At 38.7% G+C, this 57,671-nt stretch carries 47 protein-coding genes (1 of these 47 running past the window's edge); 44 read left to right on the forward strand and 3 right to left on the reverse strand.

The window, feature by feature from the left end:
* The 14 genes from BM137_RS04180 to BM137_RS04245 form a co-directional block, all read left to right on the forward strand.
* A partial coding sequence (locus BM137_RS04180; protein ID WP_143084235.1) for an IS3 family transposase occupies window positions 1–220 on the forward strand: 220 nt, incomplete at its 5' end.
* A gap of 393 nt (window positions 221–613) precedes the next feature.
* Window positions 614–1,195 carry a ribosome biogenesis GTP-binding protein YihA/YsxC gene (yihA, locus tag BM137_RS04185; RefSeq protein WP_092479911.1) on the forward strand — a complete coding sequence of 194 codons (582 nt, stop codon included), beginning with the start codon at window positions 614–616 and terminating at the stop codon, window positions 1,193–1,195.
* A gap of 86 nt (window positions 1,196–1,281) precedes the next feature.
* Window positions 1,282–2,709 (forward strand): glutamyl-tRNA reductase, encoded by a 1,428-nt coding sequence (gene hemA / locus BM137_RS04190; RefSeq protein WP_092479912.1) that lies wholly within the window; start codon window positions 1,282–1,284, stop codon window positions 2,707–2,709.
* A complete protein-coding gene (hemL, locus tag BM137_RS04195; protein WP_092479913.1) occupies window positions 2,693–3,982 on the forward strand; it encodes a glutamate-1-semialdehyde 2,1-aminomutase in 1,290 nt (429 codons plus the stop codon). Before hemA ends, hemL begins: the two co-directional genes overlap by 17 nt.
* Before the next feature lie 246 nt (window positions 3,983–4,228).
* On the forward strand, window positions 4,229–5,674 hold the full coding sequence (locus tag BM137_RS04200) for an ABC transporter substrate-binding protein/permease (RefSeq protein WP_425248176.1): 1,446 nt from the start codon (window positions 4,229–4,231) through the stop codon (window positions 5,672–5,674).
* Window positions 5,667–6,392: an amino acid ABC transporter ATP-binding protein gene (locus BM137_RS04205; protein ID WP_092479915.1), complete on the forward strand. Its 726-nt coding sequence runs from the start codon at window positions 5,667–5,669 to the stop codon at window positions 6,390–6,392. Before BM137_RS04200 ends, BM137_RS04205 begins: the two co-directional genes overlap by 8 nt.
* Window positions 6,393–6,651: 259 nt before the next feature.
* Window positions 6,652–7,974: a GTPase ObgE gene (gene obgE, locus BM137_RS04210; protein ID WP_317450558.1), complete on the forward strand. Its 1,323-nt coding sequence runs from the start codon at window positions 6,652–6,654 to the stop codon at window positions 7,972–7,974.
* 57 nt (window positions 7,975–8,031) lie between these two features.
* On the forward strand, window positions 8,032–8,976 hold the full coding sequence (gene rnz / locus BM137_RS04215; RefSeq protein WP_092479916.1) for a ribonuclease Z: 945 nt from the start codon (window positions 8,032–8,034) through the stop codon (window positions 8,974–8,976).
* A 13-nt stretch (window positions 8,977–8,989) separates the two neighbouring features.
* Window positions 8,990–9,790, forward strand: coding sequence for an SDR family NAD(P)-dependent oxidoreductase (locus BM137_RS04220; RefSeq protein WP_092479917.1), 801 nt, complete (start codon window positions 8,990–8,992; stop codon window positions 9,788–9,790).
* A 28-nt stretch (window positions 9,791–9,818) separates the two neighbouring features.
* Window positions 9,819–10,196: a lipopolysaccharide assembly protein LapA domain-containing protein gene (locus BM137_RS04225; RefSeq protein WP_092479918.1), complete on the forward strand. Its 378-nt coding sequence runs from the start codon at window positions 9,819–9,821 to the stop codon at window positions 10,194–10,196.
* Between the two features lie 178 nt (window positions 10,197–10,374).
* Entirely contained in the window at window positions 10,375–10,935 is a 561-nt protein-coding gene (locus tag BM137_RS04230) for a DUF1836 domain-containing protein (protein ID WP_092479919.1), read from the forward strand.
* Window positions 10,936–10,957: 22 nt separating this feature from the next.
* On the forward strand, window positions 10,958–11,824 hold the full coding sequence (locus BM137_RS04235; RefSeq protein ID WP_092479920.1) for a DegV family protein: 867 nt from the start codon (window positions 10,958–10,960) through the stop codon (window positions 11,822–11,824).
* Between the two features lie 140 nt (window positions 11,825–11,964).
* On the forward strand, window positions 11,965–14,298 hold the full coding sequence (gene recJ, locus BM137_RS04240) for a single-stranded-DNA-specific exonuclease RecJ (protein WP_092479921.1): 2,334 nt from the start codon (window positions 11,965–11,967) through the stop codon (window positions 14,296–14,298).
* Between the two features lie 37 nt (window positions 14,299–14,335).
* A complete protein-coding gene (locus tag BM137_RS04245; protein WP_092479922.1) occupies window positions 14,336–14,848 on the forward strand; it encodes an adenine phosphoribosyltransferase in 513 nt (170 codons plus the stop codon).
* Between the two features lie 69 nt (window positions 14,849–14,917).
* Here the strand turns inward: BM137_RS04245 and lexA are convergent, their stop codons facing one another.
* Window positions 14,918–15,541, reverse strand: a complete 624-nt coding sequence (gene lexA / locus BM137_RS04250) for a transcriptional repressor LexA (protein ID WP_092479923.1) — start codon at window positions 15,539–15,541, stop codon at window positions 14,918–14,920.
* A gap of 225 nt (window positions 15,542–15,766) precedes the next feature.
* On the opposite strand from lexA, the gene BM137_RS04255 reads away from it, so the two are divergent.
* From BM137_RS04255 to BM137_RS04275, 5 genes are all read left to right on the forward strand, one after another.
* Window positions 15,767–16,009, forward strand: a complete 243-nt coding sequence (locus BM137_RS04255; RefSeq protein ID WP_092479924.1) for a DUF896 family protein — start codon at window positions 15,767–15,769, stop codon at window positions 16,007–16,009.
* A gap of 101 nt (window positions 16,010–16,110) precedes the next feature.
* Complete coding sequence (gene tkt / locus BM137_RS04260; protein ID WP_092479925.1) at window positions 16,111–18,105, forward strand: transketolase; 1,995 nt, start codon at window positions 16,111–16,113, stop codon at window positions 18,103–18,105.
* Between the two features lie 181 nt (window positions 18,106–18,286).
* A complete protein-coding gene (locus BM137_RS04265; RefSeq protein WP_092479926.1) occupies window positions 18,287–18,523 on the forward strand; it encodes a YneF family protein in 237 nt (78 codons plus the stop codon).
* 126 nt (window positions 18,524–18,649) lie between these two features.
* On the forward strand, window positions 18,650–20,404 hold the full coding sequence (locus tag BM137_RS04270; RefSeq protein WP_092479927.1) for an ABC transporter ATP-binding protein: 1,755 nt from the start codon (window positions 18,650–18,652) through the stop codon (window positions 20,402–20,404).
* Entirely contained in the window at window positions 20,401–22,188 is a 1,788-nt protein-coding gene (locus tag BM137_RS04275) for an ABC transporter ATP-binding protein (protein WP_092479928.1), read from the forward strand. The genes BM137_RS04270 and BM137_RS04275 overlap by 4 nt, the downstream gene beginning before the upstream one ends.
* Window positions 22,189–22,247: 59 nt before the next feature.
* Here BM137_RS04275 and BM137_RS04280 read toward each other — a convergent pair whose 3' ends face one another.
* A complete protein-coding gene (locus BM137_RS04280; RefSeq protein WP_092479929.1) occupies window positions 22,248–22,865 on the reverse strand; it encodes a lysophospholipid acyltransferase family protein in 618 nt (205 codons plus the stop codon).
* Window positions 22,866–23,095: 230 nt separating this feature from the next.
* Between BM137_RS04280 and BM137_RS04285 the strand changes: the two genes are divergently transcribed.
* The 18 genes from BM137_RS04285 (at window position 23,096) to BM137_RS04370 (ending at window position 48,582) form a co-directional block, all read left to right on the forward strand.
* Window positions 23,096–24,238: an exonuclease SbcCD subunit D gene (locus BM137_RS04285; RefSeq protein WP_092479930.1), complete on the forward strand. Its 1,143-nt coding sequence runs from the start codon at window positions 23,096–23,098 to the stop codon at window positions 24,236–24,238.
* Window positions 24,239–27,388, forward strand: a complete 3,150-nt coding sequence (locus tag BM137_RS04290; RefSeq protein WP_092479931.1) for an AAA family ATPase — start codon at window positions 24,239–24,241, stop codon at window positions 27,386–27,388. It abuts the gene before it with no gap.
* 141 nt (window positions 27,389–27,529) lie between these two features.
* The gene (locus BM137_RS04295) at window positions 27,530–30,766 is read left to right on the forward strand and encodes a DEAD/DEAH box helicase (RefSeq protein ID WP_092479932.1); all 3,237 of its coding nucleotides are present in this window, start codon (window positions 27,530–27,532) and stop codon (window positions 30,764–30,766) included.
* Window positions 30,767–31,228: 462 nt separating this feature from the next.
* Window positions 31,229–32,017: a 30S ribosomal protein S2 gene (gene rpsB, locus BM137_RS04300; RefSeq protein ID WP_092479933.1), complete on the forward strand. Its 789-nt coding sequence runs from the start codon at window positions 31,229–31,231 to the stop codon at window positions 32,015–32,017.
* A gap of 162 nt (window positions 32,018–32,179) precedes the next feature.
* Complete coding sequence (gene tsf / locus BM137_RS04305; RefSeq protein ID WP_092479934.1) at window positions 32,180–33,061, forward strand: translation elongation factor Ts; 882 nt, start codon at window positions 32,180–32,182, stop codon at window positions 33,059–33,061.
* A gap of 189 nt (window positions 33,062–33,250) precedes the next feature.
* Window positions 33,251–33,982 carry a UMP kinase gene (gene pyrH / locus BM137_RS04310; protein ID WP_092480199.1) on the forward strand — a complete coding sequence of 244 codons (732 nt, stop codon included), beginning with the start codon at window positions 33,251–33,253 and terminating at the stop codon, window positions 33,980–33,982.
* Window positions 33,975–34,532 carry a ribosome recycling factor gene (gene frr, locus BM137_RS04315; protein WP_092479935.1) on the forward strand — a complete coding sequence of 186 codons (558 nt, stop codon included), beginning with the start codon at window positions 33,975–33,977 and terminating at the stop codon, window positions 34,530–34,532. The genes pyrH and frr overlap by 8 nt, the downstream gene beginning before the upstream one ends.
* Window positions 34,533–35,016: 484 nt before the next feature.
* A complete protein-coding gene (locus BM137_RS04320) occupies window positions 35,017–35,778 on the forward strand; it encodes an isoprenyl transferase (protein WP_092479936.1) in 762 nt (253 codons plus the stop codon).
* Between the two features lie 31 nt (window positions 35,779–35,809).
* A complete protein-coding gene (locus BM137_RS04325; RefSeq protein WP_092479937.1) occupies window positions 35,810–36,595 on the forward strand; it encodes a phosphatidate cytidylyltransferase in 786 nt (261 codons plus the stop codon).
* A 52-nt stretch (window positions 36,596–36,647) separates the two neighbouring features.
* A complete protein-coding gene (gene rseP, locus BM137_RS04330; protein ID WP_092479938.1) occupies window positions 36,648–37,919 on the forward strand; it encodes an RIP metalloprotease RseP in 1,272 nt (423 codons plus the stop codon).
* Window positions 37,920–38,075: 156 nt separating this feature from the next.
* Window positions 38,076–42,413: a PolC-type DNA polymerase III gene (locus BM137_RS04335; RefSeq protein ID WP_092479939.1), complete on the forward strand. Its 4,338-nt coding sequence runs from the start codon at window positions 38,076–38,078 to the stop codon at window positions 42,411–42,413.
* A 205-nt stretch (window positions 42,414–42,618) separates the two neighbouring features.
* Complete coding sequence (rimP, locus tag BM137_RS04340; protein ID WP_092479940.1) at window positions 42,619–43,092, forward strand: ribosome maturation factor RimP; 474 nt, start codon at window positions 42,619–42,621, stop codon at window positions 43,090–43,092.
* Window positions 43,093–43,122: 30 nt separating this feature from the next.
* Window positions 43,123–44,391: a transcription termination factor NusA gene (nusA, locus tag BM137_RS04345; RefSeq protein ID WP_092479941.1), complete on the forward strand. Its 1,269-nt coding sequence runs from the start codon at window positions 43,123–43,125 to the stop codon at window positions 44,389–44,391.
* A 13-nt stretch (window positions 44,392–44,404) separates the two neighbouring features.
* Window positions 44,405–44,689, forward strand: a complete 285-nt coding sequence (rnpM, locus tag BM137_RS04350; RefSeq protein ID WP_092480200.1) for an RNase P modulator RnpM — start codon at window positions 44,405–44,407, stop codon at window positions 44,687–44,689.
* Window positions 44,686–44,991, forward strand: coding sequence for a YlxQ-related RNA-binding protein (locus BM137_RS04355; protein ID WP_092479942.1), 306 nt, complete (start codon window positions 44,686–44,688; stop codon window positions 44,989–44,991). The genes rnpM and BM137_RS04355 overlap by 4 nt, the downstream gene beginning before the upstream one ends.
* Window positions 44,992–45,005: 14 nt before the next feature.
* Window positions 45,006–47,378, forward strand: a complete 2,373-nt coding sequence (gene infB, locus BM137_RS04360; RefSeq protein ID WP_092479943.1) for a translation initiation factor IF-2 — start codon at window positions 45,006–45,008, stop codon at window positions 47,376–47,378.
* 135 nt (window positions 47,379–47,513) lie between these two features.
* The gene (gene rbfA, locus BM137_RS04365; RefSeq protein ID WP_092479944.1) at window positions 47,514–47,861 is read left to right on the forward strand and encodes a 30S ribosome-binding factor RbfA; all 348 of its coding nucleotides are present in this window, start codon (window positions 47,514–47,516) and stop codon (window positions 47,859–47,861) included.
* Window positions 47,862–48,018: 157 nt separating this feature from the next.
* A complete protein-coding gene (locus tag BM137_RS04370) occupies window positions 48,019–48,582 on the forward strand; it encodes a DUF421 domain-containing protein (protein WP_177192496.1) in 564 nt (187 codons plus the stop codon).
* A gap of 63 nt (window positions 48,583–48,645) precedes the next feature.
* Here BM137_RS04370 and BM137_RS04375 read toward each other — a convergent pair whose 3' ends face one another.
* Entirely contained in the window at window positions 48,646–49,488 is an 843-nt protein-coding gene (locus BM137_RS04375) for a DegV family protein (RefSeq protein ID WP_092479946.1), read from the reverse strand.
* Window positions 49,489–49,669: 181 nt separating this feature from the next.
* On the opposite strand from BM137_RS04375, the gene truB reads away from it, so the two are divergent.
* The 7 genes from truB to lepA all read left to right on the forward strand — a co-directional run.
* Entirely contained in the window at window positions 49,670–50,587 is a 918-nt protein-coding gene (gene truB, locus BM137_RS04380; RefSeq protein ID WP_092479947.1) for a tRNA pseudouridine(55) synthase TruB, read from the forward strand.
* Between the two features lie 15 nt (window positions 50,588–50,602).
* Window positions 50,603–51,547 carry a riboflavin biosynthesis protein RibF gene (gene ribF / locus BM137_RS04385; RefSeq protein ID WP_092479948.1) on the forward strand — a complete coding sequence of 315 codons (945 nt, stop codon included), beginning with the start codon at window positions 50,603–50,605 and terminating at the stop codon, window positions 51,545–51,547.
* A gap of 204 nt (window positions 51,548–51,751) precedes the next feature.
* A complete protein-coding gene (gene hrcA, locus BM137_RS04390; RefSeq protein WP_092479949.1) occupies window positions 51,752–52,792 on the forward strand; it encodes a heat-inducible transcriptional repressor HrcA in 1,041 nt (346 codons plus the stop codon).
* Between the two features lie 15 nt (window positions 52,793–52,807).
* Window positions 52,808–53,374 (forward strand): nucleotide exchange factor GrpE, encoded by a 567-nt coding sequence (grpE, locus tag BM137_RS04395; RefSeq protein WP_092479950.1) that lies wholly within the window; start codon window positions 52,808–52,810, stop codon window positions 53,372–53,374.
* A 57-nt stretch (window positions 53,375–53,431) separates the two neighbouring features.
* Window positions 53,432–55,264, forward strand: coding sequence for a molecular chaperone DnaK (dnaK, locus tag BM137_RS04400; RefSeq protein WP_092479951.1), 1,833 nt, complete (start codon window positions 53,432–53,434; stop codon window positions 55,262–55,264).
* Between the two features lie 178 nt (window positions 55,265–55,442).
* The gene (gene dnaJ, locus BM137_RS04405) at window positions 55,443–56,585 is read left to right on the forward strand and encodes a molecular chaperone DnaJ (protein WP_092479952.1); all 1,143 of its coding nucleotides are present in this window, start codon (window positions 55,443–55,445) and stop codon (window positions 56,583–56,585) included.
* 642 nt (window positions 56,586–57,227) lie between these two features.
* On the forward strand, window positions 57,228–57,671 hold the start of the coding sequence (gene lepA / locus BM137_RS04410) for a translation elongation factor 4 (protein WP_092479953.1). Its footprint extends 1,380 nt past the window's final position; 444 of the gene's 1,824 nt are visible here — the first part of the coding sequence; it begins with the start codon at window positions 57,228–57,230; its stop codon lies beyond the right edge, outside the window.

Below are 57,671 nucleotides of genomic sequence, written 5' to 3' on the forward strand. Positions count from 1 at the left end.
CTTTGCCAATCATTATCAGCTGATTCACAGTATGTCTCGCGTAGGTAAATGCATTGATAATGGCCCAATAGAGAACTTTTGGGGCACCATCAAAGAAGAGATGTATCGTTTAAAGACCTATACGAGCTTTGAAGCACTAGAACAAGATATCTCACAATACATCAGATTTTATAACACCCGACGGGTGACATTGAAAATGGGATTACGTATTCCAGTATGAAAAAAAGCCATGCATGACAACTGTCATACATGGCACAAAGAATTTTGTTTATTTGCCTGTCTACTTGACAGGGGGCAGTTCAGAAAAGAGGCAGAGTCTCTTCTTTTTTTGAAGATTTGAAAGAAATATACATACTGGATATTTTACAATTGTGTTACAAATATCTCTTTTTTGTGTTCGCAAAAACGAAAACAGAGATTTAACCGTTATATTTTAATATCAGTTATGTTAGAATAGAAAATGGATTTAAGAAAGAATTCGTTTAGTCAGTTGCTAACTGGCTTTATAAACCCAATAGACAAGTGAAATTGCTAAACCCTTTTTGAGTGGAATAAATGGACTAGCCCCTAAAAAGTTATTACAGTGATTTAAAAAGAGGACGTGGAAAACACTATGAAAGTAAATCGTGCGGAATTTATCATCAGCGCAGTTTCACCAGCGCAATACCCGAATACCAATCTTCCAGAAATTGCTTTAGCAGGAAGATCAAACGTAGGAAAATCTTCATTCATCAATAAAATGACTAACAGAAAGAATCTTGCACGAACTTCAAGTAAACCAGGAAAAACTCAGACATTGAACTACTATAAAATTGAAGATAAATTTTATTTTGTAGATGTACCTGGATATGGTTATGCAAAAGTCTCTAAAACAGAAAGAGCTAAGTGGGGAGAAATGCTGGAAACCTACTTTACTAAAAGAGAAACATTAAAAGCGGCTGTTTGTGTAGTCGACTTCAGACACCCGCCAACACAAGACGATATCCAAATGTACAACTTCTTGAAATACTACAATGTGCCTGTTTTAGTTTTAGCAACAAAAGCAGATAAGATACCAAAAAGCAAATGGAATAAACATGAAAAAATTGCAAAAGAAGCATTAGATCTAGATCCTTCTGACAGGTTGATTGTTTTTTCTTCAGAATTAGGTACGGGAATAGACAAAGTATGGAACTATATAGAATCTATTATTTAACTAAGTCGATTTGAGTTTACCGGTTTAAACCTGCAACTAACAGTAACTCACGAACTAGGGATAAAAGAACAAAAGGATGATAAACATTGAAAATCTTACTTTATGGTGTTAGTCATCATTATGCACCAATTGAAATTAGAGAAAATTATGCAGTGGAAGATATTAGTGTGGCTAAACAGCTGGCTGATATCCACGCTTTCTCTGGCGTAGAAGAAGTGGCTATATTAACAACTTGTAATCGTACAGAATATTATATGTATGTAGATCCTGATTCATTTAAACATGGCGAGTTACTTCACTACTTAGCAGATTACACAGGATACGATGTTACTGAAGTGATCTCTACGACGTATGGTAAATCAAATCTAAGTGCAGCGACGCATTTATTTAACGTTACTTCAGGTTTGGATTCCTCTATTATTGGAGAAAGCCAAATCCTTGGACAAGTCAAATCGGCTTACCAAACTGCACAAGAGTCTGAGACCGTTGGACCTATTTTGAGTTCGTTATTCAATAAAGCTATTGCGTTCTCTAAAAAGATGCATACGGAAACTAAAATTGATCAAGTATCACGCGACGCAGCATCAGCTGCAGTGCAGTTGTTCAAACAAGAATGGAAAGATTTCTCTGACAGACGCTTTTTGATCATCGGTGCTGGCAAAATGGCGCAATCAGCTGCAAGAGCTTTGGTTTATCAAGGAGCTGAATCGATTACACTAGCGAGTCGTGATTACGACAAAACAAGTGAAGTGGTTGGGAAGTTGAATGAATGGGCAAATGCTTTAAAAACGAATGAAATGAGCATACGTACTTTCCACACGGGAGATTACGCTCATTTACCAATGTTTTTAGCGAAAGCAGACGGAGTCATCGCGGCCACTAAGTCCACTGAAGTCATCGTGACGGAAGATGTTATCAAAAAAATGAATGATATTCGTTTTTCAAAGAAAAAACAATTGATGATGGATCTTGCTGTTCCTCGAAACATAGAGATGGACTTGGAGAAAGATGAGCATATCCTTCTTTTTGATATGGATCGAATTGGTAACGAATTAAAATCGACTACCAAACTGCAAGAGAAAGAATTGAATCACATCAAAACGGAAATGGAAGAAGCTATCTACCAATTCAACTTTTGGTTTAAAGAGCGCAAATCGGTTCCGTATCTTGAAGAATTCAGCAAGAAAAACAGCCAGTTAAGAGAAACGGTCATGCAAAGTTTAGTGAACAAATTGCCTGAATTGACGGAGCGCGAAACAGCGGTCATTGAAAAACACATGCAAAGTATCGTCAATCAAATGGCTAAAAAACCGATTCAGGCTTTAAAAGACATCACTAAAACCGATTCATCAGAAAAAGCAGATAGAGAATTGAAACAATTTGCTGTTCAAATGGGAATCATTGAAAAAGAGGTCCCAGCTGAAGAAGCAACACCAGAAGAAAATGAACTACCTGCTAGTACAAAGTTTAGTTTTGAGAGAAAAGAGGTTTTTCAGTATGAGAAACACCACTAAATCAGAATCCATCTTTCAAAAGTCGATTGATTTAATGCCAGGAGGCGTCAGCAGCCCTGTTAGAGCATTCAAATCAGTCGATGTTCCGCCTATTGTAATGGAAAAAGGAAAAGGCAGCCATATTTTTGATGTTGACGGCAATGAATACATTGATTATGTATTGTCTTGGGGTCCATTGATCTTAGGTCATGCAAATCCAACTGTGGTTAAAAGTATCCAAGAGGCTGCTGCATTAGGAACTAGTTTTGGAACGTTGACGGAAATGGAAACGACCCTTGCTGAGCTGGTGATTGAAAGAGTTCCTTCTATCGAGATGGTCCGATTCGTAAACTCTGGTACAGAAGCTACCATGAGTGCATTGCGCTTGGCTCGAGGGTACACTAAGCGAGATAAAATCATTAAATTAGAAGGTAGCTACCACGGGCATGATGATTCTCTATTGGTAAAAGTTGGTTCAGGAGTTGCTACGCTGGGGCTGCCTGATTCACCAGGTGTTCCAAAAAATACAACTTCTAATACTTATGTAGCGCCTTATAACGATTTAAATGCCATTAAAGAGTTGTTTGCTGCATATCCGGGAGAATTTGCGGCTGTCATCATGGAGCCTGTCGCTGGAAATATGGGTGTCATTCCTCCTGTAGATGGATTTCTTGAAGGGTTGCGTGAAATCACTCTTCAAGGTGGGGCATTGTTGATCTTTGATGAAGTCATGTCTGGATTCCGTGTCGGTTACCATAGTGCACAAGGTCATTATGGAGTTACTCCAGACATTACTTGTCTTGGGAAAGTAATTGGCGGAGGCGTACCTGTAGGAGCTTATGGCGGGAGAAAAGAAATCATGGAACACATGGCTCCAGCCGGGCAAATCTATCAGGCAGGCACTTTATCAGGAAATCCAATTGCCATGGCATCGGGCATTGCTACATTATCTCAACTCAAAAAAGCAGATTATGCACATTTTGAAAGTTTAAGCAATCAACTAAAAGAAGGCATAGAAGCTTTAAGTGAAAAATACAGTATTGATATTACAGTCAATCAAGCAGGAAGTATGATTGGAATGTTCTTTACAAAAGGTCCTGTAACAAACTATCAACAAAGTAAAGCCAGCGATACAGTTTTCTTTTCCAACTATTATAGAGAAATGGCGGACAGAGGTGTTTTCTTGCCTCCTTCTCAATTTGAAGGATTGTTCTTGTCTACAGAACATACAAAAATGGATATTGAAAAGACATTGGCAGCAATGGATGAAAGTTTTGCAGTTTTAACTCAATAATGAACTTTGCTTAGAAAAGCATGGAGAAATCTCCATGCTTTTTTTATACACATTTTTTTATACATTAATAAGCAAAATAAAGTGTATAAAAACGTTTTTATATGTATAAATGGCAAATATTTTAAATAAATATTGCATAAATATCCTCCGTTTGTTAAGATATCTATAATATTTATGAATAAGTTATTCAGGAGGAAAATAATGAAGAATAAAAAAGGTTTATTGATGTTGTTTTACATACTCACTATGTTTTTATCTTTAGGCTTGAACGCAAGCTCAGCTCATGCGGAAGAAGTCGCGAGCGACTCTTCACTAGAAGAAATCAAAGAAAAAGGTGTACTGGTCATTGGGACAAGTGCAGACTTTCCGCCTTATGAATTCCATGCAACGATTGATGGAAAAGATACAATCGTTGGGATGGATATTGAAATCGCTAAGAAAATCGCAGAGGATATTGGAGTAGAACTGGAAATCAAAGATATGCAATTTGATAGTTTGATTCCGGCGTTGGAAACCAATAATATCGATATGATTTTAGCAGGAATGTCGGCTACAAAAGAAAGACAAGTCAGTGTCGACTTCAGCGATCCCTATTATTTTGCTACACAAAACATTGTGATAAGAGCAGAAGACGAAGAGTTGTATGCATCGAAAAAGGACTTCAGCGGAAAAGTGATCGGCGCTCAAATGGGAAGCTTGCAAGAAACACTGGCCAAAAGTGAAATGACGGATTCGGAATTGATCACATTAGGGCAAACAACTGAGCTATTGTTATCATTAAAAACGGGGAAATTGGATGCTGTAGTTATGGAAGGGCCTAATGCTTTGGCTTTTACAGGAAACGATGAGTCGCTAATTACTTTCGAAGGTGGTTTTGAAGGCGGCGAGACAGATGGAACAGCTATCGCAATGCGAAAAGACGCAGATACACTAGTTACAGCGGTGAATGAGTCATTGGCAGAAATCAAAGAACAAGACTTGATTCCGGGTTATTTAGCAGAAACAGGGAAACACCTTGAGACCGCTCCAGCAGAAGGGGAAACTGAAGCAGAAAAAGGTTCTATTTTAGACTATTGGTCTTATTTTTTAGAGGGTACAGGGAATACGATTTTTATTTCTGTCGTTAGTGTATTGTTTGGTTCGTTGATTGGCGGATTGTTGGCGCTGATCAGAATTGGAGATAACAAGTTCTTGCGTTTCTTCGCTACAGCTTATGTAGAATTTGTGCGTGGGACACCGATGTTGATTCAAGTGATGTTCATTTATTTTGCGGTTGGTTACCTGATCAATATCCCAGCATTATTGGCAGGGATCATTGCTGTTTCTTTAAACAGCGGAGCCTATGTGTGTGAAATCATCCGGTCAGGATTGGCCTCAGTTCCAAAAGGACAAATTGAAGCTGCTCGAAGCTTAGGGATGAGTAAAAAGACAGCTATGAGACACATTATTTTCCCTCAAGCATTGAAAAATATTTGGCCGGCTTTAGGAAGTGAATTTGTAACGATCATTAAAGAAAGTTCTATTGTATCAGTTATCGGAGTCAGTGAATTGATTTTCCAAACTCGTGTAGTGACATCGGTATCTTATAGAGGGATTGCTCCGTTAGCGGTCAGTATGGTCATTTATTTTATTTTGACGTTCAGCTTAACGAAACTATTGAATTACTATGAAGGGAAGATGGCGCATGATTAAGATCCAGCATTTAGCTAAATCGTTTAAAGACAACGAAGTATTAAAAGATATCAATGAAGAAATTAAACAAGGGGAGGTCGTTGTGATTATTGGACCTTCCGGTTCTGGCAAAAGCACGTTGCTACGTTGTTTGAATTTGCTGGAAATGCCTTCTAAAGGAGAAGTCGTCTTTGAAGGAACTTCCCTGACTGGATTGAAAGAAGAAAAACTGAATCATTTGAGAGAAAAAATGGGGATGGTTTTTCAAAACTTCAACTTATTTCCGCACAAGACGGTATTGGAGAACATGAAAATCGCTCCTATGAAAGTCAAAAATGAAGCAGAGCCTGTTGCAGAGTCGACAGCCATCAAGTTATTGAGAAAAGTTGGATTGGAAGAGAAAGCTCATATGTATCCAAACAGTCTATCAGGCGGTCAGCAGCAACGAGTCGCTATCGCTCGAGCATTAGCAATGGACCCTGATGTAATGCTTTTTGACGAACCGACCAGTGCACTTGACCCAGAAATGGTTGGGGAAGTGTTAGGTGTTATTCAAGATTTAGCTGAATCAGGCATGACCATGGTAGTTGTCACGCACGAAATGGGTTTTGCAAAAAAAGTAGCCGACCGTGTTTTATTTATGGATGCAGGTTACATTGTAGAACAAGGAACGCCGGAACAAATCTTTAATTCTCCGGTTAATGAACGGACACAAGACTTTCTAGCAAAAGTTTTATAAAAAAAGATTTATGGGTCTTATGATAAACGTCCTCTGATGTAACAGATCAGAGGACGTTTATTTGTCGAATGAAGCTTTATCTCACTTGTTTGATGGACAAAATGGTAAAATCAAAGTACAATTAAGCGTGAATGTAGAAGAATCTTTCAAAGTTGGTTAAGGTTCAAACAGAGAATCCAGAAGTTTTTCAGAAAAAAAGAAAAACTTCATCAATATATAGAATTATTCTAGTCTCAATCAATTGAGGAGGAAATTAAGTATGTCAATGTTTTTAGATCAAGTCAAAATTAATGTTAAAGCCGGTGACGGCGGGAATGGAATGGTTTCGTTCCGTCGTGAAAAATATGTGCCGGATGGTGGACCTTCAGGTGGTGACGGCGGGAATGGCGGAAACATCATTTTTATCGTCGATGAAGGATTACGTACCTTATTAGATTTTCGTTTTAATCGTCATTTTAAAGCTCCACATGGAGAAAACGGAATGACTAAAGGAATGCACGGTAGAGGAGCAAAAGATCTAACCGTTAAAGTTCCACCAGGTACTGTAGTGAAAAATGCTGAAACGGGAAGAGTATTAGGCGATTTGATTGAAGATGGCCAAACATTAGTAGTCGCTAAAGGTGGGCGTGGAGGACGTGGGAATATCCGTTTTGCTACTCCTAGAAACCCAGCTCCAGAAATTGCTGAAAATGGCGAACCTGGACAAGAATTCGAAATTGAAATGGAATTAAAAGTACTGGCTGACGTAGGGTTAGTTGGTTTCCCTTCAGTAGGTAAATCAACATTGCTTTCCGTTGTTTCTTCAGCTAGACCAAAAATTGGCGCTTACCACTTTACAACCCTGGTTCCTAATTTAGGGATGGTTCGTACAGAAGATGGTCGCAGTTTTGTTATGGCAGATATGCCTGGTCTGATTGAAGGTGCTTCTCAAGGTGTCGGTCTGGGAATCCAGTTCTTAAGACATATTGAAAGAACGCGTGTGTTGCTGCATATCATAGATATGAGCGGAAGTGAAGGACGCGACCCTTACGACGATTTCCAAGTGATTAATAAAGAATTGGAATCATATAACTTGCGCCTGTTAGAACGTCCACAAATCATTGTAGCAAACAAAATGGATATGCCTGAATCCGAAGAGAATTTAAAAGCATTCAGAAAAAAAATCCAAGAGTTGAAAGAAAATGAATATGACGAAGATATCGCTATTTTCCCAATTTCATCTGTAACCCACAAAGGGATCAACGCGTTGATGAGCAAAACAGCTGATCTGCTGGAAAATACACAACCATTCCCTGTTTACGATGAGATCGAGGAAGAGGAAGAATCTGTTCTTTACAAATATACACCAGAAGAGAAACCATATACCTTGACGAGAGAACCGGACGCATCTTGGACATTAGGCGGAGCTAAATTAATTAAACTCTTCCAAATGACCAACTTTGATCACGATGAATCAGCATTGCGTTTTGCCCGTCAGTTAAGATCTATGGGTGTGGATGCTGAGTTAAGAGAGCGTGGCGCTAAAAATGGCGATATCGTTCGCATGAAAGATCAAGAATTTGAATTTGAGTACTTGGAATAAGACTGGTTGATATTGAGGGTCAAATTTTCATAGCTCAAAAAGATTAGGATGGACGATATGGAATTATTATTTTTAGGAACAGGTTCAGGGGTTCCTTCAAAACAACGCAACGTGACCAGTATTGCTTTAAAGTTGTTGGATGAAAGAAATTCAGTATGGTTGTTTGATTGTGGAGAAGGTACTCAACAACAAATATTAAACACAACATTAAAACCTAGAAAAATAGAAAAGATTTTTATTACCCACTTACACGGAGACCATATTTATGGTCTCCCGGGTTTGTTGGCGAGCAGAGCGTTTCAAGGAGGAGACGGACCTTTAACGATTTATGGTCCTCCAGGAATTGAGCGGTTTGTGCGGACAACGTTAAAAATCAGCGGGACCTATTTAAAGTATGCCTTGAAATTTCATGAAATTCAGCAAGAAGGCATCGTTTTTCAAGATAAACAATTTACTGTCAGCTGCAAGGAATTGAATCACGGAATCCAATCTTTCGGATACAGAATTGAAGAAGCCAGTCACCAAGGTACGCTTCAAGCGGATAAACTGAAAGAAGCAGGTATTCCATTTGGTCCGCTTTTTGGAAAATTAAAAAATGGCGAAACGGTTACTTTAGAAGATGGTCGCGTTTTTAATGGAAAAGATTTTATTGGAGAACCTCACGAAGGAAGAATCGTAACGATTTTAGGGGATACCAAAAAAACAAAAAACAGCGTACTTTTGGCTGAGAACGCGGATGTATTGGTGCATGAAAGTACTTTTGACCATAAAAGCCGCCAATTAGCAAAAGAGTATAATCATTCTACCAATGTTGAGGCTGCAGAAACAGCTAAAGAAGCAAACGTTAAACGTCTGTTGCTGACTCACATCAGTGCTCGCTTTTTAGCGAATGATGTTCATTTATTGGAAAAAGAAGCTCAAAAGATTTTTCCTCACACTAAAGTCATGAAAGATTTTAGCGAAGTAGAAATACCGCTTAAGAAAGACCAAAATCAAGTGTAAAGGGGCTATTGATGTGAAAACTACTAACCATTTACAAGATAAGGTTGTTTTTATTACGGGGGCATCTTCCGGATTGGGAGAACAAATCGCCTATGAAGCAGCTTTAAAAGGCGCGACTGTTGTAGTTGCTGCTCGTAGTTTAGATAAACTAAAGGTAGTGAAAGAAAATTGTGAAAAAATTTCTGGGAAAAAAGCGTATTTATTTTCTTTAGATATTGCAGATCCAGAAGAAATCGAAGCTACGTTCAATGAGATCATTGAAACAGTTGGACCCATAGATGTGTTGATCAACAACGCTGGATTTGGACATTTTGAAAGTGTATTGACAACGGATATGAGCATTGCTGAAGATATGTTCCGCGTAAATGTGCTAGGATTAATGTATACTTCTCAATTAGCCGCTATACATATGGCTGATCGTAAAACAGGACACATCATAAACATCGCTTCAATGGCAGGCAAAATGGCTACACCTAAATCGACTATTTATTCAGCCAGCAAGTTTGCTGTTATCGGATACACGAACGCTTTACGTTTAGAGTTGAAACCTTTATCTATTCAAGTATCTACTGTCAATTTGGGTCCAGTTAAAACATCTTTCTTCGATAAAGCGGATAAAAATGGAGATTATTTGGAAAAAGTAGATAAGTTAGTGTTAGATCCTAAAGAAGTCGCTTATAAAGTGGTAAAAATGATTGGATCCTCTAAGCGTGAATTGAACCTTCCGAAATCAATGGAGATTGCTAGTCGTTTTTACACTTTATTCCCAACAGCTGGAGATTATTTGGCTACAACGTTGTTTGATAAAAAATAAAAAACTTTAATGTGAGGAGTTTTTGCAGATGAAAAGACAATGGACAACAATCATAGCGTTAGTATTGGTCATTTTGATTGCTGCTTTTGCAGTTATGAATACGGAATTGGTACCAGTAAATTTTGCGTTCACTGTAGCTTCTTGGCCGCTTATTATGGTCATTTTAGGTTCACTGCTGATTGGTGCTTTGATTGCCGTTTTGATTTCTACAGGCACGATTATGCATGATCGTAAGGAAATCAAGCAGTTGAAAAAAGAAATTGAGGCTTCAAAGTCTAAACAACAAGAAGAAATCTCACAAATCCATAAAGAGCATGAAAAAGAATTAAGTGAAAGAAACAATCAGATCCAACAATTGAAAGCCCAGTTAACGGCAACAGATGCTCAAACAGTCAAAATAGACTAGGCTATTGAGCTTTTTAGAAGCAGGGGTATCAGTGAATTGAAAACTACTTTGAAAGTTAGCAAGGAATCCAAAATTCAAAGTAGTTTTTTCACTTTCATCATCTAGTTCTAATAACTAATTTGTCTAGTTATATAGAATGTGTTAAAATAAATTATCTTTTAAAAAAGGATATGAAAAAATGACGTATAATGAAGAGTTAATGCAGTGGACTGCGGACGTTGAAAAGTATCATTTGCCTAGATGGGATGATTTACCGGATATTGATTTATACATGGACCAAGTGATTACGTTGATTGAAAATTATTTGATGATTTTTAATCCGACACACGATAAGAAGATCATTACGTCTTCAATGGTGAACAACTATGTAAAATTAAAAGTGATTCCTAAGCCCATTAAGAAAAAGTATACTAAGAAGCACTTGGCGTACTTGATTGCGATCTCCATTCTTAAACAAGTCATCACCATTCCTGAAGTGAGAGACGGAATTGTTTATCAAGCTTCCGTGAGCGGCATCAGGGAAGCTTATAATTTATTCTGCTGCGAACAAGAATATGCTTTAAAAGCGGTTGCATCTCGTATTGGAGAAACAGAGCTGTTACCGTTGATGAAAGATGATACCGACGAAAAAACGATGCTGGTACGAAATGCCACGCTAGCAGTTGCTACAAAAATTGCTACAGAAAAATTGGTAGCTTCGTTAAGCGTTGTCAACAGTCAAGAAAGTCAAAATAAGTAATTAATGGAGGACGATTAGAAAAATGAAGAATGAAAAAATTGCTTTTCTAGTTGATTCAGGATCAGATGTTCCGCAAAATATTTTGGAACAAGGAAATATGAAAGTGATCCCGTTGAAAATCATTTATAAAGACGGCGAATACACCGATAAAGTGGATATTCAACCGGAAGAGTTATACGACCGCTTAAAAGAAGAGATCCCTAAAACGTCTTTACCTGATGGGGAAACCATTAAAAATATGCTGAACGAGATTAAAGCAGAGGGATATACTAAAGTTATCGCTATTACGATTTCAAGCGGATTAAGCGGAACAAACAACATGGTGCGCTTAATGGCTGAAGAAGTAGAGGATTTAGATGTATTTGTCCTAGACACGAAAAACGTAGGGATCGGCAGCGGTCTGCACGCTGTACAAGCGTTGTCTTACGTGGAAGCAGGGATGGATTGGGAAACCATTAAACAAAAACTTCAAGATGGAATCGAAAAAATCAAGATTCATTTCTATGTCGATACGTTAGAGTATTTGCAAAAGGGTGGAAGAATTGGTTTGGTTTCATCACTTGTTGGAAACCTATTGAATCTAAAACCGGTTATTTCGTGTAATGATGATGGAATTTATTATACTGTAACTAAAGCTAGAGGAAGTAAAAAAGGGATTCAAAAAACGATTGACTGCTCTATCGAGTTCGCGAACAAAGCTAAAAAGTACGATGTAGCTGTTTGCTATGCTGGAACAGAAACGAAAAAAATTATCGATACAATCGCTGAAACAATGAAAGAAATGTTGCCGAATATCCGTGATTTTTACTATGACACCATCAGTCCTGCATTGGGTGTGCATACAGGACCTGGATTGATCGGTATTGCGATAAGTCAATTAGAAGATTAAGCAGCGTCAAGACTGTAAAGAGACAGGGAGTAGCCTTGTTCTTTTTACAGTTTTTTTATTTGATCGTAAAGCTTTCCTGCTCACTCTTCTATCAATCAAACCGCTAATTTGATATACTGATAGAGTTGGGAGTGAAGACTGTGATTAAAGCTCGTATGAAATGGAAATTAGTAAATGAAGAACAACATAAACCGCTCATTAAAGAACTAGCTGAACAACTGTCTTATTCGCCGTTGTTTATTTCGCTGTGTCTGCAAAGAGGGTTAGACACCGAAGAGAAAATAAAAAGTTTTATTCAACCTACAGAAGAAGGCATACACGATCCTTTTTTGATGCATGACATGGAACGGGCAGTTGCACGCATCATGATGGCAGTAGAAAACGGAGATAAAATCGTTATTTATGGAGATTATGATGCAGATGGTGTGACAAGTACGTCTGTATTGTTGGAAACTCTTGAAATGATTGGGGCAAACGTGGATTTCTATATTCCGAATCGCTTTACAGATGGATATGGGCCTAACACAAAAGCTTTTAAAAAGTTGATCCAAGAAGGCTGCCAGTTGATTGTTACTTGCGACAATGGGGTCTCAGGACATGAAGCGATTCAAAAAGCGAATGAATTGGGTGTAGATGTCATCGTGACGGATCACCATGAATTACCTGAGCAGCTGCCACAAGCATATGCTGTGGTTCATCCGCGTCACCCTGAAGGCCATTATCCATTTGGAGACTTAGCAGGTGTAGGAGTGGCTTTTAAAGTAGCTACTGCTTTGCTGGGTGAAATGCCTGTAGAGTTATTGGATTTGGTCGCTATAGGAACGATTGCCGATTTAGTTTCTTTACGAGACGAGAACAGAGTCCTAGCTATGCAAGGAATCGAAGCATTGAAACAAACACAACGCATAGGTTTAAATGCGTTGTATGAGATCGCTAATGTGAATAAAAACGATTTAAGTGAAGAATCCGTCGGGTTTATTATAGGACCTAGACTAAATGCACCTGGACGACTAGGCGATGCTTCGCCGGCTGTAAAATTATTGACCACATTTGATGACAGTGAAGCCCAATCGATTGCTCAGTTCATTCAATCAAAAAATGAAGAGCGACAAAAATACGTTAAGCAAATCACCGATGAAGCGTTTGACATGTTGGAAGAAATCGATACAGAAACCGATGTTTATGTACTAGCGAAAGAAGGATGGCATGAAGGCGTATTAGGAATCGTAGCCAGCAAAGTTGTTGGGAAGACCGGTAAGCCTACGATTGTTTTAAACATCGATCAAGCAAATGGAACGGCTAAAGGTTCGGGCAGAAGTGTACAAGCCTTTCATCTGTATGAAGCATTAGATACTGTGCGCCCATTAACAGCAGCTTTTGGCGGTCATCACATGGCTGCAGGACTAACTGTACCGCTGGAAAACATTGAGAAAATTCAAGCGAAATTAAATGAATATGCAGTTACACAGCAAGTGGCTGGAGAAATGGGAGAAGAAGTCCAAATCGATAAGGTGCTTGAGATAAGTGATTTAACGGTTGATGCAATTGAAGAAATCAATCAGTTAGCCCCATTTGGCACCGATAATCCAAAACCGACTTTTTTATTGGATGATGTTGAAGTTCAATCGATTCGAAAAATCGGAGCGGACGGGACGCATTTGAAGATGTCTGTACAACTTGATCAATACCTTTTAGACAGTATTGGTTTCGGATTTGGGGAGTTAGTAGATAAGATTCCTGAGAAAACCGTGTTGTCTACTATCGGAAAATTGGAGATCAATGAGTGGAACGGAGCAAGAAAATTGCAATTCCGAGTGGAAGATGTAGCTGTAAAAGGGATTCAATGCTTTGATTATCGTGGGACTCAGATACCGGAAACTCTATGGAAGAATGAGCAAGCGGATTTTGTGTTTTTTGATCCTGAAAATCATATGCGTTTCAAAGATAAAATCCATCATTCCAGCAAGAGCCACAATGTTCAAACTCGAAAAGAAGCTAAAGAATTCAAAATGGAAAATAAACATCTTATACTGGTCGACTGTCCACCATCTATGACGATGCTTTCGTTAGTGCTGGAAGACAATCAGCCGGAGAATATTTCCTATTCTTTTTATAGTTCATCTAATGACTATTTAGAAGGAATGCCGAGTAGAGAAAAGTTCGCTGAAACGTATAAGTTTATTCGTTCTCATCAAAACATTGATGTAAAAAATCAACTGTCAATTTTAGCGAAGACATTAAATATCAAAGAAAATCGATTAATTTTCATTATACAGGTGTTTTTTGAAGTCGGATTTGTTAAAATAGACAATGGACTTTTAAATCAAATCGAAAACCCTGAGAAAAAAGATTTGACTCAAGCCCTAACTTATCAAAAGAAATTGCAACGAATCAGTGCAGAAGAAAAATTAGTGTATAGTCACTCCTGGGAAGTAGATAAGTGGCTATTGCAACAATTATCCACTGGCGAATAATATACTTATTCGACTAGTGAACGGAGGACAAACGAAAATGAATTTAAAAAATTATATTGCTGATGTAGAAAACTTTCCTGAAGAAGGAATCATCTTCAGAGATATCTCACCACTAATGGCGGATGGCGAAGCTTATCGTTATGCAACTAATGAAATCGTGAAATACGCTAAAGATAAAGGCGTAGAAATGATTGTTGGACCTGAAGCACGTGGATTTATCGTAGGATGCCCAGTTGCTTATGAACTAGGAATCGGATTTGCTCCTGCTAGAAAAAAAGGGAAACTTCCTCGCGAAACAGTAGAAGTGAACTATGGTTTAGAATATGGACAAGATACATTACAATTACACAAAGACAGCATTCGACCTGGACAAAAAGTTTTAGTGTGTGATGATTTATTGGCTACAGGCGGAACGATTGCTGCTACTATTGAATTGATCGAGTCATTAGGCGGAGTAGTTGTAGGAACAGCGTTCATCGTTGAATTGAAAGACTTGAAAGGCCGCGATAAAATCAAAGGCTATGATATTTTAGCACTTGCTGAATATTAAGATAAAAACAAAAAAATAACCTCGAGAGCTGTTCAAACAGTTCTCGAGGTTATTTTTTTAGAAAATGGATTAAGATACATGGCTGCGGTATAAACCAACCACTTTTCCTAAAATGGTTACTTCATCCAATAGAATAGGGCTCATAGAATCGTTTTCTGGTTGAAGTCTGTAATGATCTTTCTCTACGAAAAATCGTTTGCAGGTTGCTTCATCTTCAGTAGTCATTGCGATAACGATGTCTCCGTTGTCTGCACTGGACTGCTTTCTGACGATCACTTCGTCTCCATCAAGAATACCTGCATTGATCATGCTTTCTCCTCGAATGGTCAACATAAACAATGCGCCATTTTCGTATTCCAAGCTTGGAGGGATAGGGAAGAAGTCTGTTGCCTCTTCTACAGCTAAAATAGGTTCACCGGCTGTAACCGTTCCTAATAGCGGAATTTTATTCAGTCCCACTCCTAATTGAGTCAATCCTTCAGCGGTTAATTCGATTGTTCTTGGTTTACTAGGGTCACGTTGGATGTAACCATTTTTTTCCAAACGAGATAAATGTCCATGGACTGTTGATGTTGAAGACAATGAAACGGCTTGTCCTATTTCTCGAACTGTTGGCGGGAAGCCTTTTTCTTTTACTTGTTCATAAATATATTGCAGTACTTCTAGTTGTCTAGATGCTGGCGTTTTTTTCATAATAGGATACACCTCAATTCTTATTTACTCTTGTTGATAGAATAGCACAAATAGAAACGTTTTTCAAACAAACGTTCGCCTTTTAAACAAAGAAATGAAATAAAAGACAAAAAAATCTGCGCATTGTTTTTATAAAGCTCTTTTTCATACACAAATAGGACAATAAAGGCTGAAATATAGCTGTGTTTTTGGTATATTGGGTAAGTAAAAGAAAGGATGAATAAAATGTTGCCAAAAGATCAAATCAAACGAATCAATGAATTAGCAAAAAAATCTAAAACTTCTGAAGGGTTGACCATGTCAGAACAAGTAGAGCAAAAACAATTACGTGAAGCTTATCTAGAAGCTTTTAGAGGCGGTATGAGAAACCATATAGAAGGTATGAAAGTCATGGATGAAGAAGGAAATGATGTAACGCCTGAAAAAGTGAAAAAAATTCAAAAAGACAAAGGTTTGCACGGCAGATAAATTTAATGCAAAAAGTTCACCATTTAAGTGTAAAAAATGGTATGATATAAAAGTAATGTAAGCATTTTATTTAGTTTGAAAATTGAAAGGAATGATATTTTTTGTTCGATAAAGTAGATCAATTAGCTGTAGATACCATTCGTACGTTAAGTATTGACGGAGTGCAAAAAGCCAACTCCGGACACCCTGGTTTACCAATGGGTGCTGCACCAATGACATATGTTTTATGGAGCAGACATTTAAAAGCAAATCCTAAAAATTCTCACTGGGTAGATCGTGACCGTTTTGTTCTTTCTGCTGGACACGGTTCTATGATGTTATACAGCATGCTTCACTTAGCTGGATACAAAGTGTCGATTGATGATTTGAAAAATTTCCGTCAGTGGGAAAGCAACACTCCAGGACATCCTGAAGTTCATTATACTGATGGTGTTGAAGCTACAACTGGTCCACTTGGACAAGGTATCGCAAATAGTGTAGGTATGGCGATGGCTGAAGCTCATTTAGCGGCTACTTACAATAAAGAAAATCATACGATTGTTGACCATTATACTTACGCTTTATGCGGTGATGGCGACTTGATGGAAGGTGTTTCTGCTGAAGCAGCAAGTTTAGCAGGACACCTTAAATTAGGTAAATTGATCGTTTTATATGATTCCAATGACATCTCATTAGATGGACCGACATCTAAATCATTTACAGAAAACGTTGGTCAACGATTTGAAGCTTACGGATGGGAACACATCTTGGTAAAAGATGGAAACGATTTGGAAGAAGTTAATGCAGCTATAGAGAAAGCAAAAGCTAATCCTGATCAACCATCATTGATTGAAGTGAAAACTGTTATCGGCTTCGGTTCTCCGGGCGCTGGTTCACATAAAGTCCATGGTGCTCCATTAGGTATCGAAGGCGTTGAAGCAACGAAAAAGGCTTACGGATGGGAAGGCGAGGACTTCTATGTACCAATGGAAGCACAAGCTCGTTTTGAAGAAATGATCGTAGATCCTGGTGCGGAAGCTGAAGAAAAATGGAATAAAGCACTCGAAGCTTATCGTCAAGAATTCCCTGAACTAGCTCAACAATTTGAAGCTGGATTCAATGGCGAGTTACCAGAAGGATGGGACAAAGATTTACCTGTATATGAAGAAGGAGACGCAGCAGCAGCTTCTCGTAAAACAAGCAGTCAAGTATTGAATGCAATCGCTAAAAATGTTCCTAACTTATGGGGCGGTTCAGCAGACTTGTCTTCTTCAAACAACACAATGATTGATGGAGTAGCCGATTACGAAGCTGGTCAATACGAAGGACGCAATATCTGGTATGGTGTTCGTGAATTCGCTATGACGGCAGCGGCAAATGGAATCCAACTTCACGGAGGAACGAAGACTTATGTAGGAACGTTCTTCGTCTTTACAGACTACTTGAGAGCAGCAGTTCGTTTAGCAGCGATTTCTAAATTGCCTGTAACTTACGTGTTTACACATGATTCTGTAGCTGTTGGAGAAGATGGCCCAACTCATGAACCAGTTGAGCACTTGTCAAGCTTACGCAGTATGCCTAACTTAACTGTTCTTCGTCCAGCTGATGGAAATGAAGTAGCAGCGGCTTGGGAAATTGCGATGAAATCAACAGATCACCCGACAATGCTTGTGTTGAGTCGTCAAGACTTGCCAGTATTGCCAAAAACGAAAGAATTAGCTCGCGAGAACATCCAAAAAGGTGCTTATGTCCTTTCTCCTCAAGATGGTGAAAAACCTGAAGGTATCTTGATTGCTACAGGTTCTGAAGTTGCCTTAGCTTTGGAAGCTCAAAAAGAGTTGAAAGCACAAGGAAAAGACGTTTCAGTTGTATCTATGCCAAGTATGGATCTATTTGAAAAACAAAGTGCTGAATACAAAGAAAGTGTTCTTCCAAGAGAAATCCGTAAACGTGTATCAATTGAAATGGGAGCTACATTTGGTTGGGAACGTTATGTAGGTCTTGACGGAGCTACAATCGGTATCGACAAATATGGAGCTAGTGCTCCAGGCGCAACTGTAATCAAAAACTACGGTTTTACTACGCAAAACGTTGTAGAAACATTTAATAATCTATAAAATTAAATGAATTTGGGACGGAAGCTATACAAAATAATTGTATAGCTTTTCCCTTTTTCATAAACCGATGAAAGAAAAATAAAAAAGCGTGGGTTTTTAAATCTGCGAAAGCCTATTTATTTTTCGGTCAATATTTAGTACAATTAACAACTGAGAGGTTTTTGAAAGGAGTGAAGAAAGAATGAACTTAGGATTAGCAATTTTATTAATTGTGCTTGCTTTAATTGCAGGATTAGTTGGAGGATTTTTCATCTCTAGAAAATACATGATGGATTATTTTGAAAAAAATCCACCAGTAAACGAAGACATGCTACGTATGATGATGATGCAAATGGGCCAAAAACCATCTGAAAAGAAAATCAAACAAATGATGGCGTCTATGAAAGTACAATCTGAGAAAAAAAACAAAAAAAAATAAACTAATCATGGTTAGTTGAATAGTATTTTCGAACAGGAAGACATTTCTGTTCGTTTTTTTTATCTTTTTTAGTAGGATAGAGAGTATACGAAAAGGGTATAAAATTAGGGGTAGGTGACGACGTAAATGGGGATATTCAAGAAATTAGGGTGGTTTTTTAAACAAGAGAAAAAGGCTTATATCTCTGGAGTAATAGCGCTTTTTATAGTTTCAATTATAGCGTTGCTGCCTCCAAGGATTATTGGGATCATCGTTGACCAAATCGCTTCACAGACGATAACGATGCAGTCTTTAATCATGTGGGTCTCTCTCTTGGGGGCTACTGCTGTAGCCCAGTATTTGTTAAGGTACATATGGCGAATCAACATATTCGGGACGGCATCAAAGTTGGAACGAATCATTAGAACGCAGTTGTACCAGCACTTTACTGAAATGGATAAGCACTTTTTCCAACGCTATCGAACTGGGGATTTGATGGCACATGCTACAAATGATCTACGGGCTATTCGAATGGTTGCCGCAGGAGGGATTTTGACCTTAGCAGACTCTGTTTCTACAGGAAGTGCGACAATCATTGCGATGTTTTTAGTAGTGGACTGGCGGCTGGCATTATTGGCTTTAATTCCACTGCCATTATTAGCGCTATGTTCGCGTATTTTAGGAACAAAAATTCATAAATCGTTCAGAGAAGCTCAAGCTGCTTTTTCGCACTTAAACGACAAAACACAAGAAAGTGTTTCAGGAATGAAAGTGATCAAAACTTTTGGACAAGAAACAGAAGATATCCAAGAGTTTAAGGAAAAAACAGCACAAGTGGTAAAAGAAAACAAAAAAGTTTATATTGTAGATTCTTTATTTGATCCTGTCATTACGATCATAACGGGTATGTCCTATGTGCTGACGATGATTTTAGGTGGATCTTTTGTCATTAATGAGGTGATTTCTATTGGAGAATTTGTTACGTTCTTTACTTACATCTCTATGTTGACGTGGCCGATGTTAGCAGTTGGACGCTTGTTCAACATTTTGGAAAGAGGAAGTGCAAGTTATGATCGAATCAGAGAACTATTGAACAATAAATCTTCTATTCAAGAAAACACAAGCGCCGTGACAACTCCTATATCAGGAAACGTAGATGTAACGATTCAAAAATTTACTTATCCTTCGTCTGATAAAGCCGTATTAAGTGATGTGCATTTCCACTTAGTAAAGGGACAGACTTTAGGAATCGTTGGTAAAACCGGATCAGGAAAGACCTCGCTTTTTGAATTGATGCTAAGGGAGTATGACCATTATGAAGGAACGATTCTCTATGGTGGCACGGATATCCGTGATTACTCACTGGATGCGTTATTGAAACGTATTGGGTATGTTCCTCAAGACAACTTTTTATTTTCGGATACTATAGCAGGCAATATACGATTCGCTGATCCGAACCTAAGTATGGCTGAGGTCGAGCGTGCAGCGAAGTTGACGGCTATTCACCAAGACATTCTCGAGATGCCTCAGCAATACGAAACAGAAGTTGGAGAACGAGGTGTTTCTCTATCGGGAGGGCAAAAGCAGCGGATCTCGATCGCACGAGCATTGATCACCAATCCTGAATTGCTGATATTGGATGATGCCTTGTCTGCTGTAGATGCCAAGACGGAAGAAAAAATTCTTTCCGCCTTAAAAGATGAACGTTCTGATCAAACGACGATCATAGCAGCCCATCGAATCAGCAGCGTAATGCATGCTCAAGAAATCCTGGTGTTAGAAGATGGTCGTGTGATCGAAAGAGGTACGCATGAACAACTGCTGGCAAATAATGGCTGGTATAAAGAGATGTACGAGCAACAGCAACTCGAACAACAAATCGAAGGAGGGGCTGTAAAATGAAAAACACTCAATCAGCTTGGTCACGAGAAATTCCTTTAAGAGAACAACTGACCACCATGAAACGGATTTTCTCGTTTGCAAAACCTTTTTTAGGACAATTTGCAGCTTCGATTGTTTTTGCTGGTTTACTCGCTGTGACCAATGCGTTATTGCCTCGAATCGTTCAAACGTTGATTGATGGCTATTTCACGCAAGGGACAGCTACAGTGCAAGTCGTTCTTTTATTTGGAAGTTTGTATGCCGGGGCGACCTTACTGAAAGCTGTCATTTGGTATTTTAATTTGTACCATTACAACATGGCTTCTGAAAAAACGGTCGCTGTCATCCGAAATGCAGTCTACACTAAATTGCATAAACTAGGGATGAATTATTTTGACCGGACTCCCGCAGGTTCAATCGTTTCAAAAGTTACCAATGATACCGAGACGATAAAAGAATTTTGGACAGTATTCTTAACTGTCATAGAAGGGCTCTTAGGTCTCAGCATTTCCTTTATTGCGATGTATACGCTAAATGCAGAAGTCACGTTATGGATCATGACGTTTTTGCCGATTTTGATTGTAGTCATTTGGCTGTACCAGAAAAAGAGCTCGTTCCTTTATAGAAGTATGAGGGAAAAGCTTGGGATTCTAAATGCCAAGCTGGCGGAATCGATCACTGGCATGAGTATCATTCAACAGTTTAGACAAGAAAAAAGATTCCAAGAAGACTTTGAAGAAACGAATATGTCTTATTTCCGTTCAAGATACCAAATGACTAAAATCAATACATTGTTGTTAAGCCCAATCATCGATTTGCTGTATACATCGGCTTTAGTGTTCATTCTTTCCTTTTTTGGATTCGATGCACTAAACGGATTTGTTGAAGTTGGTGTGATTTATGCCTTTACATCCTACGTCCGCAACTTTTTTCAACCGATGACGAGAATGATGGACAGTCTAAGTATTTTTCAAGATGGGATCGTTTCGAGCAGTCGGGTATTGGAGGTATTGGATAACGAAGAATATGCGCCTGAACAAAATGAGCAGTCAGATGCAAAAATCACTTCCGCAAAGATCGAGTTTAAAGATGTTTCTTTTTCTTACGATGGAAAACATAAGGTACTGAAGAATATCAGTTTTACAGCTTATCCCGGACAGACCGTAGCTCTTGTGGGGCATACGGGAAGCGGAAAGAGTTCGATCATTAATTTGATCATGCGTTTCTATGAGTTTTATGAAGGAGATATTTTAATTGATGGTGTTTCCATCAAAGATTACCCTCTTAGCGAATTGCGTTCTAACATGGGGCTGGTTCTGCAAGATTCTTTCTTGTTTTATGGGACTATCAAAGACAACATTCGATTAAAGAATAAAGCGATTACCGATGCTGAGATTAGAAAAGCAGCAGAATTTGTCCAAGCAGACAAATTTATTGAAGCACTGCCTCACAAATACAATGCGAAAGTAATTGAAAGAGGAGCTAGTTATTCCAGCGGTCAAAAGCAATTGATCTCTTTCGCCAGCACGATTGTGACGGATCCTAAAATACTGATCCTTGATGAAGCTACCGCTAATATCGATACGGAAACGGAAGTGCTGATCCAAGAAGGTTTGGAAAAAATGCGAAAAGGGCGTACAACGTTGGCGATTGCTCACAGGTTGTCGACCATTCGTGATGCTGATTTGATATTGGTGTTGGACCATGGTGAAATTGTTGAACAAGGCACTCATGATGAGTTGCTGGATCAAAAAGGCGTTTATTACGGCATGTATGAACTGCAAAAAAGTGGATTGACAGAATAACTATGACAAGCAACACAAAAAAGCTATGGCTCCATATAGGACCATAGCTTTTTTGTGTTTTATTTGTATTCGTAACGGTAAGTGGGATCGATTTCTCTATCCAATTGATCGAAAGCAGCTTGTACGTCTTTTTCGATAACAGCAAGACTTTCTTTCGTCAATCTTGTTTTTCGATCTACATAGATAGGATCTCCAAAACGAACGACGATTTTTTTGCGTTTCAACAGATCTTTAAACGTTAATGGACCTTGGTAGACTGCTGGAACCATTGGCACCCCGCTTAATTTTGCAATAGTTGGGGCTCCTCCTTTAAGTTCAGCTGAATGTCTTGTTCCAGTTGGGAACATTACTAAACTTAACTTGCCTTCTTTTAGAATTTTTACAGGCGTTTTGATAGCACTTGGACCAGGGTTCAGTCTGTCTACTGGAAAAGCATTGGCTTTACGAATGATCCAACCAAAAATAGGATTCTTAAACAATTCTTTCTTAGCCATAAAAGCAAAATCTTTCGGTTTAGCTCCTAAAGCCAAATATATCGGATCAATCCAAGAACGGTGCGGAGCAATTAAAATATAAGATTCATTTTGAGGTAATTTTTCTCTTTGTTGGTAGTGTGCATTTCCATTCAAAATGAAAACAAGAACTCCCACGAAATCACGTAAAATTCTAAAAAACACTATTGTTCAATCCTTTCGCTGAATACATCTTCATACTTACTTTTATTAGTATGAGCGATAAGACAGATTTTCGCAACAACTTTATTTCGAACTTCAAAGTTTTGGTTCGGTATTTTTCAATGACTTAAAAGATGTCAAAGTTTTGGTTGTTTTCTAAAAAAAAGCTTTTCGACTCTCTTTGTTTCTTTGTTATACTAGATAAATGGAAGACGAACGGGAGGGTTTTTAAAATGAAGTTTTTACATACTGGAGATTGGCATATTGGAAAAAAACTTCACGGGTTTCAACTGCTGCAAGAGCAGCGAGAAGTTTTTCAGCAGATGCTGGATACAGCTAAAAAAGAAGAGGTAGAGGCAATTGTTATTGCAGGAGACCTCTTCGATCGTTCTGTACCGCCGGCTGAAGCCGTCAGCGTATTGAATCAAATGTTTATAGACATGAATTTAACAGAAAAAATACCGGTGCTGGCTATTTCTGGGAATCATGACTCGGCTACTCGTTTAGAAACAGGTAGTGAATGGTTCAAACAAGCCAACCTTTACTTGCAAACAAAAATCAATGAGTTTACTTTTCAGCCGATCACTTTAGGGAACACGCAATTTTTTCTGTTGCCTTATTTTGATCCTATTGATGCTCGGCTTTACTTTAGTGATGATACATTAACTACACATGAAAAAGCTGTTGAAAGAGTCGTTGAAAAAATGAAAGAACAATTCGAAGAAACGAAACATCAAGTATTGATCTCTCACTTTTTCGTGACAGGAAGTTTGAGAAGTGAATCGGAAACCGGCTCTACAGTCGGCGGGTTGGACAACGTTTCGGCGAGAGTGTTCCAAGACTTCACGTACGTGGCTTTAGGTCACCTGCACCATCCAGAAGCTCTAAAAAGTGAGGCGGTTCGCTATTCAGGTAGTTTGTTGAAATATTCTGTCTCGGAAGCTGATCAACAAAAAGGATTCCGAATTATTGAAATCGATGACGAAGGATTGCTGACGCAACAATTTCATCCAGTTCAACCTTCACGGGACATTATTGTGTTAGAAGAACATTTCAGCACATTAACAGAGGAAGAATTTTACTTGACGATCAAGCGAGATCAATTTATTTACATCAAATTAAAAGATACGGTCATGCTGCCAAATGCAATGAATCGATTAAGAGAAATTTACCCTTATGTCATCGGGATGGAAAGAGTAAATCAAAGTGGTCTGCTGTCGGGTATTCATCAAACCAAAAAAGAAGTACCGACTACTTTGGCGCCGCATAAGTTGTTCAGCCATTATTTTGAAGAGCTCACTGAAAATCCATTGACGAAGCAGCAAGAACAATTGATAGCGTCATTATTTGAAGATTTGCAAAAGGAGGTCCGGTAAATGCGTCCACAGTCTTTAACACTTAAAGCGTTTGGTCCGTATATGGATGAGACGATCGATTTTTCCGCTTTTTATGAAAACAACATCTTCTTGATCGCCGGGAAAACAGGATCTGGTAAAACCACATTGTTCGATGGAATCTGTTTTGCATTATTTGGCAAAACGAATGGCTCGAATCGGGAGCCGAAAGAAATGCGTTCTACATTTGCGGATGCTAAGCAGCAAACGAGTGTCACATTTACTTTCCGCGCCCAAAACAAGCTGTATGAAATCGTCAGAAGCCCAGCTCAAGTACTGTTGAAACAAAAAGGCGAAGGTACTCGAGACGTACCGGCAAAAGCTTCACTTCGTGTATTTGGAGAAGATGGAGTAGAATTGCAGCATGTCACTAAAATCAGTGAAGTAGATGAAGTCATTGAAGAAGTGGTGCAATTGAACTGCGATCAGTTTAGACAAATCGTTATGATTCCTCAAGGAGAGTTCAGACGATTTTTAAACGCGGACAGCGGAGAAAAAGAAACGATTTTAAGAAAACTTTTTGGAACAGATATTTATCGTCAATTGAGTGAAAAGTTGAAAGAAAAGAAAAAAGAGATGCACTATAAATTGGTGGAGAAAGAAAAAGAGTTGGAATCAACCCTTAGTAAAGCGCATTGGACCAGTATGAAACCTGAAATCGAGTTTACGGGCTTCGCGGCCATGAAAGTGGAGTTAAATCTTCTGCAAGAAGAACAGCAAACCATGGAAAAAGTATTGGAGCAATTAGGCACTTCGATTACTGAATTGACACGAGAAGCTGATGAAGCGAATGTTTTTTTAAGTGAACAGCAAACCATCCAGCAATTATTGGATGAAAAGGCAGCTTTACTGCAGGCTTTAGAATCTTTAAAAGAAGAACAAAGCAACATAACCGCGTTAAAACAGCAAGTGAAAAAATACGAAGAAGCTCAGCAATTTGAGACATTATTGTTTAAATTGTCTGAGAATGAAAAGTCTTTAACGGAATTACAAGAAAAAGAACTGCAAACCCGTGAACAATTGCAAGAAGAGAAAGAACAATTAAAGAAAGCAAAAACTAAAAAACAGGCTGTTGACAAAGAACTCTTGGGACAAGAAAGTCGTAAAGAACAGCTGGTCTCTTTGAACCAACTGAAAGAAGCCATCGCTGCTTACAAAACTAGTCAGCATGAAAATGAGGAACAGGAGCGAGTCGTACAACGACTAGAAAAAGAATTAACGGATTGCCGGAAACAAAAACAGCAATTGCTGGAGCAAAAAGAAGAGATGGATCGACTATTGGCAGAGTTGGCTGCCAAACAAAAGAATGTATACTCTGCCAAAGATCAATTGCACAGTTGGAGCCACGCTGAAGACCTATTGAATCAAGCCATCACAGCTGAAGACCAAGAAAAAAGACTCATCGATCTGCTGACGGAGAAAAAAGAAAGCCTGCAAACAACTATCAGTGAACTGGAAACGGTCTCTAATGAACATCGCAAAGCAAAAAGCGACTGGGCAAAAGTGCAGATCCAAAAGTTGTCTGAGGAATTGATTGATGGAGAACCTTGCCCTGTGTGTGGTTCTATTGAGCATCCACTCCATGCAGTTGTTGAAATCACATCGACTAAAAGTGCTGCAGAATTAGAACTTTTGGTGGAACAAACAGAAACCGAGCTGCATACCCTTAAAGCTAAAAAAGAGGTCTTGGAACAACAAGGATTGGATCTAGAGCAGCAATTGACTGATCAAAAAGCCTTTCTTGAACAAAAACGTCTCGATTGGACAAATCATCAGCTTTATTCGGAAGTAGGATCGGGGACACTGAAAGGAAATCGTGAAGTCGTTTCTCAAGAAAAAAACAAGTTGGAAAATCAAATCAATGAGTTGAATTACTCCTTAACTGAGCAACAAATGCACAAAGAAAAACTTTTGGACATTGAAGCTGAGTATCGAAAAAGTCAAAAAGCTTTGGACACATTAACAACTGACCATCAAACTGAACAAAATCATTTGAGTCAGTTGAAAGGCCAGTTGTCTCATTTGAGTCAAACCATACCTGAACAGTACTTGGATATCCCATACTATGAAGCAGAAGTAGCAGCGTTAGAGCAACGTATCCAACAATGGCAACAGGCTTATGAAGAGATTCTTGAACAGACTCTTGCAGCTGAAAAAGTTGTGGAACAGACCCAGTACCGGTTGGATTCAGTTACTGAATCGCTAGCTGAAGAACATGCGAAGAAAGTAGAACTGAAAGAGGAAGCGGACAAAGTGTTATCCGGCTCTAGTTTCTTAAGTATCTTAGAAGTGGAAGAAACCTTAGAAAACAAAGAACAAGTAGCTTCATGGAAAGAGATGATTGATCAATATGAAAAATCTCAATACAATGCTCAGCAAAACTTGACCTTAAATACGCAAAAACTTGAAGGAAAACCAGCTCCTCAATTGGAACTGGCTAAAGAGACCTATAATTCAATAGTGGGCCAAAAAACGAAAAAGACAGAAGAAAAAGCGGTGTTGCAAGACCACTTCTTGCAAAATCAAGGAATCATAGCCAACTGTCAAACAATATTGGATCTGCATCAAAAAAATATGGATGTGTTCACTGAAATATCGACATTATCTGATGTGGCTAACGGAGACAGCGGCATTAGTAAATTAGGGTTTGAACGGTACGTGCTGTCTTACTTCTTAGAAGAAGTCTTGAGCCTAGCCAATCAGCGATTGCAAAAATTGTCTAATCACCGCTATTTGTTTGATTTGAACCGAGAAGACGGTTCTTATAAAAACAAGACTGGATTAGAGATCAACATCTATGACGACCATGCTGGGGGTGTCCGCAATGTAGGGACTCTTTCGGGAGGAGAAAGTTTTATAGCCGCTCTTTCATTGGCTTTATCGTTATCCGATGTTGTTCAACGACAAGCCGGAGGGATTCAGATAGAGGCGATCTTTATCGACGAAGGATTTGGTTCGTTAGACGAAGATGCTTTGGATCAAGCTATCGAAGCGTTGATGCAAATAGACGGAGACGGAAAATTGGTAGGGATCATCAGTCATGTTAAAGAATTGAAAGATCGCATCCCAGACAAAGTCCTTGTTCATGCCTTAGGAACTGGGAAAAGTCAATTATCTGCCAGTCATGGCTAGATAAAATGAGAATAAACAGTAAAGCATAACATTAAAGTTTCTTTTTCTTTGAAGATAACGTAAAATAGAAAGATGGAGAATTTTGTTTACCAAAAAAACCATTTGATTTTTTGGAAAAAGGCAAGAAAGTAGGTTGGTTTTGTGAAGTGGAGTATACCTGAACGATTGATTGAAGAGGGAAGAAGCTTAGTAGATGAAAAGCGTGTTCTTTCCATCAATGCTTCAATCGAGGGAAAAATTTGGACAGCTGATGTGTTGGATGATGATCGTTACCGTATAGAACTGGACGGTACAACACGAGAACAGGATTTTTGCGAGTGTGATTATTGGAAAAATCATGGTTTTTGCAAGCATACTGTTGCAGTTGAATTGGAATTGAAAGACCGGGAGATTAGTCGTGTCATGACCCCGGAAAATGCGGAGAAAGTGGCCAAAAATTCCATTAACCCTGGAAAAGAACTGACTTTATTGTTTTCAAGACAATTTCTTGAAGATACCAACAGTTTGTATACCGGCGGAAAAAAACAACTTCAAACACTTAAATTAGAATATAAAATTGAACACAAACCAGAAAGTACAGCCTTGATTCGTCATTCAGGCGAGGTACTGGTTGTCAGTATTAGAGCTGGATTGGATAAATTGTACGTCATTAAAGATTTGCATGGTTTTTTAACCGCTTTTAGCAACAAGGATAAATTCGAGTATAAAAGCAATCAGTGGATCGATTTTAGTGAAGTCGAGGTAGAAAAAACAGACGCTGCACTATTGCAAGAATTGTATGTGCAAATGGAATCGCAAAACTTTGTCAGAGGGAGCTTTGTAGAGGCTAAGTCTATTTTTAACAATAAACGGTATTTCGTTTTGACGCCTTCGTTTGCTAAAACCTTTATTGAGAAATATCAAGAAGAAGCTGATTTTAGTTTTGATGTTAGTGGGGCTCATTTCAAAACAGTTGCTTTTATTGAAGGACGTTTGCCATTTGGATTCGAATTGAACAGCCAAGAAGGCGCCGTAAAATTAAACATTGACAACAATACAGATGTGTATCTGAAAGATTACCATTGGTTTTTGGTAGAGGATAAAATTTACCAGCCGACTCGAGAACAATTAAAGGCTATTCAACCGTTGCAGTCTTTCTTGCAACGACATGAAGGGAATCGGATCGACATTCAGCCGGAAGACATGCCTGACTTTACAGCTTATGTGCTGCCTATGATTTCTAAGTTAGCCACTGTTCACATGTCTGAAGAAGTAGAAAATACGTTTATTCATGAACCGTTGAAAACGTGTATTTATTTTACTTATGCAAATGAACAGTTGCATGCCGTTGTCGAATTCAACTACCGTCATATGGTTTTGTCTACCAATCCAGAAGAAAATCAAATGCCGGAAGAAAACATCCAAGTTATCAGAGACAGTAAAAAAGAGATCCAAACGCTGAATTTATTGAATGAACTTGGGTACCAACGAGAAGAAACAGATTACACAAAACGATTGGTAAAAGATGAAAAGTTCTATGAATTTTTCACTAATGAGATTCCGTTACTCGAGCAAACAGCTGAAGTATACGTGAATGACAGTCTAGACAGCATCTTTTTAGATCAAATTGATCCTGATACGACTGTAGACATTCAACAAGAAGGCGGATTGCTGGACATTCGTTTTGATATCAAAGGCATCAGCAGAGATGAAATTAATCGAGTGCTGCAAAGTTTGATGGAACGAAAAAGCTTCCACAAATTGGATAACGGCAAGTTGTTGTCATTAGAATCAGAAGAACTGCAGCAAATCAGTCGTGTATTAAGCGAATTGCGCAGTTCGAAAGAATTTGAAAATGGCGGAATCAGTATACCGAGCTACCGAGGACTTGAACTGTCTCATTTACTAGAGAACGAGTCAGGTGTTCAGCCTGTATTATCCAGCAAATTCCAAAAAATGGTGTTGGATTTGAATCAACCGCATTCGATTGAAGCTGAATTGCCTAAAGGAATAAACGGCGAATTGAGAGGATACCAAGTTACTGGATTTAAATGGCTTAAAATGTTGTCTCAATATGGATTTGGCGGAATACTTGCGGATGACATGGGGCTGGGAAAAACGCTGCAAGTGATCACTTATATCCAATCTGAGATCGAAGAAGGCGAAGAAAAACCCTTCTTAATCATTGCACCGGCTTCATTGACCTATAACTGGCATCATGAATTGAAAAAGTTTGCTCCGAATATTCGTGCAACAGTTGTTTCAGGAAGCAGTGAAGAAAGAGAAGCTCAGATCAATGATGTGGTGAACAACAATGTGTTGATCACTTCTTATCAGAGCTTCCGTCAAGATGTAGACCTGTATAAACAGCAAGCCTTCAGTACACTAGTATTGGATGAATCTCAAATGGTAAAAAATTACCACACAAAAACGTCTCAAGCTTTAAGAAGCTTGTCAGTGCCTAAGAAGTTTGCATTAAGTGGTACACCGATTGAAAATAAAATTGAAGAACTGTGGGCTATTTTCCAATTGATCATGCCAGGATTTTTCCCGTCGATCAAAAAGTTTAAAACGTTGACGAATGAAAAAATTGCAAAAATGATTCAACCTTTTGTGCTGCGAAGAGTGAAAAAAGATGTTCTTCAAGAGCTTCCGGAAAAAATCGAGACCAACATGTTCAGTACGCTGACCAAAGACCAAAAAACGGTTTACTTGGCTTACTTGCAACAGATCCAAGAAACAGTTCAAGGAATGAGCGGAGACGATTTCAGGAAAAACCGCATCGCCATTTTAGCTTCTCTGACAAGATTACGTCAGATTTGTTGTGATCCTCGATTATTCTTGGATGACTACGAGGGAGAATCAGGCAAGTTGCTGCAATTGAAAGAAATTGTTTCGACAGCGTTAGAGAACAACAAGCGTATTTTGATTTTCTCTCAATTCACTTCGATGTTGGACATCATTCAAGCTGAATTGGAAAAAGAGGATATCTCTAGTTTCTATTTAAGCGGAAAAACCAAACCGATCGAACGGATCAATATGGTCAATAAATTTAATGATGGAGAGAAGTCTATTTTCTTGATCTCATTAAAAGCGGGAGGAACTGGATTGAATCTTACAGGGGCAGATACTGTTATTCTATATGATTTGTGGTGGAACCCAGCTGTAGAAGAACAAGCAGCCGGAAGAGCTCACCGTCTTGGCCAAAAGAACGTCGTAGAAGTATGGCGCTTGATCGCTGAAGGAACGATTGAAGAAAAAATCAATGCCTTGCAGCAAGAGAAAAAATCGCTATTTGATCAAGTCATTACGGAAGATCATGGGGAAACCAGAACGATCAATCAATTGACCGAAGAAGATATCCGAGAGATTTTAAGCATGGGTATGGAATCAGTCTAAGAATTGTTTTTTGTAAACTGATCTTGGCGTAGAAATTTCTTACAGAATTGAGTTTGCTTTGTAAGAGCCACGGGAACGCTTGGAGCCAAGGACTCCAAGCTTGCAAGCTAAAAACAAACCCTAAGTGCTGAAGCACCAAAGGCTTGTAATTTACATTGCATCCTTTGCGTGGCTAATAGCAACCTCAATTCTTCCAGAAATTAAAAGGTTTATATTTTAAACAATTCAAGTTTCATCGACTCTAGATAATGAAGAATCAAAATCGACAATACTTTTCATGAGTATTGTCGATTTTTTTGTTGCATTATTTAAAAAACGACTGTATAATATAAGACGGTGCAAAAAGCACTAACTATATCACACCTCGAAGGATGCAATAGAAGGTGCTTAAGGTTACTTAAGTCTCTTTGCAGTTGATTTTGAGGGAGGGATAAATACAAAACCAAATGGAGGAACACAATCATGGCAGTAATTTCTATGAAACAATTGCTAGAAGCAGGAGTTCATTTTGGACACCAAACACGTCGTTGGAACCCAAAAATGAAAAAATACATCTTTACAGAAAGAAACGGTATCTACATCATTGACTTGCAAAAAACAGTCAAATTAGCAGATACTGCTTACAAATATGTAAGAGATGTAGCTGAAAACGGCGGAATCGCTCTTTTCGTAGGTACTAAAAAACAAGCTCAAGAATCAGTTAAAGAAGAAGCACAACGTGCTGGTCAATTCTACGTTAACCACCGTTGGTTAGGTGGAACTTTAACTAACTGGGATACTATTCAAAAACGTATTCAACGTTTGAAAAACATCGACAAAATGGAAGCAGATGGAACTTTCGAAGTACTTCCTAAAAAAGAAGTAGGTATTTTGATCAAAGAACGCGACCGTTTAGAAAAATTCTTAGGCGGAATCAAAGATATGCCTAGAATTCCTGACGTGATGTTCGTAGTTGACCCTCGTAAAGAACGTATCGCAATTCAAGAAGCTCACAAATTAAACATTCCTATCGTTGCAATGGTTGATACTAACTGTGATCCAGATGAAATCGATGTAGTAATCCCATCTAACGATGATGCTATTCGTGCAGTTAAATTGATTACTTCAAAAATGGCTGACGCTATGATCGAAGGAAACCAAGGTGAAGACGAAGTAGTTGAAGAAACTTTCACTGCTGAAGCTCCAGAATCAACTGAAACTTCTTCTATCGAAGAAATCGTAGAAGTTGTTGAAGGCGACAACGCTGAATAATAACTAGAACATTATAAAAGCTGTCTCGATAAAAGTGAGAAGTGAATAGCGACTTTTTACAAAGCGGCGTCATTTCATTTTTAGAGGCAGCTTTTTATATAAAATTAAACAGACCTCAAAAACTTTTAAAAAGATTTGAACAAGTAAATAGGAGGAATAAAAATGGCAAAAGTAACAGCTGCTTTAGTAAAAGAATTACGTGATATGACTGGTGTTGGAATGATGGATGCTAAAAAAGCATTAGTAGCCGTTGATGGAGACATGGACGCTGCAGTAGACTACCTAAGAGAAAAAGGTATGGCAAAAGCTGCTAAAAAAGCTGACCGTATCGCTGCTGAAGGTTTAACAGGTATTTACGCAGAAGGCAACATTGCTGCTTTAACAGAAATCAACTCAGAAACAGACTTTGTTTCTAAAAACGAGCAATTCCAAACTTTAGTAGGTAACATTACTGAAGCAATTGCTAAAGAAAACCCAGCAACTTTAGAAGATGCTAACAAATTAAACTCTGGTGAAGGTACGATTGAATCAGAAATCATTTCTGCTACAACTACTATCGGAGAAAAAATTAGCTTACGTCGTTTCGTGCGCTTTGAAAAAACTGAAGGCGAAACTTTCGGTTCTTACTTGCACATGGGCGGACGTATCGGTGTATTGGTACATTTAGATGCTGCTGATAAAGAAGATGTAGCACGTGACGTTGCAATGCATATCGCTGCTATCAACCCTCTATACATCACTCGTGATGAAGTACCTGCTGATAAAATTGAACATGAAACAAAAGTTTTAACTGAACAAGCTTTGAACGAAGGAAAACCAGCTAACATCGTTGAAAAAATGATCAAAGGTCGTTTAAGCAAATGGTTGTCTGAAATTAGTTTAGTAGACCAACCATTCGTTAAAGATCCAGACCAAACTGTTGGTGACTACTTGAAAGCTCACGGTGCTTCTGTAAAAGAATTTGCTCGTTTTGAAGTTGGCGAAGGAATCGAAAAACGTCAAGAAAACTTTGCTGACGAAGTAATGAGTCAAGTTAAAAAATAAACCATTTTTATAGAGAGGAGTACTTTTATCCTCTCTATTTTTTGTATCATTTTGTCTGCTGAGGCGTTTCCATTATTGAAAAATCTTTTTAATCAATGAGAAACTCGTCTCTTAGTTGAATCTTAATGAAGTTTCCAACTGAGTATGATAAAATACTAATGTAAATAGCCAATGGAGGTAATGACTGTGATGAAGCAACCGAAGTATAAGAGAATTGTACTTAAATTAAGTGGTGAAGCATTGGCTGGAGATTCTGGATTTGGAATTAAACCGCCGACTATTCAAGAAATCTGTAAAGAAATCAAAGAAGTACATGAATTAGGCATTGAAATAGCTATTGTTGTTGGCGGTGGAAATATTTGGCGCGGTAAAATAGGGGAAGAAATGGGTATGGAACGTGCTCAAGCAGACTATATGGGTATGCTGGCAACAGTGATGAATGCTTTAGCATTACAAGACTGTTTAGAGAACGAAGGCGTTCCAACGCGTGTTCAAACATCTATTGAAATGCGTCAAATCGCTGAACCGTATATCCGCAGAAAAGCGATGCGTCATTTAGAAAAAGGACGCGTAGTGATTTTTGCCGGTGGTACTGGAAATCCGTATTTTTCAACAGATACAACATCAGCATTGCGTGCTGCAGAAATTGAAGCAGACGTTATCTTGATGGCGAAAAACAATGTTGACGGAGTGTATTCAGCAGATCCTAAACTAGATAAAACAGCTGTGAAATTTGATGAGCTGACTCACTTAGATGTCATCAGCAAAGGCTTACAAGTAATGGATACAACAGCCAGCTCATTGAGCATGGATAATGACATTCCATTAGTAGTGTTTAATTTGAATGAAACAGGAAATATTAAACGAGTAGTACAAGGAGAAATTATTGGAACTACTGTTAGGGGGAAAGAACATGACTGAGCAAATTTTAAAAGAAACAAAAGAAAGAATGACAAAAGCAGAACAATCTTTACAACGTGAATTGGGTTCTATTCGTGCAGGACGTGCAAATCCTAGTTTATTGGACCGTATCCAAGTAGAGTATTATGGAATTCCTACTCCATTGAACCAATTAGCGCAAATTGGTGTACCAGAACCACGCGTATTGATGATCACACCTTTTGACAAATCTTCTATCAAAGATGTTGAACGTGCATTATTGCAAAGCGATATCGGAATCAGCCCATCGAATGACGGTAACGTGATTCGTTTAGTGATTCCTCAATTGACTACTGAGCGTCGTAAAGAATTAGCGAAACAAGTAGGAAAAGAAGCTGAAAATGCTAAAATCTCAGTACGTAACATTCGTCGTGATGCCATTGATGATTTGAAGAAAGCTGAAAAGAATAACGAGATTACTGAAGACGATCTACGTTATTTTGAAGGCGAAGTTCAAAAATTGACTGACAACAGCGTAAAAGAATTGGATAAAATCGCAGCTGAGAAAGAAAAAGAATTGATCGAAGGTTAATTCTTTTTTCTGAGCCGGATAGTAAAAAGCAGCATGCCTCTTTCGACCTTTACGGTAAGAGCGGCATACTGCTTTTTTTATTTTATGGCCAGCGATTAAAACTTGGCTGTTTTAGGTTTCTTTTTAGAGTCATCACCTAGAATCAGTGATGTCACTTTAGTTGCGATAGCGGAAATAACTAATCCCACGATAAATTGAACAAGTCTACGTTTCATAGAACAGCCTCCTTAATAGTTTAAACATGTCTTTCAATACATATAGTATACCACTGCATGAAGGGATAATCGAAAAATATACTCAGTGGATAAGAGAAAATTAGCTCCTCATGCAGCGTTTTTATCATTTGAAGGAGTGTAAAATAAGTTTTTAATGCGTCAGTTCGATTGGTTCTAAATATTATATTTTCTTTAAATCATAGGATTTTAAAGAATGATTTGCTACAATAGAAGGGGTAAAGTTTGATAGTGAAGGGCGGTCAATCGTAATGAGTGATCAAGAAAGAGAAGATAATCAAGAAGTGTATCACTTCTCGCCAGATGAAAGTGTGCCGAATCATGTGGCCATTATTATGGATGGAAATGGACGATGGGCAAAAAATCGCGGTTTCAAGCGGTCAGCAGGCCATCGAGCTGGTATGGATCAAGTAAAAATAATTGCGCGGCATGCCAATAAAAGAGGTATCAAAGCGTTAACCGTTTATGCTTTTTCAACAGAAAATTGGAAACGGCCATTAGATGAAGTGAACTATCTAATGCAGTTGCCGATAGAATTTTTTGATGAGTTTATGCCGGAAATTATGGAGGCTGGAATACGAGTGACCATGATAGGGCTCCATGAAAAATTACCTAGAAAAACAAAAAAAGTTATGGAACGTGCCATAAAAGAAACGGCCCATAATACAGGTATGATTTTAAATTTTGCGGTCAATTACGGTGGCCGGAACGAAATAGTGGAAGCAGCGAAAGCAATGGCAGAAGATATCAGTGCAGGTAAACTAAAACCGCAAAAATTAACAGAAGAAGATTTTGAAGACTATTTGATGACATCCGTATTAGGAGCTTATCAAAATGTTGATTACATGATACGGACGAGCGGAGAAGAAAGAATCAGCAATTTTATGCTTTGGCAAAATGCTTATAGCGAATTCTATTTTTCATCTCTTGCATGGCCTGATTTTGACGAAAAAGCTTTTGATGAAGCGTTAGCTGTCTATCAAAAACGACAACGCCGATTTGGAGGGCTTTAAAAGTTCTCATTGAATATTAGGAGGAAATAGTGTGAAAGAAAGAATAATCACTGCTTTAGTGATGGCAGCTATCTTTATACCTGTAGTGTATACTGGCGGCTGGTTATTAGGAAGTATTATTGCAATTTTAGCTATTATTGGATTAAGCGAATTATTTAAAATGAAAGGCAATAACATCCTCTCGATAGAAGGTGTCATTTCCATTGTTGCTTTGATGGGGTTTATTTTTTCGGCAGAACTGAGAGACATTCTTCCGCAAAACTTTAATTCAGACGCGTGGATTCATTTAGCAGCTATTATATTACTTATTCAAACGGTTTTCTCAAAAAATAATTTCTCTTTCGATGATGCTGCAGTATCTATCTTAGGCATTATCTATATTGGTTTTGGATTCAAATCATTACTAGAGACAAGAGAAATCGGATTAGAATTGTTGATTTTAGTATTGATCACGATTTGGACGACCGATATTTGCGCTTATTTATTCGGACGCAAAATCGGCAAACATAAGCTGGCTCCAAACATCAGTCCGAATAAGACGATAGAAGGTTCAGTGGCAGGAACAGTCAGTGCCATATTAGTGGCTGGCATCTACTTGTATTTCATCGAAGTAGCAGGAGCGACTACATGGACATTAGTCTTGATGGCATTGCTGTCTATGGCAGGACAATTTGGCGACTTAGTAGAATCAGCATTCAAACGCTATTACAATACAAAAGATTCAGGAAATATTTTCCCAGGGCATGGGGGAGTGTTGGATCGATTTGACAGCATTTTATTTGTATTCCCCATTTTAAATCTTGTCGGCTTAGTGTAATAGAGCGGACGAGTTTAAACGAAATGGAAGTTTAGAGCAGAGGAGCAATTTGATGATAACGACAATTCTTACATTCATTCTTGTGTTTAGTATATTAGTTGTATTTCACGAATACGGGCATTACTATTTTGCAAAAAAATCAGGTATCTTAGTCCGAGAATTTGCTATTGGATTTGGACCTAAAATCTTTTCGTATCGAAAAAATGAAACAACCTATACTGTTCGATTACTGCCGGTTGGCGGATATGTACGTATGGCCGGTTATGAGGAAGACATCGAGATCAAACCAGGAACTCCAATCAGCTTAGTACTGGATGCGAATGGGAAAGTCAAAACGATCAATACGTCTAAAAAGAAACAACTGGTCAATGCTACTCCAATTGAAGTGTCTGCTGTAGATTTAGAAAAAGACTTATTTATTGAAGGGTTTGTCAATGGCGAATCCGAACAAGCAACTCGTTTTTCTGTAAACAGAGATGCCTTATTGATTGAAGAAGATGGAACGGAAGTCCAAATTGCACCACTGGATGTTCAATTTCAATCAGCCAGCTTGCCTCAGCGAATGATGACTAATTTCGCTGGTCCGATGAACAATATTATTTTAGCTATTGTGGCGTTCATTATCTTGGCATTCATCCAAGGCGGCGTGCCTTCTTATGTAAATGAAATAGGAGAAGTTCTGCCGGACAGTACAGCAGAACAGGCTGGATTAGTCGAAGGAGACAAAGTATCTGCTATTGATGGAGAGAAAGTTTCCGATTGGAACGAGATGGTCCAAATCATCCAAGCAAATCCAGAAGAAGAATTGGTCTTATCGGTTCAGCATGAAGATGGATCCGAGGAAGACATAACGATTGTGCCCGATACAACCAAAGCAACCGATGGCACTGAACATGGCGCTATTGGGATTCAAGTTCCTATGGATACCAGCTTCTGGGCCAAAATCGGTTCAGGATTTACACAAACATGGGCAGTAGCCACTCAAATCGTTGCGGCGCTAGCTTCTATATTTACTTCTGGTTTTTCAGTAGATATGTTTGGGGGACCCGTAGCTATTTACGCTACTACAGAAGCTGTTGTAGCTACTGGATTTATAGGAGTCTTGAATTGGTTGGCGTTTTTAAGTGTCAACTTGGGAATCATCAATTTAATGCCGATTCCTGCTTTAGACGGCGGGAAATTAGTGTTGAATATCATTGAAGGGGTACGCGGAAAACCACTCAGTGAAGAAAAAGAAGGGGTCGTTACATTGATAGGGGTAGGGTTGCTGCTTTTATTGATGTTGGCTGTAACTTGGAATGACATTCAACGTTATTTCCTGTAAACTGAGAAGTAGGTTTTTGCCGCAGATGTAAAAGAACTATAGAATAAAAAATAGAAATGATAGAAAACAGATTACATCACTTGTGGTGTTGCTTGAATTCTATCATTTTTCTATGGTTACATACCTCGAAGGTTTGAAAGAGGAAGGGATGGACTTATGAGTTTAGAACAAGAAAAGTTGTTTCGCCAATTATTAGAACAAATTGGCTTGCACCATAAAGAAGAGTATTTCCCTTATTTTGAAAAAGGGAAAGTACAAAAAGTAACGGTGCACAGAGCATCGAAAATGTGGCAGTTTGATTTCCAATTCGAAGATATCTTGCCTTTTGAAGTGTATCAAAATTTAGAGGAATCTTTGCGAATATCGTTTGCTTCTATTGCAACGATCAAAATGACTATTCAAACAGTAAATCCCAAGCTGACGACAGAAAAGTTGGAACACTATTGGTCTTCGGCTGTAAAAAACAGCCAAGTGTCTTCCCCTATCTGTGATCAGCCGTTTAGAGATCAATTTCCAATCGTTAATGATCGAAAAATTCACTTTATCGTAGAAAATGATATTGTAAAAGAACATTTAAAGAATATGTATTTGCCCCCAGTAGAAGAAGCTTACCAAAAAATGGGGTTCCCGGCTTTCAGGATCGAACCAATGGTAGACCAAGAAGCTTATGAACAAAAATTGCATGAGTTCAAAGCAAAAAAAGAAGAAGCAGATGAATTGCTTGCTCAAAGAGCAGCCGTTAATATCCAAAAGGCTGAAAAAGAAAGAGAAGCCAATAAAGAACTTCAACCGATTTCTGGTCCCATCGTTTTAGGAAGAAAGATTGCCGATTCTGAAGAAATCAAACAAATGAGCGAAATCGTCGAAGAAGAAAGACGAGTGACGATTGAAGGATATGTCTTTGATGCAGAGATTCGTGAATTGCGCTCTGGAAGACAATTGTTGACGATGAAAATAACAGACTACACGTCTTCTTTTTCGATCAAGAAGTTTTCAAATGGTCCAGAAGATGAAGCAGCATTTGCGGCTATCAAAAAAGGCATGTGGTTCCGTGCCCGTGGAAGTATTCAAGAAGATACGTACATGAGAGATTTAGTCATGAACGGACAAGATTTGACTCAAGTCACGCATGAAGACCGAAAAGATACTGCACCAGAAAATGAAAAAAGGGTAGAACTGCATTTGCATGGCAACATGAGCACAATGGATGCGACTAATAATGTAGCTGATTATGTAGCCCAAGCTGCAAAATGGGGACATAAAGCTATTGCTTTAACCGATCATGCTGGAGCTCAAGGTTTTCCTGATGCATTTAGTGCTGGACAAAAGCACAACATCAAAGTCTTATACGGAATCGAAGCGAATGTGGTCGATGATGGAGTAGATATTGCTTATAATCCTGCTGATATCGAACTGTCTGACGCAACCTATGTCGTATTTGACGTGGAGACGACAGGTCTTTCAGCGGTATACGATAAGATTATTGAGCTGGCTGGTGTCAAGATGCATAAAGGAAATGTGATCGACACATTTGAGCATTTTATTGATCCAGGACACCGTCTGTCTCAAACGACTGTTAACTTAACGGGTATAACGGATGAGATGGTACGAGGTTCTAAATCGGAAGAAGAAGTATTGAGATTGTTCCACGAATTCGCTGAAGGAACTATTTTAGTAGCTCACAATGCCAGTTTCGATATGGGATTTTTGAATACAGGTTATACCAGACACAATATTCCAGAAGCCACCAATCCCGTTATCGATACATTAGAATTGTCTCGCTTTTTACACCCTCAGTTTAAGGGACATCGATTAAACACGTTGGCTAAAAAATATGGAGTCGCTTTGGAACAACATCACCGTGCTATTTATGACTCTGAAACAACAGGAGCTTTGTGTTGGATATTTTTGAAAGAGGCTGAAGAAGAACATGGAATAACGAACCATAACCAGTTGAATAGCAAAATTGGCGAAGGGGATGCTTATAAAAGAGCACGTCCTTTCCATGCGACTATTTTAGCCACCACCCAAGCAGGATTGAAAAACTTGTTTAAATTGGTTTCTTTATCGAATACGGATTATTTTTTCCGTGTACCAAGGATTCCGCGTTCGGAATTGACGCGTTATAGAGAAGGACTGATTATTGGTTCTGCCTGCAGCAATGGGGAAGTTTTTGAAGCGATGATGCAAAAAGGGTATGACGTAGCAAAAAACAAAGCTCGTTTCTACGACTATTTAGAAGTTATGCCTAAAGAAGTCTATGCACCTTTGATTGAAAGAGAACTTGTACGCGACAACAAAGATTTAGAAGAAATCATTCGCAACATGATTCAAATCGGTGAGGAATTGAATAAACCTGTTGTAGCGACAGGCAATGTGCATTATCTAAACCCTGAAGATGCTGTTTATCGGAAAATACTGGTGCATTCTCTGGGCGGAGCGTCTGAATTGAACCGAGCTGAATTGCCGCTTGTTCATTTTAGGACTACTACTGAAATGCTCAATGCTTTTTCTTTCCTTGGAAAAGAGAAAGCTCATGAAATAGTGGTAACGAACCCTAATCAGATTGCAGATTTAGTGGATGAAGATATCACTCCTGTTAAAACGGATCTGTATACACCTAAGATACCTGGTTCAGAAGAAGAAATTCGAAAATTAAGTTATGACGAAGCTCACCGTTTATATGGAGACCCTCTGCCAGAGGTGATTGAAAAACGGTTAGAAAAAGAATTGACCAGTATCATCGGGAACGGGTTCTCGGTTATCTATTTGATTTCACAAAAATTAGTGCACAAAAGTGTTTCAGAAGGTTATTTAGTTGGATCTCGTGGTTCGGTTGGGTCAAGCTTTGTGGCAACAATGACCGGTATTACAGAAGTAAATCCGATGCCGCCTCATTACCGTTGTCCAGAGTGTAAATACTCTGAGTTTTTTGAAGATGGTTCAGTAGGTTCAGGGTTTGATTTGCCTGAAAAAGCTTGTCCTGGTTGTGGAGCCCGCTTGCATAAAGACGGACATGATATCCCATTTGAAACGTTTCTTGGATTCAACGGGGATAAAGTTCCCGATATCGATTTGAACTTTTCAGGAGATTACCAAGCCAAAGCCCATGATTATACTAAAGTGTTGTTTGGAGAAGACTATGTTTATCGTGCGGGTACAATCAGTACGGTAGCTGACAGAACAGCGTATGGTTATGTTAAGGGGTATGAAAGAGATACCAATCAAAACTTGCGTGCAGCTGAGATCGATCGTTTGGCTAAGGGAGCAACAGGAGTGAAGAAAACAACTGGACAACATCCTGGGGGGATTATTGTTATCCCGGATTATATGGATGTTTTCGACTTTACACCTGTACAATATCCGGCTGATGATCAAGCGGCTGAATGGAAAACAACGCATTTTGATTTCCACTCGATTCATGATAATGTTTTGAAATTAGATATTCTAGGGCACGATGATCCAACGGTTATTCGGATGCTGCAAGATTTATCTGGAATCGATCCTAAGACGATTCCAACAGATGATCCAGAGGTTATGAAAATTTTCCAAGGTACTGACATACTAGGGGTTACACCTGAACAAATTTTATCTAAAACTGGTACGTTGGGTATTCCTGAATTTGGAACACGTTTCGTACGAGGGATGTTGGAAGAGACTAGACCAAACACCTTTGCTGAATTGCTGCAGATTTCAGGATTGTCACATGGGACAGATGTTTGGTTGGGGAATGCGGAAGAATTGATTCGTAACCACGGTATTCCTTTGTCAGAAGTAATCGGTTGTCGTGATGATATCATGGTGTACTTGATCTATAACGGATTAGAAGCTGGGTTGGCCTTTAAAATCATGGAGCACGTTCGTAAAGGAAAAGGGATTCCAGATGATTGGCAACAAGTCATGCGTGATGAAGGGATCGCTGAGTGGTATATCGAATCATGCTTGAAAATCAAATACATGTTCCCTAAAGCCCATGCGGCAGCATATGTATTGATGGCGTTAAGGGTAGCCTATTATAAAGTTCACTTCCCAATACTGTATTATGCAGCGTACTTCTCTGTTCGAGCAAGTGATTTTGATTTGGTGGCAATGACTCAAGGAAAAGAAGCTATCAAAGTAAAAATCAAAGAAATCACGGATAAAGGTCTCGATGCTTCGGCAAAAGATAAGAGTTTGCTGACAGTATTAGAGTTAGCCAATGAAATGGTCGAACGCGGTTTTGATTTTAAAATGGTCGATTTAGAAAAATCAGATGCGAAGGACTTTATCATTGAGGGCAACACACTGATTGCGCCATTCAGAGCTATTCCAAGTTTGGGAACGAGTGTAGCGCAGCAAATCGTTGAAGCTAGAAAAGAAAAACCGTTCCTTTCTAAAGAGGATTTGGCCAAAAGAGGGAAAGTTTCTAAGACAGTTATTGAATATATGAATGAAAATGGTGTCTTAAAAGGATTACCGGATGAGAATCAGCTTTCATTATTCGATTTATTCTAAACTGGACACTGTAATCTCTTTAAAAATTGCTCAATAAAAAGTGGTTGTTTTTGCTTGCAGATATGCTGAGATAGAGGGATGATTGTTTGCGTATTCCTTGATTTTATGGTATTATTTCAAGTGTGTTTAGATATTCAGTTAGAGTGAGCGGAAACGCTCACTCTTTTTAAGCGATTATATACGTCTAAAGATAGGAGGCGAAAAGATGAGTAACATAGTAACAATGGTTTCTGATATGATTCAGCCATTAGTGGAAGATTTGAGTTATGAATTGGTAGATGTAGAATACGTAAAAGAGGGTAAGAATTGGTTTTTGCGTGTGTATATTGATCAGCCGCAAGGAGTAACGTTAGAAGATTGTGCGTTAGTCAGCGAAAAGGTGAGTGAACGTTTGGATAAAATTACTCCAGACCCGTTTCCTCATGCTTATTTCTTGGAAGTGTCATCTCCAGGAGCTGAGAGACCGATCAAAACAGAAGCAGACTTCCAGAATGCGGTAGAAAAATACATTCATATTTCTTTATACGAACCCGTTGATGGAGAAAAAGTTTATGAGGGTATTTTAAAAGAATTAACAGAAGAAACGTTAACGTTAACTGTCAAAATTAAAACTCGTACAAAAGATATCGAATTTGATCGATCAAAGATTGCAAAAGCTAGATTGGCAATACAGTTTTAAATAGACTACAATTGAATAGGAGAGAAAAGAATGAGCAAAGAATTGTTAAATGCTCTTGATGACTTAGAAACAGAAAAAGGCATATCCAAAGAATTGGTTTTAGATGCTTTGGAAGCTGCACTGGTTTCTGCGTATAAAAGAAATTATAGCCAAGCACAAAACGTAGAGGTTGAATTCAATCACAAAACAGGAAAAATCAGCGTATATGCTGTTAAAGATGTCGTAGAAACTGTTTATGATTCTCGTTTAGAAGTAAGTTTGGAAGAGGCTGTTAAGATCAATTCCGCTTATGAGATTGGCGATAAAATTCGTTTCGAAGTAACTCCAAAAAACTTTGGACGTATTGCGGCACAAACTGCTAAACAAGTCATCATGCAACGTATGCGTGAAGCAGAAAGAAACATTATTTACAATGAATTCATCGCTTACGAGAATGACATCATGCAAGGGATAGTGGAACGTCAAGACAATCGCTACATTTATGTAAACCTTGGCAAAATCGAAGCTGTATTATCTAAACAAGAGCAAATACCAAACGAAGTCTACAAGCCTCACGACCGCATCAAAGTGTATGTGACAAAAGTAGAAAACACTTCAAAAGGGCCTCAAATTTTTGTAAGCCGCAGCCATCCTGATTTGTTGAAACGTTTATTCGAGCAAGAAGTTCCTGAGATTTATGATGGAGTAGTGGAGATCGTTTCTATTGCTCGTGAAGCTGGAGACCGTGCTAAAGTTGCTGTTGTGTCTAGAGACGAACATATTGATCCAGTTGGAACATGTGTTGGACCTAAAGGCCAACGTGTACAAGCTATCGTAAACGAATTAAAAGGCGAAAACATGGATATTGTAGAATGGAGCGAAGATCCTTCTACTTATATCGCTAACGCGTTGAATCCTGCTAAAGTTATCGATGTAGTCTTTAATGAACAGACAAATAGCTGTCTAGTTGTGGTACCAGATTACCAATTGTCGCTTGCTATTGGTAAACGTGGACAAAATGCTCGTTTAGCTGCGAAATTAACAGGTTTCAAAATCGATATCAAGTCTGAATCAGATATGCTTGCTGCTGACGAAGCTGAAGAAGAAGTTGGCTTAGTTAGTACAGACGATTTGGTAGATGGAGCATTAGTTGATGAACCAATCGAAGCAATCGTAGACGCTGAAGAAGTCGTTGCTCCATTAGTAGAAGATCCTGAAGTAGAGGAAACTCTTGTAGCAGATGATGAAACCATTGAAGAATTATTAAATGGCGACGAAACGGACGAAGAATTGGAAGAGCAAGATACTACTGAAGATTAGTGAGGTGATTTCAGTGCCTAAGAAAAAAATTCCATTGCGCAAATGCGTCGTTTCAAATGAAATGAAACCCAAAAAAGAAATGGTCCGTATTGTGAAAAATAAAGAAGACCATGTAGATATCGATCCTAGCGGAAGAATGCCGGGACGCGGGGCGTATGTATCTATTGAACCGGAAATCGTTCAGACAGCCTGGGATCAACGAGTATTGGATCGTGTACTTGGAACAAAATTAGACGATGCTTTTTATCAGTCCTTATTAGACTATGTAAAACATCAGAAAGCACGGATGAGTTTATGACAAATGAACAAAAAGCTTTAAACTTACTAGGATTGGCTACTCGAGCGGGAAAATTGATTTCTGGAGAAGATTTAACGCTTAAACAAGTCCGTTCTCAGCAAGCTAAAGTGGTGCTCATAGCGAAAGATGCTAGTGAAAACACGCAAAAGAAAATTTCGGATAAATGTCAATACTACAACATTCCTTACACTGTTCAGTATTCGAAAGCGGAATTAAGTCAAGCGATTGGAAAGGGACGTACAATCATTTGTCTTACGGATAGTGGCTTTGCGAAAAAAATCCGAGAATTATTATCAATTTAATGGAGGGTGATTGCATGGCTAAGAAACGTGTATATGAGTACGCAAAAGAAAAAAATGTTTCAAGTAAAGATGTTATTACCAAAGCTAAAGAGCTTGGAATTGAGTATCAGACTCACATGTCATCTATGGAAGACAATCAAGTAGAAAAGCTGAATAACGCATTTGCTTCAAATAAAAAAAATCAACAAGCAATTCAGAAAAAAGAGAATAATGCTCATTCAACTAGGAATCAGCAGAACCATAAGGGAGATCATACTATAGAAAACCAACAAAACAATCCAAAGAAGAACCAATCGCAACAAAATAAAAAAGAGCAAGGATCAACAAACAAAGCAGGCTCGACGAAAAAAGTCGTTCCGCGTACTGCTGCTGAAAAACCTAAAACTGACAACCGAGCTCCTAAAAAAGATACTGCTGCAAAGAAACCTGCTGCCTCTAAACCAGCCAGCACAACTTCAAGCAGTCAAGGTTCGTCATCGAACAGTTTTGGGAAAAACAAAACTGCCAACAAACCTTACCGTAACCGTGGAAGCATGGGAACACATGGCGGATACAACAAACGTAAGAAAAAAGGAAGAAAAGGCGAAACTAAACCTGTAGCACCACCAGTACCAAGAAAAGAAAGAGAATTGCCAGAAGTATTGGTTTATACGGATGGGATGACGGTAGCGGAAATTTCTAAGAAAATTTACCGTGAGCCAGCAGAGATCATCAAAAAATTGTTCTTGCTGGGTGTTATAGCGACACAAAATCAAAGCTTAAGTAAAGAAGCTATTGAACTATTAGCTGCTGAATATGGAATTGAAGCAGAAGAAAAAGTTCAAGTCGATATTTCTGATTTAGATGTATACTTCAACCAAGAAGTTGCAGAAGACCACTTGGAAGAACGTCCGCCAGTTGTAACGATCATGGGACACGTTGACCACGGTAAAACGACTTTACTAGATACTTTGAGAAACTCAAAAGTCAGTGAAGGAGAAGCTGGTGGGATCACTCAACATATCGGAGCTTACCAAATCACTAAAAACGGCAAAAAAATCACTTTCTTGGATACTCCAGGACATGCGGCGTTTACAACGATGCGTGCACGTGGAGCAGATGTAACAGATATCGTTATTATCGTTGTTGCAGCTGATGACGGTGTAATGCCTCAAACAGTTGAAGCAATCAACCATGCTAAAGCAGCAGATGTTCCAATCATCGTGGCTGTGAATAAAGTGGACAAGCCAACTGCTAATCCAGATCGAGTGATGCAAGAATTAACAGAATACGGTTTGATCCCAGAAGCTTGGGGCGGAGATACGATCTTCGTAAACATTTCTGCTAAATTCGGTGAAAACATCGAAGAATTATTGGAAATGATCCTATTGGTTTCAGAAGTTCAAGAATTAAAAGCTGATCCAAAACGTATGGCTATCGGAAGTGTGGTAGAAGCACGATTAGATAAGGCCAAAGGACCAATCGCTACTTTACTGATCAAAGAAGGTACACTAAAAGTTGGAGACCCAATCGTTGTAGGCTCTACATTTGGCCGTGTCCGTGTAATGGTCAACGAGTTAGGCCGTCGCTTGAAGACTGCAGGACCTTCAGCACCAGTAGAAATCACTGGGTTGAACAATGCACCTTTAGCAGGTGACCAATTTGTTGTGTTTGAAGATGAAAAAACAGCTCGTTCAGTCGGAGAAGCTCGTGAAAAACAACTTCTTTCTGAACAACGTGCAACTACAAACCGTGTAACTTTAGACAACTTGTTCTCTAGTTTACAAGAGGGCGAATTGAAAGAAGTTAATGTTATCATCAAAGCTGACGTTCAAGGTTCAACAGAAGCTTTAGCAGCAAGTTTGAGAAAAATTGAAGTAGAAGGCGTTCGAGTGAAAATCATTCATACGGGCGTTGGAGCGATCAATGAAAGTGATATTACATTAGCAGCAGCAAGTAATGCAATCATCATTGGATTTAACGTTCGTCCTACTCCTCAAGCTAAATCACAAGCAGATCAAGAAAAAGTGGACATTCGTCTACACCGTATCATTTATAACGCTATTGATGAGATTGAAACAGCTATGAAAGGTCTATTAGACCCAGAATACGAAGAAAAAGTAACTGGTCAAGCGATCATTCGTGAAACATTCAATGTTTCTAAAGTAGGAACGATTGCCGGTGCATTTGTTACCGATGGCGTTGTTAAACGTAACAGCGGCGTGCGCTTGATTCGTGACAATATTGTCATTCATGAAGGCGAATTAGCCAGCTTGAAACGTTTCAAAGATGATGCAAAAGAAGTGAAAAACGGCTTTGAATGTGGTTTAATGATTAAAGACTACAATGATATCAAGGTCGATGATGTTGTTGAAGCCTATGAAATGGTCCAAATCGAACCTAAATAAGAGAGTATAGAAAGGTGCTCAGCTTACCGTTTATAAAAAAACTGACCAATTAGGTGTTTTCCTAACCGGACAGATTTGACTTATAGATGGGGAGCTGCCTTTCACAACTCGTCTAAAAGAAAGTAGGGAGACATTATGGCGAATTATAGAGTAGGAAGAGTTGCTCAAGAAATTCAAAGAGAAGTAAACGATATTATCCGTAAACGAGTAAGAGATCCTAGAGTTCAAGGAATCAACATTACAGACGTGCGTGTAACCGGAGACTTGCAACAAGCAACTATTTTTTACAGCACATTGTCTGATGAAGAAAAAGACGTCGAAAATGCTCAATTAGGATTGGATAAAGCTACAGGCTTGATTCGTAAAGAATTAGGTCAACGATTATCTATTTATAAAACACCTGAATTGATGTTTGAAAGAGACGAGTCTGTTGCTTACGGTAATCGTATCGATGAATTACTAAGAGATTTAAATAAAGACTAACTCAAAATGAAAACAGGAAAAGAGATCAAACTCTCTTTTCCTGTTTTTTTGTTCTTACATTCATAAGGAGTAAATGCAACTCGCACAGGCCGCTGGGGTGTGATATTTTAAAATGAGGTATATTTTTGTTACAGTAAATAAAAAGGAGGCGCGGAAAATGTTAAGTTGGTTTTCAAGTTTTTTTACACAAATAGAAAATTTCTTTGGAACGCCTAAATTACTATTTGATGGGTGGCAGTCAACTGCACGAATCACGTTAACGACGATTTTGTTGTATATTATTTTAATTGTTCTGTTGAAAATCTTCGGTAGCAGAAGCGTATCTAGCTTCAGTGTGTATGACATGATCGCTACGATCACTATAGGATCAGTTATTTCCTCTACATTGGTACTAAAAGAAATTAATTTAATCAATGGTATGGTTGCAATTGTTGTCCTATTGATTCTTCAGTTTTCATTATCCAAAGTAGTAACGAAGTGGGAAGGATTGTATCCTTTTGCTAATCCAACGCCAAAAGTAGTTTTTTATAAGGGTGAATTTAAAACCGGAAGCATGAAAAAAGCACGTGTCAATAAAGAGGAAATTTATTCAGCTATTCGAAGAGAAGCCGGGACAACCTCAGATAATGTTGAGGCTGTTTTATTGGAACCTAATGGAGATTTATCCGTCATCAAAAACATTAGTCCGGAATATGAAAACGAAATAACCAAATACATGTAAGGTTTGTTTGAACGACAGACCAAAATAACACCTCACCATGAGAATGGTGAGGTGTTATTTTGGTTATCTTGCTTGGTACATAACAGCAAACGCACCTTTTCCTGCGTGAGTCATCAATGTTGGGCTGGCATAAGCAATATGGAAAGTTGCTGACGGGAAGGCCGCTTTTAAATCAGCAATGATCTCTTCCGTAAAGTCAGTCAGCCCCACATGAGTGATACCAATTTGTTCTATAACCTCAAATTGGTTCATTTCCTCAATAATCTCGTTTACTTTCTTTTTCAAGCTTTTCAATCCGCGCCCCTTAGTTTCGGGTTCTAATCCTTTGCTGGTTACTTTCAGCATGATTTTCATATTCAGCATCGTAGAAACGCGGCCTAATATTCTCCCGATACGTCCGCCTTTAATTAGATTCTCTAAATTAACGATACCGACATAAAGAGCACTTTTTTCTTTGATACGGTCTAGTTCAGTTAGAATTTCATCCATAGTTGCATGATTTTGAGCCATTTTAGCAGCAGCTAATACTTGAAAAGCCATAGCGCGATCCACTGTTTCACTGTCGATGACCGTAACTTTAGATTTTGTCAGATGACTGGCCTGTAAAGCAGCGGAATATGTGCCGCTAAGGTATCCGGCGACGTGTATCGATAGAATCTCGCTGCCGTCTTTTCCGAGTTGGTTGTATAATTCAACATATTGTCCAACCGCTGGCTGAGACGTTTTTGGCAAGACTGCACTGTTGTTCATCATTTGTAAAAATTCCGCTTTGCTGATGGTTTGATTGTCGTAATACATAACGTTGTTTAACATAGCCGATAAAGGAATCACTGTTATACCATACTGTTCTTGTTCTTCATGAGACAACTGTACGGTTGAGTCGGTCAGTATTTTAATATCTTTCATTACAAATCCTCCTGAAAATAAAACTGGTCTATCTGTATGATTATACCAAAATATTTCAAAAAAATGGAGAATGAGCGATTTATTTAGTGTTCTCTCACTAAAAACCCTGTGTGAATAGTTAAGTCGGTAAAAAAAATATGGTATACTGGTTACTGGCTAATACAGAAAGTAGGGATAGGCAATGGAAGGCATCTTGCCATTATGGAAAGAACGCGGCATGACGAGTCATGACTGTGTCTTTAAACTTAGAAAAATACTGAAAACTAAAAAAATTGGACATACGGGAACTCTTGATCCAGATGTAGACGGAGTTTTGCCTATTTGTATCGGTAAAGCGACTAAAGTTGTCGAATACATGATGGAGACGGGGAAAGCTTATGTCGGAGAAGTTACTATTGGGTACAGTACCACAACTGAAGACAGCAGTGGAGAAGTGGTTGACTCTAAACCCGTATCGGTCATTCCTTCTGTTGAAGAAATTGATCAAGCAATGGAAGATTTCTCAGGAGATATTGTTCAAATACCTCCTATGTATTCAGCGATCAAAGTAAATGGACGTAAATTATACGAATATGCCAGAGCTGGACAAGAAGTAGAACGTCCAAAAAGAACGGTTTCGATTCATAAATTCAAACGAACTTCAGAACCTATTTTAAATGAAGAAACACAAACGGTCTCATGGAGATTTGAAGTGGACTGCGGAAAAGGCACTTATGTCCGTACTATAGCAGTAGATCTTGGAGAAAAGTTGGGCTACCCGGCTCATATGTCAGATTTGACACGAGTGAAAAGCGGAACATTTACAGTAAAAGATTGTCTGACATTAGAACAAGTAGCTGCACTCATGGCAGAAGAAACCATTGAGGAACGATTGTTTCCGTTAGAGTACGCCTTAGACGAAATGGAAAAAATCGACATCAACGAAGACTTGTGGGATAAAGTGAAGAATGGAGCTGTACTTCCTATTGATACGTTCCAACAGTCGATCACGTACCCGTTAGTCTTGATGTATGAGGGCAGAGCACGCAGTATCTATGATGTGCATCCTACAAAAGGTCATTTGTTGAAACCTATTAAAGTGTTGCGGACATCAGTTTAAAGAGGAGACTTGAACATGGAAATCATAAAAATTCATCACCCGTATCACGAAGACAGTATCCCGAAACAACCGGTTGTTTTAGCACTTGGTTTTTTCGATGGTGTTCATAAGGGGCATAGAACGGTCATCAATACAGCTAAACGAATCGCAAAAGAAAAAAATGCTCGTTTAGCCTTAATGACATTCAACCAACACCCGTCAATCGTTTTTAAAAAAGTGAAACCTGAAGCGATCACGTATTTATCTACTATTGAAAGAAAAGAAGAGTTCATGGAAGAATTAGGTGTAGATTATTTGTATGAAGTAGACTTCACTTCTGCTTTTGCTTCTTTGAGTCCTCAAGAATTTGTCGATCAATATATTGTCGGGTTGAATGCGGTCGCAGTGGTTGCTGGATTTGACTACACTTACGGCAAAAAAGAAGTGGCTTCGATGGAGCATTTGCCGAGTTATGCAAAAAATCGCTTTGAAGTGATCGAAGTTGGAAAAGTGACTGGTGAAGGCGAAAAAATCAGTTCGACTCGCATCCGTCAAGCACTAAGCGATGGGGAAATCATGGAAGCAAACGATATGTTGGGCTATGTGTACCAAACTCCAGGTATCGTTATTCATGGAGACGCACGCGGAAGAACGTTAGGCTATCCTACAGCTAATATCGATGTAAAACCGAATATCCGATTGCCTAAAGTGGGCGTTTACGCTGTAAGAATAAAAGTGGGCGAGGAATGGTACGAAGGTATGGCGTCTATTGGGTATAACATTACTTTCGAAGCGGATCGTCAATTGTCTGTAGAAGTAAATATCTTTGATTTCAACCGCGATATTTACGGTGAAGCTGTGGCCGTAGAATGGCATAAGTATCTTAGAGAAGAAATGAAATTCTCGAATATCGAAGCTCTTATTGAACAGTTGGATCAAGACGAAGTCGATGCACGTCAATATTTTGCTCAATTGAAATAAGCAATACTTCGAAAAAACAAACCTTTATCATCCGTTTAAGCGATGACAAAGGTTTGTTTTTGTTGATACAGCAAGGAAAAGAAAATAGTCAAAAATAGTCAGAAAATTCCGCTATATACATTGACAAATTTTTTAATCTTTGGTAAATTATTAATTGTGTTAGCACTCATTTGTTTAAAGTGCTAAAAAAAGAGGTGAGGCTTTATGTTAACGGAAAGGCAAATTTTGATCCTCAAATCAATCGTAATCTTATTTACGAAATATGGTCATCCAGTAGGATCTAAAACGTTATTAGATGAAACGGATATTGACGCGAGTTCAGCAACCGTCCGGAATGAAATGGTACGTTTAGAAGAAATGGGTTATCTTCAAAAAACGCATTCGTCATCAGGCAGAGTACCGTCTAAAAAAGGCTATCGTTTTTATGTGGATTACTTGTTACACCCTACAACAGTTGATCACGATAAAGTGGAAACAATACAGAAAGCTTTTGATAATCCATTTTTCCAAATTGATGAAATTGTGGTGAAATCAGCCGAAGTATTATCTAATTTGACTAGTTATACAGCTATATCCTTAGGACCTGAGATCAAGGAAAGCAAATTGACCGGGTTCCGTTTAGTTCCATTAAACGAACGAAGAGTTATGGCCATACTAGTAACAGATAAAGGTCACATCGAAGAACAAATTTTCACCGTACCAAAAGGTTTTGATTTGAATAATTTGGAAAAAATCGTAGCTTTGTTCAATGATCAATTGATTGGACATTCTTTGGTAGAAGTATTCAAAATGCTTCAAGAAGATGTGCCTTTATTGATTCATAAGTATATGCGGACTGCTGAAGGGATGATGGAACTCATCAATGGGCTATTCATGAAAGCTGTCAGAGAACGAATGCACATTGGCGGAAAAATGAATATGTTGGATTATTCAGACAATATGGACATCCACCAATTCAAATCCATTTATTCATTTATGGAAGGCAACCAAGACTTAGCTTCACTCTTGGGGCAGCAAAAACAAGACATCGAGGTTCGGATCGGCAACGAATTGAATATCGAATTCTTGGCAAATTTCAGTTTGATCTCTGCTACGTATGATGTAGAAGAGTTGGGAACTGGAACCATTGCGATTTTAGGTCCTACGAATATGCCGTATTCCAAAATGATTGGGCTTATGGATGTTTTCAGGAATGAATTATCAAAAAAAATAATAGATCATCACCATTCGATGGATGACTATTAAAAGGAGTTTTGTATTGTGGAAAAGAAAGATTCTCATTTAGAGGAACAAGAATCAGCAGATGTGACATCAACTGAAGAAACGGAAACTGCGGTTGAAGAAACTGTAGAAGAAGTACCCACAGAGGATGCAGCAACTGATGAAGTGGCAGCTTTAAAAGCTCAGCTGGAAGAAAAAGAAGATGCTTATCTTCGTTTGCAAGCTGAATTAGCCAACATCCAAAAAAGAAATCGCAAAGAAAGAGAAACCGATGCTAAATACCGTTCTCAATCATTAGCGAAAGAATTGATCAACGTTTTAGACAATCTGGAACGTGCACTAGCTATTGAAACGACAGAAGAAAACCAAACCTTCAAAAAAGGGATTGAAATGGTTTATGAGAGTTTCAAACAAGCTTTACAAAACGAAGGTGTCCAAGTGGTAGATCCATTGAATGAGCCTTTTGACCCGAATTACCATCAAGCGGTTCAAACTGTTGAAGTGGAAGACGGTCAAGAAGCTGGAACTGTTGTGACTGTACACCAAAAAGGATATACTCTGCATGAACGCGTATTGCGTCCTGCAATGGTTGTAGTAGCACAATAAAAACAGCGTAATGCATAAAATAATGAAACTAAAACTTTAAAGAATGAGGGATTATATATGGCAAAAATTATTGGTATTGACTTAGGAACAACTAACTCTGCTGTAGCAGTATTAGAAGGTGGAGAAGCAAAAATCATTCCTAACCCAGAAGGTAACCGTACAACTCCTTCTGTTGTAGCTTTCAAAAATGGTGAAATCCAAGTAGGGGAAGTTGCTAAACGCCAAGCTATTACGAACCCAAATACAATTGCTTCTATCAAACGTCATATGGGTGAAGATTATACAGTAGAAGTTGAAGGCAAAAAATACACTCCGCAAGAAATTTCAGCAAATATTCTACAATACATCAAAGGATATGCTGAAGCTTATCTAGGCGAAGAAGTAACTAAAGCTGTTGTTACTGTACCGGCTTACTTCAACGATGCACAACGTCAAGCAACTAAAGACGCTGGTAAAATCGCTGGTCTAGAAGTAGAACGTATCGTTAACGAGCCAACTGCTGCTGCATTAGCATATGGTTTAGACAAAACAGATAAAGAAGAAAAAGTTTTAGTATTTGACCTTGGTGGTGGTACGTTTGACGTTTCTATCCTTGAATTAGGAGACGGAGTATTTGACGTATTATCTACATCTGGAGACAACGAACTTGGTGGAGATGACTTTGACAACAAAATCATCGACTACTTGGTAGCTGAATTCAAAAAAGAAAACGGCATTGACTTGTCTAAAGACAAAATGGCTGTACAACGTTTGAAAGATGCTGCTGAAAAAGCTAAAAAAGACTTGTCAGGTGTTACTTCAACTCAAATCAGCTTGCCATTTATCACTGCTGGAGAAGCTGGTCCATTGCACTTGGAAACAACTTTATCACGTGCAAAATTCGATGAATTGACCTACGACTTAGTAGAACGTACTAAAAAACCAGTTCAACAAGCTCTTAAAGATGCTGGATTGAATAAATCTGATATCGACGAAGTTATCTTGGTTGGTGGATCAACACGTATTCCAGCTGTAGTAGAAGCTGTTCGTGTTGAATCAGGTAAAGAACCAAACAAATCAGTTAACCCGGATGAAGTTGTAGCAATGGGAGCTGCGATCCAAGGTGGAGTTATCTCTGGTGATGTTAAAGATATCGTCTTACTAGACGTTACTCCTTTATCATTAGGTATCGAAACAATGGGTGGCGTGTTCACTAAATTGATCGACCGCAACACAACGATCCCTACAAGCAAATCACAAGTCTTCTCAACTGCTGCTGACAACCAACCAGCTGTTGATGTACATGTATTGCAAGGTGAACGTCCAATGGCTGCAGACAACAAAACTTTAGGTCGTTTCCAATTAACTGACATTCCAGCTGCACCACGTGGTGTTCCTCAAATCGAAGTTAAATTTGATATCGACAAAAACGGTATTGTTAACGTAAGTGCAAAAGACTTAGGTACAAACAAAGAACAAACGATCACGATCAAATCTTCTTCAGGTTTAACAGACGAAGAAATTGAACGTATGGTAAAAGACGCTGAAGCAAATGCTGAAGCAGATAAAACTCGTAAAGAAGAAGTAGAATTGCGCAACGAAATCGATCAATTATTGTTCCAAGTTGACAAAACATTGAAAGATCTTGAAGGAAAAGTTGACGCAGACGAAGTGAAAAAAGCAGAAGACGCTCGTGACGAATTGAAAGCTGCTGTTGAAGCCAATAATCTTGAAGACATGAAAACTAAACGTGATGCGTTGAATGAAGTTGTTCAAGCATTGACAGTTAAGTTATACGAACAAGCTGCTGCCGCTCAACAAGGTGAAAACCCAGAAGGCGAAGCAACGGATACTGCTTCTGATGACACTGTTGTAGATGCAGACTTTGAAGAAGTAGAAGACGACAAATAAGCACGAACATTTTAGATTTGAGAAAAAGCCAGGGCAAACTTGCTTTTGGCTTTTTCTTATCATTATGATATGCTCTTAAAGCAGGTTTAGTACGAAACTTGTAAGCAGCTGAAAGGTTGTTGGCAGGTAGAGTTAAAACAGTATAATGTGTTAGAGCATGTGCTATTGGAGGGAAAGTATGGCAAAGAGAGATTATTATGAAGTTCTGGGTGTGTCTAAAGGAGCATCTGACGATGAGATAAAAAAGGCTTATCGAAAGTTGTCGAAAAAATACCATCCGGACATCAACAAAGAAGCTGATGCAGATGAAAAGTTCAAAGAGATTGCTGAAGCTTATGAAGTCTTAAGCGACGCTAACAAACGAGCTGCATACGATCAATACGGTCATGCCAGCACAGATCCTAATTTTGGAGCTGGTGGCGGATTTGGCGGAGGCGGCTTCGGAGGCAGTGGATTTGGCGGTTTTGAAGATATTTTCGATTCGTTCTTCGGTGGCGGAGGTCGTGCAAGATACAATCCGAACGCACCTCGTCAAGGGGAAGATCTGCAATACACTTTAGATCTGGAATTTGAAGAAGCTGTTTTCGGAAAACAGTCAACGATTCGCTACAATCGCAAGCAAGAATGTGAAACGTGTCATGGAGACGGTGCTAAACCAGGTACGTCACCAGTGACGTGTTCAAAATGTTCTGGTACAGGTTCAATCAACGTGGAAAGAAACACACCGCTTGGAAGAATCCAAACTCGTTCAGTTTGTGATGTATGTAATGGTACTGGTCAAGAAATCAAAGAAAAATGCCCAACATGTGTGGGTGCTGGACACGTGAAAGACCGTCACACGGTTAAAGTCACTGTTCCTGCCGGAGTAGAAGACGGCGATCAAATGCGTCTAAGCGGACAAGGTGAAGCTGGTAAAAACGGAGGACCTTACGGAGATCTATACGTGATTTTCCGCGTCAAACCAAGCAAACAATTCCAACGCCGAGGTGCTGAAATTTATTACGAAGCACCAATTCATTTCGTGCAAGCTGCTTTAGGAGACGAAATCCAAGTACCTACTGTCCACGGAAAAGTGAAATTGAAAATCCCAGCTGGTACACAAACAGGAACGACTTTCCGTATCAAAGGAAAAGGAGCTCCAAGGTTGAGAGGTACCGGTCAAGGAGATCAACACGTTAAAGTAAACATCATTACACCGAAGAACCTAAACTCTAAACAAGCCGAATTATTGAGAGAATTCGCTAAAGCCAGCGACATTTCTATCACAGAAGAAGACGGCTCATTCTTCAACAAAGTAAAAGACGTCTTTAAAAAAGATTAGAGAGTGGAGAAAAGCGATTAGCCTATCGACAATAAGAAAATTCCAACAGGCAGGAGCTCTTTACCTGACAGTTGGAATTGGCTTATAGGCGCATAGGCTGCTTTTCGCAACTCGTTTTAAAGCAGAGAGCGTAACAAAATCTTCAATTTGTAAAGTTGGTATAGAAATTTCTTCCAGAATCATGGCTGCTTTTGAGAGCCACGGGAGCGATTGGAGCCATGGTCTCCAATCTTGCAAGCTTCAAACAAAACCTATGCACTAAAGTGCCAAGGTTTTGTAATTCACATTGCATCCTTTACGTGGCTCCTAGCACCACGATTCTTCCAGAAATTTTTAGGAGTCAGGCTTAAGTGACTGAGTATTTTAACTGACGCTCTAAAATGAAGATTTAAATAGTATAGAGTTTTTACTAAGGTCTATACGTTAAAACACAACCCCCGAAAGTTGGAAAGTTTTCTAATTTTCAGGGGTATTTTTATAGTACGGCTTGTTCAAAGATTATTCAGAATAGTGAACAGGAAAAACAGAATTTGTATGAGTAGATTAGGCAGGTATTCGGGGAAATGTTGTAATTTAGCCCTTAGACTGTTATAATTCATTAGAATACTCATGGAATACTTGAATGAAAGCAGGAAATAACCAATGAATAAAAACGACTATTTGGAACGCCAGAAGCGGATCCGGAATTTCTCGATCATCGCACATATTGATCACGGGAAATCAACTTTAGCGGACCGTATTTTACAATTGACGCACACTGTAGCAGATAGAGAAATGCAAGAACAGTTACTAGATTCAATGGATCTGGAAAGAGAACGTGGAATCACGATCAAACTGAACGCTGTGGAGTTGAACTATACTGCAAAAGATGGAGAGACATATACCTTCCATTTGATCGATACACCAGGACACGTCGACTTTACGTATGAAGTATCACGTAGTTTGGCAGCCTGTGAAGGGGCTATTTTAGTAGTAGATGCTGCTCAAGGTATCGAAGCTCAAACCATGGCTAATGTGTACCTTGCTTTGGATAACGACCTTGAAATCATCCCTGTCATCAATAAGATCGACTTGCCAGCCGCAGAT

Source organism: Desemzia incerta (assembly GCF_900115825.1).
GTDB lineage: Bacteria > Bacillota > Bacilli > Lactobacillales > Carnobacteriaceae > Desemzia > Desemzia incerta.

Coding starts and splice junctions, on each gene's coding strand:
- tsf (WP_092479934.1), top strand. CDS start 32,180: ATGGCAAAAGTAACAGCTGCTTTAGTAAAAGAATTACGTGATATGACT.
- frr (WP_092479935.1), top strand. CDS start 33,975: ATGACTGAGCAAATTTTAAAAGAAACAAAAGAAAGAATGACAAAAGCA.
- rseP (WP_092479938.1), top strand. CDS start 36,648: ATGATAACGACAATTCTTACATTCATTCTTGTGTTTAGTATATTAGTT.
- pyrH (WP_092480199.1), top strand. CDS start 33,251: ATGAAGCAACCGAAGTATAAGAGAATTGTACTTAAATTAAGTGGTGAA.
- BM137_RS04335 (WP_092479939.1), top strand. CDS start 38,076: ATGAGTTTAGAACAAGAAAAGTTGTTTCGCCAATTATTAGAACAAATT.
- infB (WP_092479943.1), top strand. CDS start 45,006: ATGGCTAAGAAACGTGTATATGAGTACGCAAAAGAAAAAAATGTTTCA.
- lexA (WP_092479923.1), bottom strand. CDS start 15,541: ATGAAAAAAACGCCAGCATCTAGACAACTAGAAGTACTGCAATATATT.
- ribF (WP_092479948.1), top strand. CDS start 50,603: ATGGAAATCATAAAAATTCATCACCCGTATCACGAAGACAGTATCCCG.
- BM137_RS04290 (WP_092479931.1), top strand. CDS start 24,239: ATGCGTCCACAGTCTTTAACACTTAAAGCGTTTGGTCCGTATATGGAT.
- BM137_RS04235 (WP_092479920.1), top strand. CDS start 10,958: ATGAAGAATGAAAAAATTGCTTTTCTAGTTGATTCAGGATCAGATGTT.
- BM137_RS04275 (WP_092479928.1), top strand. CDS start 20,401: ATGAAAAACACTCAATCAGCTTGGTCACGAGAAATTCCTTTAAGAGAA.
- rbfA (WP_092479944.1), top strand. CDS start 47,514: ATGGCGAATTATAGAGTAGGAAGAGTTGCTCAAGAAATTCAAAGAGAA.
- rpsB (WP_092479933.1), top strand. CDS start 31,229: ATGGCAGTAATTTCTATGAAACAATTGCTAGAAGCAGGAGTTCATTTT.
- BM137_RS04200 (WP_425248176.1), top strand. CDS start 4,229: ATGTTTTTATCTTTAGGCTTGAACGCAAGCTCAGCTCATGCGGAAGAA.
- rimP (WP_092479940.1), top strand. CDS start 42,619: ATGAGTAACATAGTAACAATGGTTTCTGATATGATTCAGCCATTAGTG.
- hrcA (WP_092479949.1), top strand. CDS start 51,752: ATGTTAACGGAAAGGCAAATTTTGATCCTCAAATCAATCGTAATCTTA.
- BM137_RS04245 (WP_092479922.1), top strand. CDS start 14,336: ATGAATTTAAAAAATTATATTGCTGATGTAGAAAACTTTCCTGAAGAA.
- BM137_RS04230 (WP_092479919.1), top strand. CDS start 10,375: ATGACGTATAATGAAGAGTTAATGCAGTGGACTGCGGACGTTGAAAAG.
- dnaK (WP_092479951.1), top strand. CDS start 53,432: ATGGCAAAAATTATTGGTATTGACTTAGGAACAACTAACTCTGCTGTA.
- truB (WP_092479947.1), top strand. CDS start 49,670: ATGGAAGGCATCTTGCCATTATGGAAAGAACGCGGCATGACGAGTCAT.
- rnz (WP_092479916.1), top strand. CDS start 8,032: ATGGAATTATTATTTTTAGGAACAGGTTCAGGGGTTCCTTCAAAACAA.
- BM137_RS04225 (WP_092479918.1), top strand. CDS start 9,819: ATGAAAAGACAATGGACAACAATCATAGCGTTAGTATTGGTCATTTTG.
- BM137_RS04355 (WP_092479942.1), top strand. CDS start 44,686: ATGACAAATGAACAAAAAGCTTTAAACTTACTAGGATTGGCTACTCGA.
- obgE (WP_317450558.1), top strand. CDS start 6,652: ATGTCAATGTTTTTAGATCAAGTCAAAATTAATGTTAAAGCCGGTGAC.
- BM137_RS04270 (WP_092479927.1), top strand. CDS start 18,650: ATGGGGATATTCAAGAAATTAGGGTGGTTTTTTAAACAAGAGAAAAAG.
- dnaJ (WP_092479952.1), top strand. CDS start 55,443: ATGGCAAAGAGAGATTATTATGAAGTTCTGGGTGTGTCTAAAGGAGCA.
- nusA (WP_092479941.1), top strand. CDS start 43,123: ATGAGCAAAGAATTGTTAAATGCTCTTGATGACTTAGAAACAGAAAAA.
- hemL (WP_092479913.1), top strand. CDS start 2,693: ATGAGAAACACCACTAAATCAGAATCCATCTTTCAAAAGTCGATTGAT.
- BM137_RS04205 (WP_092479915.1), top strand. CDS start 5,667: ATGATTAAGATCCAGCATTTAGCTAAATCGTTTAAAGACAACGAAGTA.
- yihA (WP_092479911.1), top strand. CDS start 614: ATGAAAGTAAATCGTGCGGAATTTATCATCAGCGCAGTTTCACCAGCG.
- BM137_RS04265 (WP_092479926.1), top strand. CDS start 18,287: ATGAACTTAGGATTAGCAATTTTATTAATTGTGCTTGCTTTAATTGCA.
- BM137_RS04370 (WP_177192496.1), top strand. CDS start 48,019: ATGTTAAGTTGGTTTTCAAGTTTTTTTACACAAATAGAAAATTTCTTT.
- BM137_RS04320 (WP_092479936.1), top strand. CDS start 35,017: ATGAGTGATCAAGAAAGAGAAGATAATCAAGAAGTGTATCACTTCTCG.
- BM137_RS04255 (WP_092479924.1), top strand. CDS start 15,767: ATGTTGCCAAAAGATCAAATCAAACGAATCAATGAATTAGCAAAAAAA.
- BM137_RS04375 (WP_092479946.1), bottom strand. CDS start 49,488: ATGAAAGATATTAAAATACTGACCGACTCAACCGTACAGTTGTCTCAT.
- BM137_RS04285 (WP_092479930.1), top strand. CDS start 23,096: ATGAAGTTTTTACATACTGGAGATTGGCATATTGGAAAAAAACTTCAC.